Source organism: Streptomyces sp. NPDC045778, from assembly GCF_056431945.1.
In genome coordinates this window covers 57,672-114,509 of record NZ_JBWKJZ010000019.1, presented here as the reverse complement: position 1 = coordinate 114,509, position 56,838 = coordinate 57,672, and the positions used below count along the sequence as shown (strand labels likewise).

49 protein-coding genes and 1 tRNA gene (1 of these 50 cut by a window edge) are annotated in these 56,838 nt (G+C 72.8%); 33 read left to right on the top strand and 17 right to left on the bottom strand.

The genetic code is table 11. The annotated features are described in order from the left end of the window. Positions 1-203: 203 nt before the first annotated feature. The 4 genes from sepX (at position 204) to AC07GB_RS24135 (ending at position 3,569) form a co-directional block, all read left to right on the top strand. Positions 204-1,523, top strand: coding sequence for a divisome protein SepX/GlpR (gene sepX, locus AC07GB_RS24150; RefSeq protein WP_478848701.1), 1,320 nt, complete (start codon positions 204-206; stop codon positions 1,521-1,523). A gap of 115 nt (positions 1,524-1,638) precedes the next feature. Beyond that, a tRNA-Ala gene (locus AC07GB_RS24145) sits at positions 1,639-1,712 on the top strand. A gap of 155 nt (positions 1,713-1,867) precedes the next feature. Continuing rightward, entirely contained in the window at positions 1,868-2,332 is a 465-nt protein-coding gene (locus AC07GB_RS24140; RefSeq protein WP_478848699.1) for a hypothetical protein, read from the top strand. A gap of 13 nt (positions 2,333-2,345) precedes the next feature. Further along, the gene (locus AC07GB_RS24135) at positions 2,346-3,569 is read left to right on the top strand and encodes a HAMP domain-containing sensor histidine kinase (protein WP_478848697.1); all 1,224 of its coding nucleotides are present in this window, start codon (positions 2,346-2,348) and stop codon (positions 3,567-3,569) included. Between the two features lie 213 nt (positions 3,570-3,782). On the opposite strand, the gene AC07GB_RS24130 is transcribed toward AC07GB_RS24135, so the two are convergent. Then, a complete protein-coding gene (locus AC07GB_RS24130; protein ID WP_478848695.1) occupies positions 3,783-4,262 on the bottom strand; it encodes a GNAT family N-acetyltransferase in 480 nt (159 codons plus the stop codon). Positions 4,263-4,337: 75 nt separating this feature from the next. Here AC07GB_RS24130 and AC07GB_RS24125 point away from each other — a divergent pair, with 75 nt between their 5' ends. Continuing rightward, positions 4,338-5,126 (top strand): exodeoxyribonuclease III, encoded by a 789-nt coding sequence (locus AC07GB_RS24125; RefSeq protein ID WP_478848693.1) that lies wholly within the window; start codon positions 4,338-4,340, stop codon positions 5,124-5,126. A 232-nt stretch (positions 5,127-5,358) separates the two neighbouring features. After that, positions 5,359-6,315, top strand: a complete 957-nt coding sequence (locus AC07GB_RS24120) for a DUF6528 family protein (protein ID WP_478848691.1) — start codon at positions 5,359-5,361, stop codon at positions 6,313-6,315. Positions 6,316-6,357: 42 nt separating this feature from the next. Here the strand turns inward: AC07GB_RS24120 and AC07GB_RS24115 are convergent, their stop codons facing one another. Continuing rightward, a complete protein-coding gene (locus tag AC07GB_RS24115) occupies positions 6,358-6,984 on the bottom strand; it encodes a MerR family transcriptional regulator (protein WP_478848796.1) in 627 nt (208 codons plus the stop codon). Positions 6,985-7,227: 243 nt separating this feature from the next. On the opposite strand from AC07GB_RS24115, the gene AC07GB_RS24110 reads away from it, so the two are divergent. From AC07GB_RS24110 to AC07GB_RS24100, 3 genes are read left to right on the top strand one after another with little or no spacing between them, the layout of a single operon-like run. Then, a complete protein-coding gene (locus tag AC07GB_RS24110) occupies positions 7,228-8,772 on the top strand; it encodes a flavin-containing monooxygenase (RefSeq protein WP_478848689.1) in 1,545 nt (514 codons plus the stop codon). Continuing rightward, positions 8,769-9,716 (top strand): alpha/beta fold hydrolase, encoded by a 948-nt coding sequence (locus tag AC07GB_RS24105; RefSeq protein ID WP_478848687.1) that lies wholly within the window; start codon positions 8,769-8,771, stop codon positions 9,714-9,716. Before AC07GB_RS24110 ends, AC07GB_RS24105 begins: the two co-directional genes overlap by 4 nt. Next, complete coding sequence (locus AC07GB_RS24100; RefSeq protein WP_478848685.1) at positions 9,713-10,591, top strand: SDR family oxidoreductase; 879 nt, start codon at positions 9,713-9,715, stop codon at positions 10,589-10,591. The genes AC07GB_RS24105 and AC07GB_RS24100 overlap by 4 nt, the downstream gene beginning before the upstream one ends. A gap of 214 nt (positions 10,592-10,805) precedes the next feature. Here the strand turns inward: AC07GB_RS24100 and AC07GB_RS24095 are convergent, their stop codons facing one another. Together AC07GB_RS24095 and AC07GB_RS24090 are read right to left on the bottom strand one after the other, a co-directional pair. After that, entirely contained in the window at positions 10,806-10,991 is a 186-nt protein-coding gene (locus tag AC07GB_RS24095; RefSeq protein WP_478848683.1) for a hypothetical protein, read from the bottom strand. A 92-nt stretch (positions 10,992-11,083) separates the two neighbouring features. Then, positions 11,084-14,353: a S41 family peptidase gene (locus tag AC07GB_RS24090; RefSeq protein ID WP_478848681.1), complete on the bottom strand. Its 3,270-nt coding sequence runs from the start codon at positions 14,351-14,353 to the stop codon at positions 11,084-11,086. A gap of 167 nt (positions 14,354-14,520) precedes the next feature. Here AC07GB_RS24090 and AC07GB_RS24085 point away from each other — a divergent pair, with 167 nt between their 5' ends. Both AC07GB_RS24085 and AC07GB_RS24080 read left to right on the top strand, forming a co-directional pair. Continuing rightward, positions 14,521-15,117, top strand: coding sequence for a TetR/AcrR family transcriptional regulator (locus AC07GB_RS24085; RefSeq protein ID WP_478848679.1), 597 nt, complete (start codon positions 14,521-14,523; stop codon positions 15,115-15,117). A 107-nt stretch (positions 15,118-15,224) separates the two neighbouring features. Continuing rightward, positions 15,225-17,441, top strand: coding sequence for an MMPL family transporter (locus tag AC07GB_RS24080; RefSeq protein WP_478848677.1), 2,217 nt, complete (start codon positions 15,225-15,227; stop codon positions 17,439-17,441). 23 nt (positions 17,442-17,464) lie between these two features. Here the strand turns inward: AC07GB_RS24080 and AC07GB_RS24075 are convergent, their stop codons facing one another. Then, complete coding sequence (locus AC07GB_RS24075) at positions 17,465-17,833, bottom strand: SsgA family sporulation/cell division regulator (RefSeq protein WP_478848675.1); 369 nt, start codon at positions 17,831-17,833, stop codon at positions 17,465-17,467. Between the two features lie 264 nt (positions 17,834-18,097). Here AC07GB_RS24075 and AC07GB_RS24070 point away from each other — a divergent pair, with 264 nt between their 5' ends. From AC07GB_RS24070 to AC07GB_RS24055, 4 genes are read left to right on the top strand one after another with little or no spacing between them, the layout of a single operon-like run. Next, a complete protein-coding gene (locus tag AC07GB_RS24070) occupies positions 18,098-19,258 on the top strand; it encodes an energy-coupling factor ABC transporter permease (protein ID WP_478848673.1) in 1,161 nt (386 codons plus the stop codon). Position 19,259: 1 nt separating this feature from the next. After that, entirely contained in the window at positions 19,260-20,021 is a 762-nt protein-coding gene (gene cbiQ, locus AC07GB_RS24065; protein WP_478848671.1) for a cobalt ECF transporter T component CbiQ, read from the top strand. Beyond that, entirely contained in the window at positions 20,009-20,767 is a 759-nt protein-coding gene (locus AC07GB_RS24060) for an energy-coupling factor ABC transporter ATP-binding protein (protein ID WP_478848669.1), read from the top strand. Before cbiQ ends, AC07GB_RS24060 begins: the two co-directional genes overlap by 13 nt. Before the next feature lie 36 nt (positions 20,768-20,803). Then, positions 20,804-22,000, top strand: coding sequence for a serine hydrolase domain-containing protein (locus AC07GB_RS24055; protein WP_478848667.1), 1,197 nt, complete (start codon positions 20,804-20,806; stop codon positions 21,998-22,000). 225 nt (positions 22,001-22,225) lie between these two features. Here the strand turns inward: AC07GB_RS24055 and AC07GB_RS24050 are convergent, their stop codons facing one another. The 4 genes from AC07GB_RS24050 to AC07GB_RS24035 form a co-directional block, all read right to left on the bottom strand. Next, positions 22,226-23,077, bottom strand: a complete 852-nt coding sequence (locus AC07GB_RS24050; protein WP_478848665.1) for an EamA family transporter — start codon at positions 23,075-23,077, stop codon at positions 22,226-22,228. Positions 23,078-23,275: 198 nt separating this feature from the next. Further along, positions 23,276-24,997, bottom strand: a complete 1,722-nt coding sequence (locus tag AC07GB_RS24045) for a penicillin-binding transpeptidase domain-containing protein (RefSeq protein WP_478848663.1) — start codon at positions 24,995-24,997, stop codon at positions 23,276-23,278. Between the two features lie 201 nt (positions 24,998-25,198). Continuing rightward, positions 25,199-26,830: a penicillin-binding transpeptidase domain-containing protein gene (locus AC07GB_RS24040; protein WP_478848661.1), complete on the bottom strand. Its 1,632-nt coding sequence runs from the start codon at positions 26,828-26,830 to the stop codon at positions 25,199-25,201. Positions 26,831-27,025: 195 nt separating this feature from the next. After that, entirely contained in the window at positions 27,026-27,622 is a 597-nt protein-coding gene (locus AC07GB_RS24035; protein WP_478848659.1) for a hypothetical protein, read from the bottom strand. Positions 27,623-27,826: 204 nt separating this feature from the next. Between AC07GB_RS24035 and AC07GB_RS24030 the strand changes: the two genes are divergently transcribed. Continuing rightward, positions 27,827-28,600 carry a polysaccharide deacetylase family protein gene (locus tag AC07GB_RS24030; RefSeq protein ID WP_478848657.1) on the top strand — a complete coding sequence of 258 codons (774 nt, stop codon included), beginning with the start codon at positions 27,827-27,829 and terminating at the stop codon, positions 28,598-28,600. A gap of 30 nt (positions 28,601-28,630) precedes the next feature. On the opposite strand, the gene AC07GB_RS24025 is transcribed toward AC07GB_RS24030, so the two are convergent. Next, positions 28,631-30,373, bottom strand: coding sequence for a dolichyl-phosphate-mannose--protein mannosyltransferase (locus tag AC07GB_RS24025; RefSeq protein WP_478848655.1), 1,743 nt, complete (start codon positions 30,371-30,373; stop codon positions 28,631-28,633). Positions 30,374-30,534: 161 nt separating this feature from the next. On the opposite strand from AC07GB_RS24025, the gene rsmI reads away from it, so the two are divergent. From rsmI to AC07GB_RS23995, 6 genes are all read left to right on the top strand, one after another. Beyond that, the gene (gene rsmI / locus AC07GB_RS24020; RefSeq protein WP_478848794.1) at positions 30,535-31,350 is read left to right on the top strand and encodes a 16S rRNA (cytidine(1402)-2'-O)-methyltransferase; all 816 of its coding nucleotides are present in this window, start codon (positions 30,535-30,537) and stop codon (positions 31,348-31,350) included. A gap of 353 nt (positions 31,351-31,703) precedes the next feature. Next, positions 31,704-32,141, top strand: coding sequence for a hypothetical protein (locus AC07GB_RS24015; protein ID WP_478848653.1), 438 nt, complete (start codon positions 31,704-31,706; stop codon positions 32,139-32,141). A 61-nt stretch (positions 32,142-32,202) separates the two neighbouring features. Beyond that, entirely contained in the window at positions 32,203-33,072 is an 870-nt protein-coding gene (locus AC07GB_RS24010) for a TatD family hydrolase (protein ID WP_478848651.1), read from the top strand. Between the two features lie 159 nt (positions 33,073-33,231). Next, complete coding sequence (locus tag AC07GB_RS24005; RefSeq protein ID WP_478848649.1) at positions 33,232-34,722, top strand: ubiquitin-like domain-containing protein; 1,491 nt, start codon at positions 33,232-33,234, stop codon at positions 34,720-34,722. A gap of 50 nt (positions 34,723-34,772) precedes the next feature. Next, positions 34,773-35,642: a 16S rRNA (adenine(1518)-N(6)/adenine(1519)-N(6))-dimethyltransferase RsmA gene (gene rsmA / locus AC07GB_RS24000; RefSeq protein WP_478848647.1), complete on the top strand. Its 870-nt coding sequence runs from the start codon at positions 34,773-34,775 to the stop codon at positions 35,640-35,642. Beyond that, on the top strand, positions 35,639-36,526 hold the full coding sequence (locus AC07GB_RS23995; RefSeq protein WP_478848645.1) for a 4-(cytidine 5'-diphospho)-2-C-methyl-D-erythritol kinase: 888 nt from the start codon (positions 35,639-35,641) through the stop codon (positions 36,524-36,526). The genes rsmA and AC07GB_RS23995 overlap by 4 nt, the downstream gene beginning before the upstream one ends. A gap of 8 nt (positions 36,527-36,534) precedes the next feature. On the opposite strand, the gene AC07GB_RS23990 is transcribed toward AC07GB_RS23995, so the two are convergent. Beyond that, a complete protein-coding gene (locus AC07GB_RS23990) occupies positions 36,535-37,167 on the bottom strand; it encodes a Uma2 family endonuclease (protein WP_478848643.1) in 633 nt (210 codons plus the stop codon). 145 nt (positions 37,168-37,312) lie between these two features. On the opposite strand from AC07GB_RS23990, the gene AC07GB_RS23985 reads away from it, so the two are divergent. From AC07GB_RS23985 to AC07GB_RS23970, 4 genes are all read left to right on the top strand, one after another. Beyond that, a complete protein-coding gene (locus AC07GB_RS23985; RefSeq protein WP_478848641.1) occupies positions 37,313-39,118 on the top strand; it encodes an ABC-F family ATP-binding cassette domain-containing protein in 1,806 nt (601 codons plus the stop codon). Positions 39,119-39,264: 146 nt separating this feature from the next. Then, positions 39,265-41,115 (top strand): outer membrane protein assembly factor BamB family protein, encoded by a 1,851-nt coding sequence (locus AC07GB_RS23980; RefSeq protein WP_478848639.1) that lies wholly within the window; start codon positions 39,265-39,267, stop codon positions 41,113-41,115. Between the two features lie 173 nt (positions 41,116-41,288). Next, positions 41,289-43,214 (top strand): outer membrane protein assembly factor BamB family protein, encoded by a 1,926-nt coding sequence (locus AC07GB_RS23975; RefSeq protein WP_478848637.1) that lies wholly within the window; start codon positions 41,289-41,291, stop codon positions 43,212-43,214. 278 nt (positions 43,215-43,492) lie between these two features. Beyond that, positions 43,493-44,200: a helix-turn-helix transcriptional regulator gene (locus AC07GB_RS23970; protein WP_366791556.1), complete on the top strand. Its 708-nt coding sequence runs from the start codon at positions 43,493-43,495 to the stop codon at positions 44,198-44,200. 179 nt (positions 44,201-44,379) lie between these two features. On the opposite strand, the gene AC07GB_RS23965 is transcribed toward AC07GB_RS23970, so the two are convergent. Together AC07GB_RS23965 and AC07GB_RS23960 are read right to left on the bottom strand one after the other, a co-directional pair. Beyond that, positions 44,380-44,652, bottom strand: a complete 273-nt coding sequence (locus AC07GB_RS23965; RefSeq protein WP_478848635.1) for a hypothetical protein — start codon at positions 44,650-44,652, stop codon at positions 44,380-44,382. Between the two features lie 18 nt (positions 44,653-44,670). Continuing rightward, positions 44,671-46,368 (bottom strand): sodium:solute symporter family protein, encoded by a 1,698-nt coding sequence (locus AC07GB_RS23960; RefSeq protein WP_478848633.1) that lies wholly within the window; start codon positions 46,366-46,368, stop codon positions 44,671-44,673. Positions 46,369-46,584: 216 nt separating this feature from the next. Here AC07GB_RS23960 and galT point away from each other — a divergent pair, with 216 nt between their 5' ends. From galT to galK, 3 genes are read left to right on the top strand one after another with little or no spacing between them, the layout of a single operon-like run. Further along, positions 46,585-47,652, top strand: a complete 1,068-nt coding sequence (gene galT / locus AC07GB_RS23955; RefSeq protein WP_478848631.1) for a galactose-1-phosphate uridylyltransferase — start codon at positions 46,585-46,587, stop codon at positions 47,650-47,652. Beyond that, complete coding sequence (gene galE, locus AC07GB_RS23950) at positions 47,652-48,611, top strand: UDP-glucose 4-epimerase GalE (protein ID WP_478848629.1); 960 nt, start codon at positions 47,652-47,654, stop codon at positions 48,609-48,611. Before galT ends, galE begins: the two co-directional genes overlap by 1 nt. A gap of 7 nt (positions 48,612-48,618) precedes the next feature. Beyond that, the gene (gene galK, locus AC07GB_RS23945) at positions 48,619-49,764 is read left to right on the top strand and encodes a galactokinase (RefSeq protein WP_478848627.1); all 1,146 of its coding nucleotides are present in this window, start codon (positions 48,619-48,621) and stop codon (positions 49,762-49,764) included. Between the two features lie 12 nt (positions 49,765-49,776). Here the strand turns inward: galK and AC07GB_RS23940 are convergent, their stop codons facing one another. Beyond that, the gene (locus AC07GB_RS23940; RefSeq protein ID WP_478848625.1) at positions 49,777-50,232 is read right to left on the bottom strand and encodes a GNAT family N-acetyltransferase; all 456 of its coding nucleotides are present in this window, start codon (positions 50,230-50,232) and stop codon (positions 49,777-49,779) included. A 235-nt stretch (positions 50,233-50,467) separates the two neighbouring features. On the opposite strand from AC07GB_RS23940, the gene AC07GB_RS23935 reads away from it, so the two are divergent. Continuing rightward, positions 50,468-51,247, top strand: a complete 780-nt coding sequence (locus AC07GB_RS23935) for a LuxR C-terminal-related transcriptional regulator (protein ID WP_138960158.1) — start codon at positions 50,468-50,470, stop codon at positions 51,245-51,247. Here the strand turns inward: AC07GB_RS23935 and tamR are convergent. Then, positions 51,206-51,703 (bottom strand): MarR family transcriptional regulator TamR, encoded by a 498-nt coding sequence (gene tamR, locus AC07GB_RS23930; protein WP_478848623.1) that lies wholly within the window; start codon positions 51,701-51,703, stop codon positions 51,206-51,208. The two genes, AC07GB_RS23935 and tamR, sit on opposite strands and share 42 nt — an antisense overlap. Before the next feature lie 280 nt (positions 51,704-51,983). Here tamR and AC07GB_RS23925 point away from each other — a divergent pair, with 280 nt between their 5' ends. After that, positions 51,984-52,802, top strand: a complete 819-nt coding sequence (locus AC07GB_RS23925) for a trans-aconitate 2-methyltransferase (RefSeq protein WP_478848621.1) — start codon at positions 51,984-51,986, stop codon at positions 52,800-52,802. Continuing rightward, positions 52,802-53,167, top strand: coding sequence for a VOC family protein (locus AC07GB_RS23920; protein WP_478848619.1), 366 nt, complete (start codon positions 52,802-52,804; stop codon positions 53,165-53,167). Before AC07GB_RS23925 ends, AC07GB_RS23920 begins: the two co-directional genes overlap by 1 nt. Positions 53,168-53,351: 184 nt before the next feature. Here AC07GB_RS23920 and AC07GB_RS23915 read toward each other — a convergent pair whose 3' ends face one another. Both AC07GB_RS23915 and AC07GB_RS23910 read right to left on the bottom strand, forming a co-directional pair. Then, positions 53,352-54,071 carry a TetR/AcrR family transcriptional regulator gene (locus AC07GB_RS23915; RefSeq protein WP_150511544.1) on the bottom strand — a complete coding sequence of 240 codons (720 nt, stop codon included), beginning with the start codon at positions 54,069-54,071 and terminating at the stop codon, positions 53,352-53,354. After that, a complete protein-coding gene (locus tag AC07GB_RS23910) occupies positions 54,068-55,114 on the bottom strand; it encodes an acyl-CoA desaturase (RefSeq protein ID WP_478848617.1) in 1,047 nt (348 codons plus the stop codon). The genes AC07GB_RS23915 and AC07GB_RS23910 overlap by 4 nt, the downstream gene beginning before the upstream one ends. A gap of 311 nt (positions 55,115-55,425) precedes the next feature. On the opposite strand from AC07GB_RS23910, the gene ppc reads away from it, so the two are divergent. Further along, on the top strand, positions 55,426-56,838 hold the 5' portion of the coding sequence (gene ppc, locus AC07GB_RS23905; RefSeq protein ID WP_478848615.1) for a phosphoenolpyruvate carboxylase. The gene runs 1,335 nt beyond the window's last position; 1,413 of the gene's 2,748 nt are visible here — the first part of the coding sequence; its start codon is at positions 55,426-55,428; the stop codon falls past the right edge of the window.

Below are 56,838 nucleotides of genomic sequence, written 5' to 3'. Positions count from 1 at the left end.
GGCCGCCGTCCGCCGGGGATGCTGTCTCTCTCATAAATGAAATACCTGTTCGAAATTGATCGGTGAGTGACCGTTAAATTCCTTGTGGGATCAGGCTGTTGATCGCACCAGTCGCAAAAAAAGTTTGAGATATCAGCCAGATCGTGCGACACACCGGCCCAATTGGCGGATGGCCTCGACAAAACCCCTCTACCGTGTGAGGCGTGAGCAGCAGCGGCCTCTTCTACGCAGTCATCGTCGGGGCCTGGGCCGCCTACTTGGTGCCGATGTGGCTCCGTAGGCAGGACGAGCTGAATGAAGCCCGTCCGACGGAACGCTTCAGCACCGCCATCCGGCTGCTGTCCGGACGGGCGGGCATGGAGCGCCGTTACGCCAAGGACCTGCGCGCGCGCACGGCTGACTCGTCCGAGGAGGAGGAGTCGCGCGCCGACCCGGGCACGGCCACCGACTCGGTGGACGTCCGGGCCTTCGCCATGCTCCCGGACGAGGAGGTGGCGACCGAGCCCCGCGGCCGGACGACGGGCCGGCAGCGGCCCCGGCACCAGGCGGGCGTGGACACGGAGCCGCACGGCCGTGAGCCGTCCGCGCCGGAGGCGGGTGACCAGCGCGAGCGCCGGGGCCCCGGCCGCCCGGCGGACGAGCACCAGGCGCCCGACCGGCAGCCGGTCCACCGCCAGGGCGCCCGGAGCGCGGCCGCCGAGCGCCAGGCCGCCCGCGGTGCGGCCGAGGCCGCCGCGCGGGCCCGGCGCTCCAAGGTCCTCGCGCGCCGTCGCCGCACCACCGTGATGCTGTTCGTCGCCTTCACGCTCGCCGCGGTCGTCGCCGCCGTCGGCGGTGTCGCGCTGCTGTGGGTGCCCGGGGTGCCCGGGGCGCTGCTGAGCGCGTACATCGTCTATCTGCGCCGCCAGGAGCGGCGGCGCTTCACGTACACGATGGACCGGCGCAGGGCCGAGGCCGCCGCGCGGCAGCTGCGCGAGCGGCAGCCGCGCCGGCACGAGCAGAGCGCCGAGCCCGCCGCGGAGGAGCCCGCCCCGGACGCCGACCCCGGCCTGTCCGCGCTCGCCGCGGGCCGGCGCGCGCTCGTCGAGCAGACCGACCACGCCGAGTGGGTCGACCAGCAGCGCGAGCGGCGGCACGGCCCCGGCCGCGGCGACAGCTGGGACCCGGTCCCGGTCCCGCTGCCGACGTACGTGACCGCCCCGGTCGCCCCGCGCGCCACCGGCAGCGTCGACCTGGGCGCGCCGGACACCTGGAGCTCGGCCCGGTCGAGCACGGCAGAACCGGCCGCGGACGGCACGGCGGACCGCGCCGAGCACGACCGGTCCGAGCGGGAGCGAGACGGGCACGAGCACGCGGCGCGCGACGAGCGGGCCGGGGCCGCGGCGGACGACGCCCGCAGCGACGCCCGCCGCGCCGCGTCCGCCCGCCGCTCCCGCGAGCGCGGGCGCACCCCGCTGTTCGACCAGTACGACGACTCCGCCGCGGGCCCCGGCGACGGCAGGCCGCGCGCCGCGAACGAGTGACCCGCGGCACACCCCCGGGACCCCGTCGCGCCGCCGCGGGGTCCCGCTCGCTGACCAGCGGGGGAGCGGATTTCCAAGCACCCCGATGGGGGTGCTAGAGTTTCACTCGTTGCAAGGGCCTGTGGCGCAGTCCGGTAGCGCACCTCGTTCGCATCGAGGGGGCCAGGGGTTCAAATCCCCTCAGGTCCACTGCACATGAAGATCCCGCCCGATCGAAAGATCGGGCGGGATCTTTGCGTTGTGCCCCCACCGCGAGAGCCCGCGGCGCGGGCGCGTGAGCCGGGCGTCCCTCCTCCGGCTCGTCTCCGCGCGTGCCCCGATGGAGTGATCGTTACATTGAACGCATGGTGGGCAGCTTGAGGAGGCGTGCCGGTGCCGTCGGCGGGACGGCGCTGGCCGCCGTGCTCGCCGGCGGCTGCGCGGAGCACGAGGGGCTGCACGTCGAGGGGGCCGCGATCGAGCCGACGCGGATCAGCGGCCCGGTGTACGTCGCCGACGCGCTCGCGCGGCCCCTCCAGCGGCCCACGGTCTTCGGCGTCACCGAGGACGTGGCCATGTCCTCGCTGCGCTGGAAGGACTGGGGCGGGCCCACCGCACGGGCCACCGGCCGGCTCAGCGGCACTTGGTGCCTGCCGGGCTGCGCCCGGGAGCCGTACGCGGCGACGCTGACGCTCAGCGGGGTCGAACGGCAGGACTCCGTCGCCTACTACCGCCGGGCGACCGTCGAGCCCGCGAAGCCCGGGGCGCTGCCGCCCGCAGCCGTGAACGTGCAGTTCCAGGGCATCCGGCTGATGGCGCCGGACTTCTGAGGCCGGGGCGCCCATGGGACTGCGGACGAAGATCGGCCTGGCCATCGCGGGCACGGCGGCCGTGGTGTCCGTGGTGATCGGGCTGCTCGTGCACCACCGCACCGTCGAGTCGCAGTACGACAGCGCGCGCAGCCAGGCCGGGGAGCGGCTGCGGACCGCCGTGCAGGACCACGCGGCCGGGATCGACGGCGACCGCACCCTCATCGACCCGCCCGATCTGCCGAGGCCCCTCGCGCGCGCGGCGCGGGCGGGCAAGTGGGGCGTGTACCTAGACCGGAGCGGGAAGCTGCCGCAGCTGTGGGCGGCCAGCGGGTACCGCGACGAGATCGTCGCGGTGAAGCGGCCGTACCGCTGGGAGACCGATGCCGTACGCGACCTCGACCGGGTGCTGTGGGCCGCGGGCGGGGTCGGCACCGCGCTCGCCTGCGTGGCCGGGCTGCTGGTGGCGACGCGCCTCGGGCACCGGCTCACCGCGAAGGCGGACGCGGCGCAGCGGATCGCGGACGGCGATCTGACGGCACGCCTACCGCTGCACGGCAGGGACGAGATCACCCGGCTCGCCGCCGCCGTGAACACCATGGCGGACGCGCTCGCCGCGCGGCTCAAGGCCGAGCGGGAGGTCACCGCGAACATCGCCCACGAGCTGCGGACGCCCGTCGCGGGCATGGTGACGGCGGCCGGCCTGCTGCCGCCCGGGCGCCCCGCCGAGCTGGTGCGGGAGGCCGCGGGGCGGCTGCGGGAACTCGTCGACGACGTGATCGAAGTGGCGCGGCTCGACACGGCGGGCGAGGAGGTGCGTGCCGAGCGGTGCGGGCTCGGGGGCGTGGTGCGGCGGGCCGTGGGCGGGGCGGTGGGAGACGCGGAGGGGGTGTCCGTGCGGGTGGTGCGGGACGTGGAGGTGGAGACCGATCCGCGGCGGGTCGAGCGGATCGTGGCCAACTTCGTCACCAACGCGCTGCGGCACGGGCGGGTGCCGGTGGTGGTGACGGTGGAGGGGGGTGTGGTGTCCGTGCGGGACCAGGGTGACGGGTTTCCGGAGGCGCTGCTCGCCGGGGGGCCGCAGCGGTTTCGCACGGGGGCCCGGGAGGCGGGGGTCGGCCTGGGGCTCGGGCTGACGATCGCGGTGGGGCAGGCGCGGGTACTGGGCGCGGCGGTGCGCTTCGCGAACGAGGGCGGCGGCGCTGTGGCGACCCTCGACCTCACGGCCCTGGTGCTCCCCTCCGAGGGCGGCGCCTGACCCCACGGCCGCTCGGCACCTGGGGCTGTGCCCACCCGTCCCGCCCTGCGGGACGATTGCCCACAGCGGGGAGGGGGAGGGCCGTCTCGCTGCCCGCGGGGGGCGCCCCGTCAGGGGCGCGGGGAACTGTGCGAGCGGCCACGACGGGCCGGGAGACGGGTGACGGCCCGGCGTGGCACGGCGCGACCCCGGCGCGGCTCATCCAGTGAAGCGTTACCGCAAGGGCTTGGCGTAGCAGCGGCTCAAGTCGTGGAAGCGGTAGTAGCCGAACCGGTCGCAGAGGGCGTACCCGCTGGAGGTGTAGAGGGCGATGGCCTCCGGCTGCTTGGTGCCGGTTTCGAGGACCATGCGCACCCGCCCCGCCGCACGGGCGTCCTCCTCCAGGCCGGCCAGGATCCGCCGGGCGAGCCCGAGGCCCCGCGCCTCGGGGACGACGTACATGCGCTTGATCTCGGCGTCGCCGTCCGCGTACCCCTCGCCGTTCTCGTCCATCACGCGCCACCCGCCCGTCGCCACGGGCGTGTCCATGGCGTCGTACGCGATGAGGTAGAGCCCGCGCGGCGCCCGGAACATCGTCGGGTCCAGCGGCGTGACGTCGCCCTCGTCGCCGTAGCGCTCGGCGTACTCGGCCTGGACACGGTCGTTGAGCTTCACGGCGTCGGGGTGGTCGAAGGCGACCCGGCGTATGTCCATGCTGTGAATCGTATCCCTATGCGTGCGGTGTGGTGGCTGCGGTGGCAGCCTCCAGTGTGCCGGTAGGGTGCCGGGATGCTCACTGTGACCAGCGTGAATGTGAACGGGCTGCGGGCCGCCGCCAAGAAGGGGTTCGTGGAGTGGCTCGACGGCACCGGCGCCGACGTGCTGTGCCTCCAGGAGGTGCGGGCCGAGCCGCAGCAGCTGCCGGACGAGGTGCGCGCGCCCGAGGGCTGGCACGTCACGCACGCCCCGGCCGCGGCGAAGGGCCGCGCGGGCGTCTCGCTGTACACGCGGCGCGAGCCGGAGCGCGTCCAGGTGGGATTCGGGTCCGCGGAGTTCGACGCGAGCGGGCGCTACGTGGAGGCGGACCTGCCCGGCGTCACGGTCGCGAGCCTGTATCTGCCGTCCGGCGAGGTCGGCACCGAGCGGCAGGACGAGAAGATCAGGTTCATGCGGGAGTTCCTCGCGTACCTGGTGGACCTGAAGGCGCGGGCCGCTGCCGACGGCCGTGAGGTCCTGGTCTGCGGCGACTGGAACATCGCCCACCAGGAGGCCGACCTCAAGAACTGGCGGGGCAACAAGAAGAACTCCGGGTTCCTGCCGGAGGAACGGGCCTGGATGTCGGACGTGTTCGCCGAGTTCGGCGACGTCATGCGCGTGCTGCACCCGGACGTCGAGGGCCCGTACTCGTGGTGGTCGTACCGGGGCCGCGCCTTCGACAACGACACGGGGTGGCGCATCGACTACCACGTCGCGACGCCCGGCCTGGTGGACCGCGCGGTCAAGGGCTTCGTCGAGCGGGCCGCGACGCACGCCGAGCGCTGGTCGGACCACGCCCCGGTGACCGTCGTCTACGAGTAGGCCCCCCACGCGCTCGCGCCCACCGCCGGTGAAAAGTCCGGCGGAGGGCTGTCCCGCCCCCGTACGGCATGGCAGATTGCGAGCGCGTCGACTGCTGTCAGGGTGAGGGGACTTCATGGCTGCCGGTCTTTCCAGACGGGGATTCCTGATCGGGGCGGCGGGTGCCGCCGGCGCGCTGGGGACGGCGCCCTCCGCGGCAGCGTCCGCCGTGGCCGCGCCTGCCCCGGGCGGCATGCCTGCCCCGGGCGGTGTGCCCGCCCCGGGCGGTGTGCCGCCGGGCACCCCGCCCGTGCTCGTCACCGAGCAGGCGAGCAAGCGGCTGCTCGTGCTCGACCCGAGGCGGCGGGAGTGGGACCCGGCCGCCGACCCGTCCGTCGTGCGCTGGCAGTTCTCACCTCTGGGCGACCCGCGCTACGCGGACCTGCGGCCCGAGGAGAGCTGGGTCTACCCGTGCGAGGCGAAGCCGCGGCGGCTCCGGGGCCGGACCCTGGTCCTGACGACGGCGTCCTTCGGGTTCGTCGCCGCCGTGGAGTACCCGTCGGGCCGCCGCTACTGGGGGACCGCGATCGGGCCCGGCGACGACCTGTTCAACCCGCACAGCGCCGAGGTGCTGCCCGACGGCAACGTGGCGGTCGCGTGCAGCACCGGCGCGCTCGTGCGCCTGTACGCCGCCTCGTGCGGGCCTGACGCCACGCGGTACGCGGAGGCGCGCCTCAAGGGCGCGCACGGCCTGCACTGGGACCGGGCGCGGCGCGTCCTGTGGGCACTCGGCGACGACGAGCTGGTGACGTACGAGGTCGGCGGGGAGCCCGCGCGCCCGGGGCTCCGGCAGACCTCCGCCGTGCCGCTGCCGGTGGCCGTGCCGGGCAGGACGGCCGGCGGCCACGACCTGTTCCCGGTGGCGGGGCGCCCTGGACGGCTGTGGGTGACGACCAACGCGGCCGTCTTCCAGTACGAGAAGCGCACGGGAGCCTTCGTACGCGACTACGCGGGACACGAGCTGATCGACCGGGCGAAGGTGAAGGCGGTCGGCGACGACCCGCGCACCGGGCAGGTGCTCAGTACCGTGCCCGAGGGCGGCCTCGGGGAGACCTGGTGGACGACGCGGGCCACCGTGCACCGGCCGGCCGGCAGCTACCGCCTGGCCGGCGGGGGCATCTACAAGGCCCGCTGGTGGCTGCCGCGCTGACCGGGCCGTAGCGGGCGGTCCCACGGCGGCCTCCGGGCGGTCTCAGGTCCGCTTCAGGCGCCGGTCGAGGGCCAGCGACAGCTCCGCCTCCACCACGCTCTTGGCGAGCGGGCGCAGCTCCTCCGCCGTCACCTCGGGGTGCTCGGCGGCGTGCTCGACGGTGAAGGCGATGAACAACTCGGCGAGCGCGTCCGCGTGTTCACGGATGCGCTGGCCCGCCTCCATGACGGACGCCAGCGGGATGCCCTTGCGCACCAGGGCGGCCGAGGCGTCGAGCAGCCGGTGGCTGATGTGCACGATGTCGTCGCCGTCGGTGCCCAGATAGCCGAACTCCATCGCGGCGGACAGGTTCTCCGGCGTGACCTGGCCCGCGAAGCGGTCGGCCAGCTCCTCGGGGGTGAGGCGGACCGGGGTCTCCTCCGACGGGCCGTCGATGCCGAGGAGTTCGGCGACGTCGCGGCCCTTCTCGAAGGCCTCGGCCAGCTCGGCGATGCCCTGGAGGGTGTGGCCGCGCTCCAGGAGGGCGGCGATGGTGCGCAGGCGTGCCAGGTGGTGGTCGTCGTACCAGGCGATGCGGCCCTCGCGGCGCGGGGGCGGGATGAGGCCGCGCTCGCGGTAGAAGCGCACGGTGCGCACCGTGATCCCGGCTTCCCTCGCCAGCTCGTCCATGCGGTACTCGCGCACCGGCGGCGGGCCGCCGGGCGTGCCTGTCGGTCCTGCTGCCCCTGTCGTGCCGTCCGTCACCGCGTCCGCCCCATCTCCCGCCACCACCGCAGCCTATGCGCAGGCCCGGGCCGTACCCCCGGTAACTTTCCTCCGCCGACCCCTACCCATGAGTACGGAGCTGCTCTACGCTCCGATTGTGCCAGCGATTACTGGCAGAGTCGTGGGATGTCTTCGGGAGGCGGCAGCATGGCCGAACGCAAGCGGGTGCGCGACGAGGCGCACGAGCACGTCCGGGTGGCGGTGATCGGATCCGGGTTCGGCGGCCTCGGGGCCGCCGTGCGGCTGCGCCGGGAGGGCGTGACCGACTTCGTCGTCCTGGAACGGGCCGGCGCGGTCGGCGGCACCTGGCGCGACAACAGCTATCCGGGCTGCGCCTGCGACGTGCCGTCCCACCTGTACTCGTTCTCCTTCGCGCCCAACCCCGACTGGCCGCGTACGTTTTCCGGCCAGGAGCACATCAGGGACTACCTGGAACGGGTCGCCGACACCTTCCGGCTGCGGCCGCACATCCGCCTCGACACCGAGGTCCAGGGGGCGCGCTGGAACGGCGAGCGGCTGCTGTGGGAGCTTCGGACCAGCCGGGGCCGCCTCACCGCCGACGTCGTGGTGTCCGCCACCGGGCCGCTGTCCGAGCCGAAGACGCCCGGCATCCCGGGTCTCGACACCTTCCCCGGCAAGGTCTTCCACTCCGCCCGCTGGGACCACGACTACGACCTGCGCGGCAAGCGCGTCGCGGTGGTCGGCACCGGGGCCTCCGCGATCCAGATCGTGCCGGAGATCCAGCGCGACGTACGCCGTCTCACGCTCTTCCAGCGCACGCCGCCGTGGGTCATGCCGCGCGCGGACCGGGACATCACGGGGGCCGAGCGCTGGCTGCACCGGCAGCTGCCGTTCACCACGCAGCTGCGGCGCGGCCTGCTGTGGGGCATCCGCGAACTCCAGGTGCAGGCGTTCACCAAGCGGCCCGACGAGCTGGGCCTGGTCGAGAGCATCGCCAAGCGGAACATGGCACGGGCCATCAAGGACCCGGAGCTGCGCGCCAAGCTGACGCCGACGTACCGCATCGGCTGCAAGCGCATCCTGCTGTCCAACAGCTACTACCCGGCGCTCGCGCGGCCGCACGTGGACGTGGTCGCGAGCGGCCTCGCGGAGGTGCGCGGCTCCACGGTGGTGGCCGCCGACGGCTCCGAGGCCGAGGTCGACGCGATCATCTTCGGCACCGGCTTCCACGTCACGGACATGCCGATCGCCGACCGCGTGGTGGGCGACGAGGGCCGCACGCTCATGGAGACCTGGAAGGACGGCATGAAGTCCCTGCGCGGCGCGACCGCGGCGGGCTTCCCCAACTTCCTCACCGTCATCGGCCCGAACACGGGCCTCGGGAACTCCTCCATGATCCTCATGATCGAGTCCCAGCTGAACTACCTGGCCGACTACCTGCGCCAGTTGGACGTGCTCGGCGGCCGCGCCGCCCTCGCCGCCCGGCCGAGCGCCGTCAACGCCTGGAACCGCCGCGTGCAGGAGCGCATGAAGCGCACCGTGTGGAACACCGGCGGCTGCACCAGCTGGTACCTGGACACCAACGGCGTCAACACGACGGTGTGGCCCGGCACGACGACGGAGTTCCGTACGGCGACGCGCACCGTGGACCTGAACGAGTACGAGGTCCTCCGGCCCCCGGCGCCGCGCCCCGCCGCCCAGGGCGGCCACCGGGTCGAGGTCTCCGCGTGAGGGGCCGGGGGCACGTCCTGGCCGGTCCCTTCGCGCCGCCCGTCGCCGCGCGCGAGCTGACCGCCGTGTCGGCCGACGGGACCCGTCTGCACGTGGAGGCGCACGGGCCCGACGGCGCGCCCGCCGTCGTCCTCGTCCACGGCTGGACCTGCTCGACCGCGTTCTGGGCGGCACAGGTCCGCGCGCTCTCGGCCACGCGCCGCGTCATCGTGTACGACCAGCGCGGGCACGGGCGCAGCGAGGTGCCGGTGGAGGCCGCCGGATACAGCACGCGGGCGCTCGCCGACGACCTGGAGGCCGTGCTCGGCGCGACGCTCGCGCCCGGCGAGCGCGCGGTGCTCGTCGGCCACTCCATGGGCGGCATGACGCTGATGGCGGCGGGCGCGCGGCCCGGGGTGCGCGCGCACGCGGCGGCGGCCCTGCTGTGCAGCACGGGCAGCTCGCGCCTGGTCGCGGAGTCCACGGTGGTGCCGCTGCGGGCGGGCGCGGTACGGACCCTCCTCACCCGGCGGGTCCTCGCGGCGCGCGCGCCGATGGGCCCGGTCACGCCGCTCGCGCGCAGCCTGCTCAAGTACGCGACGATGGGCCCCGGTTCGGCCCCGGAGCGGGTCGAGGTGTGCGCGCGGATCGTGCACGCGTGCCCGCGCGTGCCGCGGTACCGCTGGGCGCACGTGCTCGACGGGCTGCACCTCGACGCCGGGCTCGTGGACCTGGCGGTGCCCACGGCGGTGCTCGCCGGGACCGCGGACCGGCTGACCCCCGTCGTCCACGCGCGGCGGCTCGCGGCGGCGCTGCCGCACTGCGCCGGCCTCACCGAACTGACCGGGGTCGGGCACATGACACCGGTGGAGGCACCGGAGGCGGTGACGCGGGCCGTCGCGGAACTCGTCGACACCTACGTCCACGGTACGTACGGGCAACTGAAGGAGGGCGCGGGCGCGTGAGCAAAGTCAGCCTGGAGGGACAGGTAGCGGTCGTCACCGGGGCGGCGCGGGGGGTCGGAGAACTCCTCGCCCGCAAGCTGTCGGCACGCGGCGTGCACGTCGCGCTCGTGGGCCTGGAGCCGGAGGAACTGAAGCGGGTCAGCGGGCGGCTGCACACCGAGAGCGACTTCTGGTACGCGGACGTCACCGACCACGAGGCGATGGCGCGGGTGGCGATGGAGGTCAAGGAGCGCTTCGGCAAGGCCGACATCGTGGTCGCCAACGCGGGCGTCGCCAGCGGCGGGCCCTTCATGACCTCCGACCCCGTCGCCTGGCGGCGGGTCATCGAGGTCAACCTGATCGGCAGCGCGGTGACCGCGCGGGCGTTCCTGCCGGTCCTGGCCGAGAGCCGGGGCTATCTGCTCCAGATCGCCTCGCTCGCTGCGATGACTCCCGCGCCGATGATGACCGCGTACTGCGCGTCCAAGTCCGGTGTGGAGGCGTACGCGCACGCGCTGCGGGCCGAGGTCGGCCACAAGGGCGTGAAGGTGGGGGTCGGGTATCTGTCCTGGACGGACACGGACATGGTGCGGGGGGCCGACCAGGACGACGTGATGCGGGAGTTGCGGCAGCGCCTGCCGTGGCCGTCCAACAAGACCTACCCCCTCGGGCCCGCGGTCGACCGCCTGGTGGCGGGGATCGAGCGGCGCTCCGCCCACGTCTACGGGCAATGGTGGCTGCGGGGCATGCAGGGCGCCCGCCCCTGTCTGCCCGGGATCGTCGCCGGGGTCGGCCAGCGCGAGATGCGCCGCTTCGAGCCGCGCCTGGCCCAGATGCCCACGGGCCTGATGGGCGCGGGCGGCACAGCCGACGAGGCAGCTACCCGGCCCCACTGACCGGCTGAGCGGCACCTCGGCGCTGTGCCCGCCCGTCCCGCCCAGCGGGACGATTGCCCACAGCGAGCAACAGGGCGGCCCCACCCCCCCGCCCCCACCCGGGCCGTCGGAGCTGGGGAGATTCGGGTGGGCGGGTGGGAAAGCACCCGCCGGGGCGGCAAAGGGCGGGTGGTGGAAAAGGGAACCCACTCACCCGCCCGAGCACAGCGCAGCGTTACGCGTCGTAGTCCCGGTTGAACCGCTCCTCCGCCTCGCGCTGGGCGTCGTCCAGGGACTCCTGCGACTGCTCCCGCGCCTGCGAGGACCGCTCGCCCGCCTCGTCCCGTCCGCGCTGCGCGGCCTGCTTGGCCTTGTCGGATAGCTCCTGCGCCTTGTCCTGGAACTGGTCCTTGATGCCCATGAAGGTTCACTCCCAATGTGGGTGAGGGGATCGGGCCTCGACCAGCCTGACACGAGCCGACATAGCACGCATGTCGGACAGTTACGCTCCGCTCACCCGCGCGGCGGGAGCGGGGGCCGCCGCCGGTCGGGCACGTCGTCGTACCCGGGAGGAGAGGCCGCGGGGCGCTCGGCGAGGAGGTCGAGCGCGACCCGCACCGCGTCGTCGAGCTGGGCGTGCCGCCCCTCGGCCCAGTCGAGCGGGGTACGCAGCACGGCGATGTCGGGCTCGACGCCGTGGTTCTCCACGCCCCAGCCGTACGCGTCGAACCAGCCCGCGTTCATCGGCACGGTGATCACGGTGCCGTCGCCGAGCGTGTGCCGCCCGGTCATGCCGACGACGCCGCCCCAGGTCCGCTGCCCCACCACGGGCCCGAGCCCGAGGAGTTTGAACACGGCCGTGATCATGTCGCCGTCGGATGAGGTCGCCTCGTCCGCGAGGGCCACCACCGGGCCCCGGGGCGCGCTGGACGCGTACGACACGGGCTGCGCGTTCCGCGTGAGGTCCCAGCCCAGGATCTTCCGGGTCAGCTTCTCCACGACGAGTTCGCTGATGTGCCCGCCCGCGTTGCCGCGTACGTCGACGATCAGGGCGGGCCGGGAGACCTCAAGGCGCAGGTCGCGGTTGAACTGGGCCCACCCGGAGCCGCCCATGTCGGGGATGTGCAGATAGCCGCACTTGCCGCCGCTGAGGTCCCGTACGACGCCGCGGCGCTTGGCGACCCAGTCCTGGTAGCGCAGCGGCCGCTCGTTGATCAGCGGCACGATGGCGACACGGCGGGCGCGGCCCTCGCCCTCGGCGGGCTGGAACGTCAGCTCCACCGTGGTCCCGCCCGCCGCCGCGAGCAGCGGGGCGGGACCCGTCACCGGGTCCACCGGGCGCCCGTCCACGTGCGTGAGCACGGCCCCGTCGCGGATGCCCGAACCGGCGAGCGGCGAGCGGGCCTTGGAGTCGGAGGACTCGCCGGGCAGGATGCGCTTGACCATCCAGCCGTCGTCGCGGCGTACGAGGTTGGCGCCGAGCAGGCCGATGGCGCGCTGGTAGTGGGCGGGCCCCTCGTTGCGCCGGGCGGCGGTCACGTACGCGTGGGAGGTGCCCAGCTCGCCGAGGACCTCCCGCAGCAGGTCGGCGAACTCGTCGGGGGACGCGACGCGCTCCACGAGCGGCCGGTACTGGTCGAGGACCGCGTCCCAGTCGATGCCGCACATCCCGGGGTCCCAGAAGTACGCGCGGATCAGACGGCCCGCCTCGTCGAAGGACTGGCGCCACTCGGCGGCCGGGTCGACCTCGTGCAGGATGCGCCGCAGATCGATCCAGACCGTGGTGTCGCCGTCGCCCGACTCCGTGGACGGTACGGCCCGCAGGTCGCCCTCGTCGACGACGACGAGCCTGCTGCCGTCGCCGCTGAGCGCGAACCAGTCGAGGTGCTCGACGAGTTCGGACTTCTTGGCCTTGGTGATGTTGAAGTACTCGAGGGTCGGGCGCCCCGAGGTGTCGGCCGGGTTGGCGAAGGTCTCGCCGAGGGCGCCCGAGATCGGCCACCGCAGCCACACCAGGCCGCCGCCGCTGACCGGGTAGAGGGCCGAGTACTTGGACGCGGCCACCGGGAACGGCGTCACGCGGCTCTCCAGGCCCTCCGCCTCCACGGTCACCTGCCCGTCCCGGGCGTCGGCGGTGTCGTCGGCGTCCGGGTCGAGCCCGCCCGCCGCGGGCCGCCCGTCCGGGAGCAGCGCGAAGGGGGACGGCGTGGCGGAGGACAGCGGCACGAGGTAGGGGCGGCAGCCGAGCGGGAAGGACAGGTCGCCGGTGTGCACGTCGTAGACGGGGTCGAAGCCGCGCCAGGACAGGAACGCGAGGTAGCGGCCGTCGCGGGTGAACACCGGGTTCTCGTCCTCGAAGCGGCCGTTGGTGACGTCGATGACCGTGCGCGCCCCCGGGCCCTCGATCCGGGCCAGCTTGATCTGCCGCAGGGAGCGGCCGATGCCGGGGTGGGACCAGGTGAGCCAGGCGCCGTCGGGGGAGAAGGCGAGGTCGCGCACCGGCCCGTTGAGGGACCGGATCAGCTCGGTGACCTCGCCGTTGGAGTCCTCTGTGGCGTCGACGAGGAGGAGGCGTCCGTCGTGCGAGGCGATGGCCAGGCGCTCGCCGTCGGGGTCGGAGACCAGCTCCAGGACCCGGCCCAGCTCCCCGGAGGCGAGGCGGCGCGGCTCGCGCTCGCCGCTGGCCCGGGGCAGATAGGCGATCTCGACCGCGTCCTCGCCCTCGGCGTCGGTGACGTACGCGACCTGCCCGCCGGTGCCGAGCATCTCGGGGAGCCGGACGCGCACGCCGGGGGTGTCGGCGATGGTGCGGGCGGGGCCGTCGCGGTGGGTCAGCCAGTACAGGCTGCCCCGGACCACCACCGCGCTCGCGCGGCCCGTGGTGTCCACGGACAGGGCGTCGACGTGGTGGGCGGCGGGGACCTGGTAGGTGCGCCGGCCGGCGCGCGGGCCGCCGATGGTCACCGGGACGCGGCGCGGCACCGAGTCCGCGGCCAGGTCGTCGAGGAGCCAGATCTCGCCCGCGCACTGGTAGACGACGCGGGTGCCGTCGCTGGCGGCGTGCCGGGCGTAGAAGGCGTCGTGGTCGGTGTGGCGGCGCAGGTCCTTGCCGTCGGGCAGGCACGAGTAGAGGTTGCCGACACCCTCGTGGTCGGAGAGGAACGCGATGCGCCCGGACACGAACATGGGCGCGTCCAGGTGCCCTTCGAGGTCCTTGAGGAGGTGCTCGCCGTGCAGCCACAGGCGGCCCGTGGCGCCGCCCCGGTAGCGCTTCCAGGCGGCGGGCTCGTGCGGGGGCTTGCCGGTCAGGAGCAGCGTCTTGCGCTCGCCGTCGAGGTCGTCGACCGCGAGGTCGTGGACCGGGCCCCAGGGCAGCTTCCCGCCGGGGGAGCCGTCGGTGGGCACGCTGTAGGCCCAGCAGAAGTGCGAGAAGGGCTGGCCGTGCGAGGACACGGCGAGGATCTGGCCGTCGGGCGTCCAGCCGCACACGCGCGTGTCGGGCGAGCCCCAGTACGTCAGGCGCCGCGCGGCCCCGCCGTCCACAGGGGCGAGGTGGATCTCCGGGTCGAGGCTGCGCCAGCTCGTGTACGCGATGTGGCGCCCGTCCGGGGCGAAGCGGGGGTGGCCGAGCTTGGTGCGGTCGGCCGTCAACCGCCAGGCCCGTCCCGGTGGGGCGCCCGCCGCGGCGAGCGGGGCCACCCACAGGTCGTCCTCGGCGACGAAGCAGAGCCGGTCGCCGCTCAGGTGCGGGAACCGGAGGTAGGCCTGGGTCACCCTCCCCATGCTTTTCCCTGGCCGGGGGCGCGGCAACTTTTCGGATCCGGCCGCGCAGGAGCCGCGCCGGGCGGGGGCACGTGCCCCTGTGACCCAGTACACGTACGAAACCGTTTCGTTTCGATAGCGGAGCCGCGTAGAGTACGAGAGCGATCGACGACGGAAGGGTGAGGGTCATGGCGGAAGCGGCCACGGTGACGACGCGGCGCAGCCGGATCACGCCCGAGCGCGAGGCGGAGCTGTACGAGGCCGTGCTCGCCCTGCTCCGCGAGGTGGGGTACGAGAGCCTCACCATGGACGCCGTCGCCACCCGCACCCGCTCCAGCAAGGCCACGCTCTACCGCCAGTGGGGCGGCAAGCCGGAGCTGGTGGCGCGGGCGCTGAGGCACAACAAGCCGGCGTCCCTCGTGGACATCGACACCGGCTCGCTGCGCGGCGACCTCATGCGCATGGCGACCCTCCAGGACAACTGCAAGATGGAGCAGGACCACGCCCTGATGCGCGGCCTGTTCCACGCCATCCACGGCAATCCCGAACTCCACCAGGCGCTGCGCCAGTTGCTCATCGAGCCGGAGCTGACCGGGCTCGACGCGATGCTGCGGCGCGCGGTGGAGCGCGGCGAGGTCGCCGCGGACAACCCGGCTCTGGAGTACGTCATCCACATGCTGGTCGGAGGCTTCGCCGCCCGTGAGCTGATCGAGGAGCGCACGGTCGACCAGGAGTTCCTCGTCACGTACATCGACGCCGTGATCCTCCCCGCCCTCGGCGTCTGACCCCGGCCCCCCTCGAAGAACGTTCCACCTGACGCGAGCCGCTCACGTCGTCGGGCCGATCTCCCCTGCCCTGTAGCCACCCCACGACCTGACCGGGAGTACCCCTCGTGGCCACGTTCCTGTACAAACTGGGCCGAATCGCCTTCCGGCGACGGCACTTCGTCGCCCTGATATGGGTGGCGCTGCTCACCCTCGCCGGAGTCGGCGCCGCCTCGGCGCCGACCGCCGCGTCCAGCTCCTTCTCGATCCCGGGCACGGAGGCCCAGCGGGCCTTCGACCTCCTGGAGAAGCGCGCTCCCGAGGCCAGCGCCGACGGCGCCAGTGCCCGCGTGGTCTTCAAGGCCCCGGACGGGGAGAAGGTCACCGACCCGGACAACAAGGCCGCGATCACCGAGACCGTGGCCGCGCTCAAGTCCGGCTCCGACGAAGTGGCGCGCGCCGACGACCCGTTCCGGGCCAAGGCCGTCTCCAAGGACGGCACCACGGCGTACGCCTCGGTGACGTACAAGGTCACGTCGATGGAGCTGAGCGACGACAGCCGGGACGCCCTGGAGAAGACCACCGACGCCGCCCGCACCGGCGGCATGACCGTCGAGGTCGGCGGCGACGCCCTCCAGGCAGTGCCGCACACCGGCGCCACGGAGATCATCGGCATCGCGGTCGCGGCCGTCGTGCTCGTCATCACCTTCGGCTCGCTGGTGGCGGCCGGGCTTCCGCTGCTCACCGCCCTGATCGGCGTCGGCATCGGCGTCTCCTCGATCGCCGCCCTTGCCAGCGCCCTCGACCTCGGCACGACCACGTCGACGCTCGCCATGATGATCGGCCTCGCGGTCGGCATCGACTACGCCCTGTTCATCGTCTCCCGCTACCGCGCCGAGCTGGCCGAGGGCCGCGACCGCGAGGACGCGGCGGGCCGGGCCGTCGGCACGGCCGGCTCCGCCGTGGTCTTCGCCGGTCTGACGGTGGTCATCGCGCTCGTCGGCCTCGCGGTCGTCAACATCCCGATGCTCACCAAGATGGGCGTCGCGGCGGCCGGCACGGTCGCCATCGCGGTCCTGATCGCGCTCACCCTGGTCCCGGCGCTGCTCGGGTACGCGGGCCGCAAGGTCAGGCCCGCGGGCGAGAAGGGCAAGCTGCTCGGCGCCCGCAAGAAGGGCGCGGCGCCCGCGAAGGAGAACCTCGGCACCCGCTGGGCCCGCTTCGTGGTCCGCCGTCCGCTCGCCGTCCTGCTGCTCGGCGTGCTCGGCCTCGGCGCCGCCGCCGTGCCGGTCGCGAGCCTCGAACTCGGCCTGCCCGACGACGGCGCGCAGCCCACCTCCACCACCCAGCGCAAGGCCTACGACCTCATCGCGGACGGCTTCGGACCCGGCTACAACGGCCCGCTGATGACCGTCACCGACCTCAAGGGCGTCAAGGACGCCAAGGGCGAGGCATCGGCCGTCGCCAAGAAGATCGGCGGCCTGGACGACGTGCTCACCGTGAGCCCGCCCGTGTTCAACAAGGCCGGGGACACCGCGATCATCAGCGTCGTGCCGTCCTCCAAGCCCAGCGGCGCCGACACCGAGAACCTCGTCCACGCCATCCGCGACGAGGCGAAGGACGTCAAGGCCGACAGCGGCGCCGACGTCATGGTCACCGGCTCCACCGCCATGAACATCGACGTCTCGCAGAAGCTCAACGACGCGCTGATCCCCTACCTCGCGCTCGTCGTGGGCCTGGCCTTCGTGCTTCTGATCGTCGTCTTCCGCTCGATCCTGGTCCCGCTCAAGGCGGCGCTCGGCTTCCTGCTCTCGGTGCTCGCCGCGCTCGGCGCGGTGGTCGCGGTCTTCCAGTGGGGCTGGCTCGGCTCGCTGTTCGGCGTGGAGCAGACCGGCCCGATCATGAGCATGATGCCGATCTTCATGGTGGGCGTCGTCTTCGGCCTCGCGATGGACTACGAGGTGTTCCTGGTGACCCGCATGCGTGAGGCGTACGTCCACGGCGAGAGCCCCGAGGACGCGATCGTCACCGGCTTCAAGCACGGCGCGCGGGTCGTCACGGCGGCCGCCGTCATCATGATCGCCGTCTTCGCGGGCTTCATCGGCTCCAGCGAGCAGATGGTCAAGATGATCGGCTTCGGCCTCGCGATCGCGGTCTTCTTCGACGCCTTCATCGTGCGCATGGCGATCGTCCCCGCCGTGCTCGCGCTCCTCGGCCGCAGGGCCTGGAGCCTGCCGCGCCGGCTCGACAAGGCGCTGCCGAACGTCGACGTCGAGGGCGAGGGTCTGAAGGACATGGCGCCCCCGGCCGGCGGCGACCGTGAGCGGGAGCCCGTGGGCGTGTGACGCCCGCGCCCTCCCTGGGGCGCTCAGTGACTGACCGGCGTGGCGGCCGTGTACGTACGACGCAGGAAGCGCACCAGCGCGGACGAGTCGAACTGCACGACCGCCACGCCGTCCGCCGTGTGGAACTCCACGACCGCCTGCACCCGCCCGCACGGCCAGATCCGCACGTCCCCGCCGGTCGCCGGGGCCCGCAGACCCCGCTCCAGGAGGTCGCGGTCGAGGACCCAGTCGGGTGATCCGGGGCCGTCCCCGGCCACCGAGCCGGGCAGGCCGATGCGTACCGAGCGCGGATCGGCCTCCGGGTCGTACCGCAGGGCGACGGGGACGACCACGTGGTCGTCGGGGGAGTCGGTGACGATGTGGGCCCGGGTGACTTGTTCGACCGCTGACATGGCTCTGTCCTCTCGTCGTCCCGGCCCGCACGTCTGCGGATGCCCTCTCCCCAATGTCCCATATGTACGGATATCGAGGTGTGGGGGAGGCGCTGTTCCCAGGCGCGGGTGGGGGCGCGTATTGGTGCTCGTACGCTCTTGCGACCATTTCGCAACAGCGCACATCATTGAAAGGTTCACGAGCGTCCCGCTCGGGAGCGAACCGCTCATTTCGCGTGAGTGCCTCCCCACGCTCACGACATGCACCTTTCCAGGAGCGCCCGCATGCATGTCCCCGATGGATTCATCAACGCTCCCGTATCCGCCGCCGCGGGTGTCGCCGCGGTGGGTGCCGTCGCCGTCGGCCTGCGCGGCGCACGCCGTGAACTGGACGAACGCACGGCTCCGCTCGCCGGTCTCGTCGCCGCCTTCATCTTCGCCGTGCAGATGCTGAACTTCCCCGTCGCCGCGGGCACGAGCGGCCACCTCCTGGGCGGTGCCCTCGCGGCGATACTCGTCGGCCCCTACACAGGGGTCCTGTGCGTGTCCGTGGTGCTCCTGATGCAGGGCGTCCTGTTCGCGGACGGCGGCCTGACCGCACTCGGCGTGAACATCATGGTCATGGCCGTCGTCACCACGGTCGTGGCGTACGCGGTCTTCCGGGGCCTGGCCAAGGTCCTGCCGCGCGGCCGCCGCTCGCTCACCGCCGCCGCGTTCACCGCCGCCCTGCTCTCGGTGCCCGCCGCGGCCGCCGCCTTCACCCTCCTCTACGCCGTCGGCGGAACCACCGACGTGCCCATCGGCAAGGTCGCCACCGCCATGATCGGCGTGCACGTCCTCATCGGCGTCGGCGAGGCCGCCATCACGGCGCTCACGGTCGGCGCGGTGATCGCCGTGCGGCCCGACCTCGTGCACGGCGCGCGCGGCCTGACCGCCCCGCTCAAGCTGCGCGTGGGCGGCGCACTCGTCGACGCGCCCGCCGCCCCGGCCCCCGCGCCCGCGGCGGCCCGCTCCCACCGCAAGCTGTGGGCCGCGGGCCTGCTCACCTCCCTCGTCCTCGCCGGATTCGTCTCCTTCTACGCCTCCACGAACCCGGACGGCCTGGAGAAGGTCGCCCGCGACAAGGGCATGGACCGCAAGGAGGAGGAGCACGCGGCCAAGGACTCGCCCTTCTTCGACTACAGCGTGGAGGGCATCACCGACACCCGCCTCTCCGGCGGCCTCGCGGGCGTCATCGGCGTCGGCGTGACGGTGGTCGCGGGCACCGGCGTCTTCTGGGCGGTGCGCAGGCGACAGGCGCGGGGCACCGGCCCGGCCGACACGACCGAGCCCGCCACGCCAGCCACGCCCACAGGGCCTGCCGGATCCGCCGGGCCCGCCGGACCTTCCGAGCCCGCCGGACCTTCCGCGTCCGCTGGACCTTCCGCGCCCGCCGGGAACGCCTGACGTGGGCGCGGGCCACGCCCACCGCCTGTACCGCCACGGCCACTCCCCGGTGCACGCGCTGCCGCCGCACGCCAAGCTCACCGCCGTCCTCTGCTTCGTGGTCGTGGTGGTCTCCACCCCGCGCGAGGCGGTCTGGGCCTTCGCGGCGTACGCGGCCCTGCTCGCGACGGTGGCGTACGCGGCCCGCGTACCGCCCCTGTTCCTCCTGAAGCGGCTGCTGATCGAGATCCCCTTCGTGGGCTTCGCGCTGCTGCTGCCCTTCGTCGCGCGGGGCGAGCACGTGCACGTCCTCGGCCTCTCGCTCAGCGAGAGCGGCCTGTGGGGCGCGTGGAACGTCCTCGCCAAGGGCACCCTCGGCGTCGCCGCGTCCGTGCTGCTCGCCGCCACCACCGAGCTGCGCGAACTGCTCCTCGGCCTCCAGCGCCTGCGACTCCCGCCGCTCCTCGTCCAGATCGCCTCCTTCATGATCCGCTACGGCGACGTGATCGCCGACGAGATGCGCCGCATGCGCGTCGCGCGCGAGTCCCGCGGCTTCGAGGCCAGAGGCGTCCGCCACTGGGGCGTGCTCGCCAAGTCGGCCGGCGCGCTCTTCATCCGCTCGTACGAACGCGGTGAGCGCGTGCACCTGGCCATGGTGAGCCGCGGCTACACGGGCTCCATGCCGGCCGTCGACGAGGCGACGGCGAGCCGCGCCCAGTGGTCGTACGCCCTCGCCCTGCCCGCGACCGCCCTCGTCGTCTGCCTGTTGGGATGGACTCTGTGACCGCTTCCCTGGAGGTCTCCGGCCTCGCCTACGCCTACCCCGACGGACACCAGGCCCTCTTCGGCGTGGACCTGACCCTCACGCGCGGCGAGCGCGTCGCCCTGCTCGGCCCGAACGGCGCGGGCAAGACGACGCTCGTCCTCCACCTCAACGGCATCCTCACCGCGGGCGCCGGGACCGTCACCGTGGCCGGACTCCCGGTCGGCAAGCGGCACATGGCGGAGATCCGCCGTAAGGTCGGCATCGTCTTCCAGGACCCGGACGACCAGCTCTTCATGCCCACCGTGCGCGAGGACGTCGCCTTCGGCCCCGCGGCGGCGGGCCTGCGCGGCCCCCGGCTCGAAGCACGCGTGCGCGAGGCGCTCGCCCAGGTCGGCATGGAGGGGTACGCCGACCGCCCGCCGCACCACCTTTCCTTCGGCCAGCGGCGCCGGGTGGCCGTGGCGACGGTCCTCGCCATGGAGCCGGAGATCCTGGTCCTGGACGAGCCGTCCTCGAACCTCGACCCGGCCTCGCGCCGCGAACTCGCCGACATCCTGCGCGCGTTGGACGTCACCGTCCTGATGGTCACGCACGACCTGCCGTACGCGCTCGAACTGTGCCCCAGGGCGCTGGTCCTCAGCGAGGGCGTGATCGCGGCCGACGGCGCCACGGGGGAGCTGCTCGCGGACGAGGAGCTGATGCGCAGCCACCGCCTCGAACTTCCCTTCGGCTTCGATCCGAAGACAGCGGGGGCAGCACGCTAGTGGAATCTTCGGCGGCACACGGTGGTTGGCTCAGGTATGGACGCTGAGGTAGGGGCTGCGGCAGGGGCGGGCATCGACGTGCACGGCACGGTCGCCCCCGGGTACGAACCGGTCAGGGACGCCTTCGGACGCACCTTCACCGCGCTCGGCGAGCGCGGCGCCGCGGTCGTCGTGTACCGCGACGGGCGGCGCGTGGTGAACCTGTGGGGCGGCACGCGGGACTTCGACGGCGACGGCCCCTGGGAGCCGGGCACCGCCCAGATCGTCCGCTCGGCCACCAAGGGCGTGGCCGCCGCCGCGCTGCTCCTGCTGCACCAGCGCGGCCGGCTCGACCTGGACGCGCCGGTGGGGGCGTACTGGCCGGAGTTCAAGGCGCGCGGCAAGGAGCGGGCGCTGGTCCGGCACGTGCTCGCCCACCGGGCCGGGGTCCCCGTCCTCGACCAGCCCCTGACGCCCGCCGAGGCGTACTCGCCGGACCTCGCGGCCGCGGTCGTCGCCGCGCAGGCGCCCGCGTGGGAGCCGGGCACCGACCACGGCTACCACGCGCACACCTTCGGCTGGCTCACCGGGGAGCTGGTGCGCCGCGTCACCGGCCGCGCCATCGGCGACTGGATCGCGGACGAGGTCGCACAGCCGCTCGGCCTCGACCTGTGGCTGGGGCTCCCCGACGCGCGGGCCTCCCGGGTCGGGCGGCTCGGGCGGCTCACGGCCGACACCGGGCGCGGCGGCCTGCGCGTGCGGCCGAAGCCGGAGGTCGCGGCGGCGTACGCGGACCCCGCGTCCCTGACCCGGCGCGCCTTCGCGGTCATCGACCCGCCGCCCGACGAGAACGACCCCGGCTACCGCGCGGCCTCCCTTCCCGCCTCGAACGGCATCGCCACGGCCGACGGGCTCGCCCGCTTCTACGCCGCGCTCATCGGGGACGTCGCCGGGGGCGGGCGCCTCTTCGAGCCCGGCACCCTCGCCCTCGCGCGCGGCGAGGCGTCCGCCGGGCCGGACCGGGTCCTCGTCACCGCCACCCGCTTCGGCCTCGGCTACATGCTCCACGGCCCCGCCGCCCCGCTCCTGGGCCCGGGTTCCTTCGGCCACCCCGGCCGCGGCGGCACCCTGGCCTTCGCCGACCCGGACTCGGGCCTGGCCTTCGCCTACGTCACCCACACCATGGCCAAGGGCATCACAGCGGACCCCCGCCCCCAGGCCGTGCTCCGCGCCCTGCGCACGGTGCCGGCGTAACCCGCGCGGGACGCCCCAGACCCGCCCCTTCCCGATCCGGGGGCTGCCGCCCCCGTGCCCCCGCTCTATCGGCGCTCCGCGCCTCGTCCTCAAACGCCGGACGGGCTGGATGGTGCCGCTCGCGGCAGAGTTCTCAGCCCCTCCGGCGTTTGAGGACCGGGGGCCTGGGGGCGGAGCCCCCAGGAATCGGGAAGGGGCGGGCCCGAGGAGAACCCCCGGCAGGGGTCAGCCCGCGTGCAGCATCAGCCCGATCCCCGCCACCATCACGCCTGCGGCCAGCATCCGCGGTGCCCCGAAGCGCTCCTTGAAGAACACCGCTCCGATCCCCGCCCCCACGATGATCGAGGACTCCCGGAGCGCGGAGATCGGCGCGAGGTCGGCCCGCGTCTGGGCCCACAGGACCAGCGCGTACGCACTGACGGAGAGGGCCGCGCCGAGCAGCCCGAGCAGGGCCACCGGCCGCAGCCGCCCCACGAACCCGCCGCGCCACCGCCACAGCGCGTACAGCGGCACGACCGTGCCCTGCACGAGCATCAGCCAGGCGATGTAGCCGAGGGACGAGCCGGACGCCCGTACCCCGAGCCCGTCCACGACGGTGTACGCCGCGATGGAGACGCCGGTGGCGAGCGCGGCGCCGAGCGCGGTCCAGTCGGGCCGCCGCCCCGAGCCCCGGATGCCCCACAGGGCGAGCCCGGTGAGCCCGGCCGAGCAGACGGCGACCCCGGCGGCCTGCCACCCGCCGGGCACCTCGCCCGCGAACACCGCCGCGAGCACGGTCACCACCAGCGGCGCGGTGCCGCGCGCGATGGGGTAGGCCTGCCCGAAGTCCCCGAGCCGGTAGGACCACATGAGCAGCGCGTAGTAGGCGACGTGCAGGACGGCGGAGAGCAGCAGGCAGGGCCAGGCCCCCGCGTGGGGCACGGCGACGAAGGGGGTGAGCAGCAGGCCGATGAGGGCGCCGCCGCCGGATATCAGCGTGAAGCCGACGAGCTTGTCGGTGATGTGGTGCGCGAGCGCGTTCCAGGCGGCGTGCGTGACGGCGGCGAGCAGCACGGCCGCGGCGACCAGCGGGGTCACCGGGCGGTTCCGGCCGCCCGGGCCCGGTCGGGGAACCGCGGTGCCCGGGCGGAGCGGGGGCGCGCGGGTGAACCGCCGGTGTCGTACGCGTCGCTGGCAGAAGTACTCATGCGGCGCACGCTAGCGGTGCGTGTACGTGCCACGCGACCAGGTGTCCGCGGAGCGGACGGGCCGCCCCGCAGAGCCGCGGGACGAGCCCTAGCGCCCGGCCAGCAGCAGCGCCCGCACCACGGGCCCCGCCGTGTCGCCGCCGTGCCCGCCGGCCTGCACCACGGCCGCCGCGGCCAGGTCCCCGCGGTAGGCGGTGAACCAGCCGTTGGGCTTCTTCTGGCCGTCGACCTCCGCGGAGCCGGTCTTCGCGCCGGAGTCGGCGCCGAGGCCCGACATCGGCTTGACGGCGGTGCCCGCGACGGCCGTGTGGTGCATGAGTTCACGCAGGGCGGACGCGGTCGCCGGGGACATCTTCCGCGCGGCCGTCGCGAGCTTCCGCTTGTCCAGGGCGGGGGAGACCAGGTACGGCTGCCGGAACGTGCCGGCCTTGACCGTCGCCGCCACCGACGCCATGTTCAGCGGGTTCATCCGCACTCCGCCCTGGCCGATGAGCGACGCCCCCATCTGCGCGTCCGACTGCACCGGCACCGCGCCGTCGAACGAGGACACGCCGATCGACCAGTTGTCGTTGCCGAGCCCGAAGACGTCGCGGGCCTGCTTCGTCAGGTCGTCGTCGGAGAGCTTCTTCGCCTGGCTGATGAAGGCCGTGTTGCAGGACCGCGCGAAGCTCGCCCGGAACGTGCCGTTCTTGATCTGGAACTTGTCGTCGTTCTGGAACTTCCAGCCGCCGTACGTCTCGTACTTGGGGCACGGGTGCTTCTTGTCGACGCCCGCGAGCTTCTTCTCCAGGAGCATCGAGGCCGAGACGACCTTCATCGTGGAACCGGGCGCGAGCGAGCCCTGGAAGGCCGTGTTGAAGCCGCCGGGGCTTGAGTTGGCGACGGCCAGGATCTCGCCGGTGCTCGGCTTGACCGCCACGACGGACGCCCGCTTCCGCTTGGCCGTCTCCCGCTCGGCCCTCGCCTGCACGGCGGGGCTGATCGTGGTCTTCAGCGTGCCAGGGGTGCCCGGCGCGAGCGTCAGGAGCGTCTTGTCGGGGCTCACCTTCGCGTCGTCGCTCTTGGTCTTCGTACGCGCCGCGTCCCGCGCGTCCTTGCGGACGATCCGCAGCTCGATGCCGCCGGTGCCGCCCGCCTTCTTGCCGTACTTGTCCCGCAGGCCGTCGAGGACCGTACCGAGCGAGGGGTACTTGGCGGCGGTCAGCGCGCCGCCCTCGCGGTCGAGGGCCTTGATCGGCGGCGTGCCCGCCTCGCCGGTGACCAGGCGGTCGCCGGGCTTCAGCTCCGGGTGGACGACGGACGGGCGCCAGTCGACGAGCGTCCTGCCGTCGGACGCCCGGCGCACGACCCGCAGCGCGGAGTCGTACGCGTAGGGCTTGCGGACCGTGTCACGGGGCTTCCGGTTTCCCTCGTACGAGACCGTCGCCGCGGCCTTGAAGGGCACCTTCGCGCTCCTGCGGCTCTCCGGCCTGCCGGGCGTGAGCCGCACCTTCGTCATACGGGCGTCCTCGCGGTACGACCGCAGGGCCGCCCGTGCCGCCTCGCGGTCGTCGGTCAGGGCGGCCGCGCGGTCCACGTCGCCCGCGGCCCAGGCCGCGAGGAAGTCCCGCGCGGTGGTGCGCACTTCCGCGGCCGTCGGCGGGCCCGACGCCACGCGCTTGCCGTCCGCGCCGCCGGAGCCGTCCGTCTCCGGCTCGCCCGCCAGGGCGTACGCGGCGAAGCCCACGCCGCACACGACGGCGACCACTGCCCCGCCGAGCACGCCCGGACGCACCTTCTTGCCCTCGGCGACACGTCTTCTCTTGCCCACGAACCAGCCCTCCGCGATTCCCCGTCGGCCCCCGCCGCACCTCTGCTCAACTCACCGAGGGCCCAACCTAGCGGGCGCCCGTCCGGGCTTGGTGCGCAGTGTCGTGGGATCGGGCTGTGCGTTGATGGGCTCTGCGGGACGTCCGTGGCTGGGCGCGCAGTTCCCCGCGCCCCCCTTGGGGCGCGCCCCCCGGGGTCACGTTCAGTGGGTCGCTCGCAGGATCGCCGCTACGATCGGGCCCGCCGTGTCGCCGCCGTGTCCGCCCTCCTGGGCCATCGCGGCCGCGGCCACGTCCCCGCGGTAGCCCGCGAACCAGCTGTTGGGCTTCTCCTGCCCGTCGACCTCCGCCGAGCCGGTCTTCGCGCCGACGTCGGGGCCGAGGCCCGCCATGGCCCGGGCGCCCGTGCCGGACAGCGCGGTGCGCCGCATCATCTGGCGCAGCTGGGCGGCCGTGGTCCCGGACAGGCCGCGCGCGGTGGCCAGTTCGCCGTCGATGAGGGACTTCGGTACGAGCACGGGCTGGCGGAAGGCGCCCGTCATCGCCGTGGCGGTCACCGACGCCAGGTTCAGCGGGTTGAGCTGCACCTCGCCCTGGCCGATGGCGTTCGCCGCCCGGTCGGGCCCGGTGGAGGCGGGCACGGAGCCGTCCTTGGAGGGGATGCCGGTGCGCCAGTCGTCGCGCCCCAGGCCGAAGTTGTCCCGCGCCTCCTCGCTGAGCGAGGCGTCGGTGAGCGGCTTCTCGTCGACGAGCTTCACGAACGCGGTGTTGCAGGAGCGCGCGAAGCTGTCCGCGAGCGTGGCCCGGCCGTTCGGCGCGAGCCCGGTGAGGTTCTTGAAGGTCTGGCTCTGCCAGGTCGCCGTGGCCGGGCACGGGGCCGGGCCGCTCGCCTTGGTGACGCCCTTGTCGATGAGCATCGCCGCCGTCACGATCTTCATGGTCGAGCCGGGCGCCAGCTCGCCCTGGAAGGCGGCGTTGAAGTCGTCCTTACGGTGGTTGGCGACCGCGAGCACCTCGCCGGTGCTCGGCTTGAGCGCGACCACCGACGACTCGGGGTACTTGGCGACCGCGTCCTCCGCGGCCCGCTGCGCGGCGGCGCTCAGCGTCGTGCGCAGCGTGCCGGGTCTGCCCTTGGCGAGCGTGAGCAGCGTGGTCGTACCGGCGTCCTCCGATGCCCGCTTCACATACAGCTCGACCCCCGCCCGGCCGCCCGCCTTCTCGCCGTACGCCGTCCGCAGCTGCGCGATCACCGGCGCGAGCGAGGGGTACGCGGCGGCCGTCAGGACCTTGCCCTCGCGGTCCACGGCCCTGATGGGCGGCGCCGCGGCCTCGCCCGTCTCCAGGCTCTCGCCCGCGCGCAGCCGCGGATGCATGACGGACGCCTGCCAGTCGACGAGGGGCCGCCCGGTCGTCCGGCCGCGTACGACGTCGAACGAGGACGTGTACGCCAGGTGCTTGGACGCGCCCTTGTACGAGACCGTCGCGCGGACCGAGAACGGCACATGCGTGCCCTTGATCGGGCCCGGGGTCAGCCGCACCCGGCGGATGTGCGCGTCCTCGCGGTAGCCGGTCAGGGCGGGCGCGGCGGCCTCCGCGTTGTCCGTGTACACCGCTGCCGTGTCCGCGTCGCCCTTCGCCCAGGCCGCGAGGAACTTCTTCGCGGTGTCGCGGACCTCGTCCGCGCCGGGCGGGCCCTTCTTCGCCGCCGCCGTGTCCGAGGCCGAACCGCCCTCGTCGTTCAGCACGTTCACCACGTTGTACGTGCCGTATCCGGCACCCCCCACCATGACGGCGAAGACCCCGCCCACGATGACGGTCTTTACCCCTTTGCGCATGAAGCGCTCCCTCCCCAGGAATGCCCTCACTTTAGGAGCAGAGGGGCCGCCCCACCCCGGCTTTCACCGGGGGAGGCGCGCCACCCGCGGAGGTTCGGCCACATTCTCGATCGCTATGGGCCAAAAAGAATCGCCTGACGGACACGGATCGGCCAGAAGTGGATTCCCCTGCCGTCGGCGGGCCGTGACTCCCCCTCATGGGCTCCCCACGGGCCCACGGCTCCCCGCCCCGCCCGGATCCGCGAGCCGGCTCCGCACCGCCGTGGTGAACTCCGCCCTCGCCCGCGCGAGGCCCTCCCAGCCGGAGTCGATCCGGCTCGCCTGCTCGCGCATGGCCTCCGCGTCGCCGGACTCGAACGCTTGCAGCCAGCGTGCGAACAGGCCGTGCTGGGCGTGTGCCGTGTTCGCGATCCTGTTGCCGGCGGCGACGATGTCGTCCGGCCCCCACAGCTCCAAGTGCCCCGACACGATCAGGAGTTCGCGCGTGGCCGTGAACAGCTCGTCCATCTCGTCGCCCGGCAGCACGCGCGAGGCCCGGACATGGGAGCCACAGGCGCTCGCCACCTGCACGTACCGGCCGAACGCGTCGAAGATGTCCGTACACGCCTGGCGGCGCTGGTCCCTGACCCACTGCTGGTGGTCGGCCGAGGACTGGGCCTGGACCTGTGTCCGCGCCGCCTCGATGGTCTTCTGCGCGCCGATCCGCGCCCCGTAGGCCGTGGCGAGTCCCCCTACCCCAGCTCCGATGAGCCCCGCTATGCCCGCGGCCAGTCCGGCGATGCCCTGATCCATCGCAGCATTCTCCCCGCTGGGGCGGGGGCGCCTGACGCCCCCTCGGACGGGTTCCGGGCGCCGACCGGGGGGAGTTGTCCGCGAACTCTCGCGGAATTGTCCGTGATCGGTAACAGAGGGATCCTCCGGCCGCCGTCCCTCATCTTGCCGGGCGGTCGCGAGGTGACCGGGGATCAGGCGTGGAACTGTGCGAGAGGGGCGGACATGGCACGGCACAGCGGTGGGCGGGGCTGGTACGGCAAGGTGGTCGGGGCGGCGCTCGGGGTGGTGCTGCTCGCCACCGGTGCCTCGGTGTGGACCGCGCAGGCCGGTGACGCGGAGGACTCCGCACCGAAGGCGACCGCCCCCGCCGCGCCGGGCGGCGCCGCCAAGCCCGTGTCGGAGACCATCGCGCACGCCTCGGAGCAGGGCAAGCGCGCCGTCAACATCACCATCGACGACGGCCCCGACCCCAAGTGGACCCCCCAGATGCTCGACCTGCTGCGGCAGCACGGGGCCAAGGCCACCTTCTGCATGGTGGGCACGCAGGCGCAGGCCCACCCGGACCTGGTGAAGAAGGTCGTCGCGGCCGGGCACCGGCTGTGCGACCACTCGGTGTCGCACAACACCGCGATGGACAAGGACTCCCAGGCCTACCAGTCGCAGCAGATACTCGACGCCGAACGCATGATCACCAAGGCGTCCGGGGGAGTGCGGCCCCAGTACTACCGGGCCCCCGGCGGCGCCTTCACGCCCTACAGCCGCAAGCTCGCCGCCTCCCGCGGCATGCGCCCGCTCGGCTGGAACGTGGACACCAAGGACTTCCAGCACCCGGGCGCCGACGCCATCGTCGCCACCGTCCAGCGGGAGCTGTCCAACGGCCCCACCCTCCTCTTCCACGACGCGGGCGGCGACCGCGCCGAGACCGTCGAGGCCCTGCGCCGGCTCCTCCCCTGGCTCAAGGGGCAGGGCTACACCTTCGGCTTCCCGGTGCGCTGACCCCCGCCCTCGCCCGGCCTCCCCGCCCCGCTAGACCCAGGTGTCCAGCCACATCCGCGACCGCCACGACTCGATCGGGATGGCCTGGCCCGTGTAGATCGGCCAGAAGTAGATGAAGTTCCAGAAGATCAGCAGGACCAGGACGCCCGCGCCCGCCGCGCCCGCCACCCGGCGCCGCTCGCTGGAGCCCGGCGGCCCGATCAGCGCGCCGATGAGCATCGCCACGGCCAGGCACAGGAACGGCACGAAGACCACGGCGTAGAAGTAGAAGATGGTCCGCTCCTGGTACATGAACCACGGCAGATAGCCCGCCGCGATCCCGCACACGATCGCGCCCGCGCGCCAGTCCCTGCGGAAGAACCACCGCCACAGCACGTAGAGCAGCGCGGCCCCCGCAGCCCACCACAGCAGCGGGGTGCCGAGCGCGAGGACCTCGCGCGCGCACTTCTCCTTGGTGTCGGCCGGGCAGCCGTCCTTGCCGGGCAGCGGCGACTCGTAGAAGTACGAGACGGGACGGCCGTCGACGATCCAGCTCCACGGATTCGACTGGTAGGTGTGCGGCGAGGACAGGCCGACGTGGAAGTCGTACACCTTGTTCTCGTAGTGCCACAGGCTGCGCAGCCAGTCGGGGAGCCAGGTGAAGCTGCCGCCCTTGCCGGCCGTCGCCGCCCAGTCGCGGTAGTAGCCGCCGGTGCCGTCGCTCGGCGAGAGGATCCAGCCGAGCCAGGAGAGCAGATACGTGCCGACGGCCACCGGCACCGTCGCGGCGAACGCGGGCAGCACGTCCAGCCTGAGCACCGCCGCGTACGGCCGCCGCGCCCCGGCCACCCGGCGCGCGCCCACGTCCCACGCCACCGTCATCAGGCAGAAGAACACCATGACGTACAGGCCGTTCCACTTGGTCGCGAAGGCGAGGCCGAGGCAGAGCCCCGCCGCCCAGCGCCACGGCCGCCACCCCAGGCGCACGGTCTCGGCGACGCGCCGGTCCGGGCGGACCACGCCGCTCGCGTCCACCGGCAGCGCCGCCGCGAGCCGGGCGCGTGCCTTGTCCCGGTCCACCAGGAAGCAGCCGAACGCGGCGAGCACGAAGAACATGAGGACCTGGTCGAGCAGCGCGGTCCTGCTCATCACGAAGTGCAGCCCGTCCACGGTCAGCAGCGCGCCCGCCACACAGCCGAGGAACGTGGACCGGAACAGGCGCCGCCCGATCCGGCACAGCATCAGGACCGAAAGGGTGCCGAGCACCGCCGTCATGAACCGCCAGCCGAACGGGTCGAAGCCGAACAGCCATTCGCCGACGGCGATCACGTACTTGCCGACGGGTGGGTGCACCACGTACGCGGCGTCCGTGGGCAGCGCGATGGAGTCGCCCTGCTGGATGACCGTGTCGTTGATCTTGTCGGGCCAGCTCAGCTCGTAGCCGCGGTGGAGCAGCGCCCAGGCGTCCTTGGCGTAGTACGTCTCGTCGAATATCACCGCCTTCGGGCTGCCCAGGTTCCAGAACCGCAGCAGGCCCGCCACGAGCGCCACCAGGACAGGGCCGCCCCAGCCGGACCAGCGCGTCACCCGCCGCGCGGCCAGCGGCGGCACCCCGAGCGCCGCCCAGATCCGCGAGCCGGGCTCGGCGTAGGGCGGGACGAGCCGCGCCCGCACATCGCCTCCGGCCCGCGCCGCGTAGCCGAAGCGGCGCAGTCTGCGGTGCCAGGGCGACGGCTGCTGTTCCTCGGCTTGCTGGCCCTCACGGGTGTCCGGGGACGACGCGGTACTGGTCACCGCGCCATCGTAGGGAACCAGACTGTGACAGTCCCGCGCCCTGCCCCTGCGAGGATGGAACCGTGACAGGAAGCGCAGACTCAAGCCCCGACGGCACGGCAGGACCCACGCCCGGCGGCTCCCCCGACGGCACCGGCACGCTCGTCCTCGCGGGCACGCCCATCGGCGACACCGCGGACGCCCCGCCCCGGCTCGCGGCCGAACTGGAGCGCGCCGACGTCGTGGCCGCCGAGGACACCCGCAGGCTCAAGCGGCTCACGCAGGCGCTCGGCGTGAGTGTGGGCGGCCGCGTGGTGTCGTACTTCGAGGGCAACGAATCGGCGCGCACGCCCGAGCTGGCCGACGCGCTCGACGGCGGCGCGCGGGTGCTGCTCGTCACCGATGCGGGCATGCCCTCGGTCTCCGACCCCGGCTACCGCCTGGTCGCGGCCGCCGTCGAGCGCGGCATCCGGGTCACCGCGGTGCCGGGGCCCTCCGCGGTCCTGACCGCGCTCGCGCTCTCCGGCCTGCCCGTGGACCGGTTCTGCTTCGAGGGCTTCTTGCCCCGCAAGGCGGGCGAGCGCCTCGCCCGGCTCCGCGAGTCCGCCGCCGAGCGGCGCACCCTCGTGTACTTCGAGGCCCCGCACCGCCTGGCCGACGCGCTCGCCGCGATGGCCGAGGCCTTCGGACCGGAGCGCAGGGCCGCCGTGTGCCGCGAGCTGACCAAGACGTACGAGGAGGTCCGCCGGGGCCCCCTCGACGAGCTGGCCGCGTGGGCGGCCGAGGGGGTGCGCGGCGAGATCACCGTCGTGGTGTCCGGCGCCCCCGAGCGCACCGACGAGCTGGACGACGACGAGCTGGTGCGCAGGGTCAGGGCGCGTGAGGAGGCGGGGGAGCGGCGCAAGGAGGCGATCGCCGCCGTGGCCACCGACGCCGGGCTGCCGAAGCGGCGCGTTTTCGACGCCGTGGTCGCGGCGAAGCACGCGCCTGGGGCGTGACGCGGGACGGGTGCGACAGCGTGTGCGCAGGGGCGTGAGTTACCGGCGCACACGCGTGCTGCCTGCGCTTTCTCCGCCTTCGCCGACCGTGCGTGGCTCGGGGGTTTTATTCCTCCGAGCGGCCCATCGCCTGGCAAAGGACTATCGTGAAAGGCAAAAGCGCGGGCCGCGCGTCAGGCCGAATTCCTATGGGAATGCCAAATCGGGCCCAACAGTGCACAGGTCTGATGCACTCGCTGCGGGAAAGGCGTCCACTGGTTGTCAGGGACGCACCCGTCCCTCGCCGCCAGGCCCGGGTCCGGGCAGGACGCTCCGGGCCGGTGGCGCTTGTCCAGCGGACAAGAGGAGCTCGCATGAGTGAGATCGCAGACACCGGTCACCGCACGGCTGTCGACGTCGTCCATGAGTCCTACGCGTTCGCCTGCATGCGCTGCGGGCACGGCTGGGAACAGTCGTACGAGATAGAGCACCACGTGGACGCCAGGGGGCAGGAGTTCGTGACGTACCTGGCGGGCGGGCACCGCGTGCCGTCCCCGCTCACCCGGCCCACCTGCCTGAACTGCGGGGGCCACGTCGTCCGGATCATGCGCGCGGGCCAGGTGTCGACCGTGCGGTCCGCCCTCGACTCCCTGCACCGGCAGCCCCACACCGAGCATCCGCCGTCGGCCACGAAGGTCCCGGCGAGCGACGACTCCGCAGGCCCCGCCGACTCCGCCGCCGGCCCGGCCAAGCACCACTGGCACCTCGCGGACCTGCTGCACCCCTTCCAGAACCACCGCAAGGAGGGCTGAGCCCCGCTTCGGCGAGGGGCGGGGCGAGGGGCCCGGCGGCCGGGCTCCGTAGGATCGAGGCATGCCCGCCGACACCACCCCGCCCCCAGCCCCCGCCCCGCTCCGCGTCCCGGTCGCCGACTCCCACACCCACCTCGACATGCAGTCCGGCACCGTCGACGACGCGCTCGCCAAGGCCGCGTCGGTGGGCGTCACCACGGTCGTCCAGGTCGGCTGCGACGTGGCCGGGTCGCGCTGGGCCGCCGAGACCGCCGCCGCGCACACCGCCGTCCACGCGGCGGTGGCCCTTCATCCGAACGAGGCGCCGCGCATCGTGCACGGGGATCCCGACGGATGGTCGCGGCAGGGGGCCCGCGCCGCCGGGGGAGAGGCCGCGCTCGACGAGGCACTCGCCGAGATCGACCGGCTCGCCGCGCTGCCGCACGTCAAGGGCGTCGGCGAGACCGGCCTCGACTACTTCCGCACAGGACCCGAGGGCATGGCCGCGCAGGAACGGTCCTTCCGTGCCCACGTCGAGATCGCCAAGCGGCACGGCAAGGCCCTGGTCATCCACGACCGCGAGGCCCACGACGACGTGCTGCGCGTCCTCAAGGAGGAGGGCGCCCCCGAGCGCACCGTCTTCCACTGCTACTCCGGCGACGCCGCGATGGCCGAGGTCTGCGCGGAGCACGGCTACTTCATGTCCTTCGCGGGCAACGTCACCTTCAAGAACGCCGGGCACCTGCGCGCCGCGCTCGCCGTGGCCCCGCCGGAGCTTGTCCTGGTCGAGACCGACGCCCCGTTCCTGACCCCGGCGCCCTACCGCGGACGGCCCAACGCCCCGTATCTCATTCCGGTCACGCTGCGCGCCATGGCCGAGGTGAAGGGCGTCGACGAGGACACCATGGCCGCGGCCGTCTCGGCGAACACGGCCCGCGCCTTTGGTTACTGATCGATAACGACCGAAGCGTTCCAGGGCCTGACAGCCTGGGGCAGTACCGCGACACAGAGTAGCCACCCTGCTTTGGAGAGTGACGGCTGCTCCGCTAGGTTCTGCAAGCCGATCTGCACATGGCTTGTCAGTGGTCCACATGTCAGCTGGAGCGTCGTCGTGAGCAAACCGCAGTACGAGACGTACGGGCAGGCGCCGTTCACGCCCTATGAGCCGTACGGGGGCGCCGGGGCCGCCGTGGGGCACGGGGGATACGAGGGATACGAGGGGTACGAGGGGTACGAGGAGTACGGGGACACCTACCGGCCGGCGTACGAGATGACGCCGGAGGCCGGGGAGTACGGCGGCTACGCCGAGGCCGTCCACGACGCGGGGTACCCGCACGACACGGCGTACCCCGAGGCCGCTCCGGCCCCGGACGACGCCGAAGACCCCGACGCCGAGGCCCCCGACGCCGAGACCGGCCCCGGGCCCCTGCTGCCCCGGCAGGCCGACGGGCCCCGGGCCGGGGGACGGGCCCGGGCGCGGCGCGCCGCGCGGCGCAAGCGGGGCGGCGAGCGGCCCGACGGGCTGCGCCGGCTCGTGCCGCAGGCCCTCGTCGTCGCCTTCCTCGCGGGCGGCACCTCCGCCTTCGTCGCCAACGACAAGGCCGTCCAGCTCAGCGTCGACGGCAAGTCCCGCACGCTGCACACCTTCGCCGACGACGTCGGCGAACTCCTCGCCGACGAGGGTGTGGACGTCGGCGCCCACGACATCGTGGCGCCCACCGCAGGCACCGTGCTCGCCAGCGGCGACGAGATCGCCGTCCGCTACGGCCGCCCGGTGCGGCTCACCCTCGACGGCAAGAGCCGCCAGGTGTGGACCACCGCCCGCACCGTCGACGACGCCCTGCGCCAGCTCGGCGTGCGCGCCGAGGGCGCCTACCTGTCGGCGTCGCGCAGCAAGCGCATCGCCCGCGAGGGCCTCGACCTCGACGTGCGCACCGAGCGCACCGTGACCGTCATGGCCGACGGACGGGCCCGCACCCTCCGGACGAACGCGGCGACCGTCCGCGAGGCCGTGGAGGAGTCCGGCGTCACCCTGCGCGGCTCCGACACGACGTCCGCGCCGCCCGACAGCTTCCCGCGCGACGGGCAGACCATCACCGTCATGCGGATCTCCGGCCGCAAGGAGGTGCGCGAGGAGGTCATCCCGTACGAGGTCCGCAAGACCCAGGACGCCTCGCTGCTTCGCGGCACGGAGGTCGTGGTGCAGGCCGGGCACGAAGGCGCCCGGCGGGTCACGTACGCGCTGCGCACCGTCAACGGCGTGAAGCAGAAGCCGCGCCGCATCAAGAGCGAGGTGGTGCGCGAGCCGCAGACGCGGATCGTGAAGGTCGGCACGAAGGCCCCGCCCACGACCGCCGTGCCCGGCGCCGACGGGCTCGACTGGGGGGCGCTCGCGGCCTGCGAGTCCGGAGGGCGCGCGAGCGCGGTGGACCCCTCCGGCACCTACGGCGGGCTCTACCAGTTCGACACGCGCACCTGGCAGGGCCTCGGCGGCTCAGGCCGCCCCCAGGACGCGCCCGCCGCCGAACAGACCCTCCGCGCGAAGAAGCTCTACGTCCAGCGCGGCGCGAGCCCGTGGCCCCACTGCGGCAAACGCCTCTGACGGCCGGGCGGCCGGATGGGCCGGGGGCGGGGCGCGGATACCCTGGGGCGGTGAGTAGCACCGAGCACGACGCCCTCCTGGGGCCCGCCGACATCCGCGACCTTGCCGCGACCCTCGGCGTCCGGCCGACCAAGCAGCGCGGCCAGAACTTCGTCATCGACGCGAACACCGTCCGCCGCATCGTCCGCACCGCGGAGGTCCGCCCCGACGACGTCGTGGTCGAGGTGGGCCCGGGGCTCGGCTCGCTGACCCTCGCGCTCCTGGAGAGCGCCGCGCACGTCACCGCCGTGGAGATCGACGACGTACTCGCCGGGGCCCTCCCGGCGACGATCGCGGCCCGGCTCCCGGCGAAGGCGGACGCCTTCGCGCTCGTGCACAGCGACGCCATGCTGGTGCGCGAGCTGCCGGGCCCCGCCCCGACGGCCCTGGTCGCGAACCTCCCGTACAACGTCGCCGTGCCGGTGCTGCTGCACATGCTCGACACCTTCCCCACCCTGGAGCGCACGCTCGTGATGGTGCAGGCCGAGGTCGCCGACCGCCTCGCCGCCGCCCCGGGCTCGAAGGTGTACGGCGTCCCGTCCGTGAAGGCCAACTGGTACGCGGACGTCAAGCGCGCCGGCTCCATCGGCCGCAACGTCTTCTGGCCCGCGCCCAACGTCGACTCCGGCCTGGTGTCCCTGGTGCGGCGCGCCGAGCCGGTGAAGACCACGGCCTCGAAGCAGGAGGTGTTCGCCGTCGTGGACGCCGCCTTCGCCCAGCGCCGCAAGACCCTGCGCGCCGCCCTCGCCGGCTGGGCGGGCTCCGCGGCCGCCGCCGAGGCCGCCCTGGTCGCCGCGGGCGTGTCCCCGCAGGCGCGCGGCGAGTCCCTGACCGTCGAGGAGTTCGCGGCCATCGCCGAGCACAAGGGGGCCACGGCGTGAGCGTCACCGTCCGCGTGCCCGCGAAGGTCAACGTGCAGCTCGCCGTGGGCCCCGCACGGCCCGACGGCTTCCACGACCTCGCCAACGTATTCCTCGCCGTCGGCCTGTACGACGAGGTGACGGCGGCACCCGCCGACGAGCTGCGCGTCACCTGCTCGGGCCCGGACGCCGCCCAGGTGCCCCTGGACCGCACCAACCTCGCGGCCCGCGCGGCCCTCGCCCTCGCCGAGCGCCACGGCCGCCCCGCCGACGTGCACCTGCACATCGCCAAGGACATCCCCGTCGCGGGCGGCATGGCGGGCGGCAGCGCGGACGCCGCGGGCGCCCTGCTGGCCTGCGACGCGCTGTGGGGGACCGGGGCGTCCCGGCAGGAGCTGCTCGACATCTGCGCGGAACTCGGCAGCGACGTGCCGTTCAGCCTGGTCGGCGGGGCGGCCCTTGGCACGGGCAGGGGCGAGAGGCTCCAGGACCTTGAGGTGGGCGGCGCCTTCCACTGGGTCTTCGCCGTCGCCGACGGCGGCCTCTCGACGCCCGCCGTGTACCGCGAGTTCGACCGCCTGACCCCGCACGCGCCCGCCCCGGAGGCCTCGGCGGCCCTGCTCGACGCCCTGCGCGCGGGCGACGCCGTGGCCCTGGCAGGCACCGTCTCCAACGACCTCCAGGCCGCCGCGCTCTCCCTCTTCCCCGCGCTCACCGAGACCCTGAAGGCGGGCACGGAGGCGGGCGCGCTCGCGGGCATCGTCTCCGGCTCGGGGCCGACCACCGCCTTCCTGGCCAAGGACGCGACCACCGCCCAGCAGATCGCCACGGCCCTGCGCGCGTCGGGCACGTGCCGGACGGCGCGGGTGGCGGTCGCGCCCGCCCCGGGGGCGACGGTTGTCTGAGCGGCGCTTTACCGCTTGTGGAGGGCGGTCAGGTCAATGTCGATGTCGTAGGGTGCGCGAACTTTGAGTCGGTCACGGTGGGTGCCGCTCGAGGTGTACTCACGGGTGACCGGGTCGAGTTCGTAGACGCGGACGATCGGGTGGTCGTCCTTGCCCTCCATCTCAACGAGCCAGAAGTGCTTGATCCCGGCCGCCGCGTACTTACGGGGTTTGGTGTTGCGGTCCCGGGCCTCGGACTCCGGCGAGACGACTTCGACGGCGAGGAGGACGTCGGCGACGTCGAACGAGGTCTGCCGCAGGCTCTCGAAGGCTTCCTCGCGGACGACGAGGACGTCCGGTTCGGGACCGTTCCTACGATCGATGACGACGGTCATCTCGTTGAAGACCTTGAACGCTGGCGGCGCGCTGTCGAGCAGTCCGTTCGTCAGCAGGCGAATCATCAGGTTGTGGAACGCGCGCTGCGGAGTCACGAAGACCAGGCTCCCGTCGATCATCTCGGTGTGCGGCGGGAGGTCGGGCAAGGTGTGCAGGTCGTCCACTGTCCAGCCGTCCACCGGAGGTCTCGGCCACTGCGGCGTCGGCTCGGGCACGGGGTCGGCGGCCTTGTCAATCGGCTCGGCGGTCATGGTGGTTCCTCCCATGCGCGGGATTCTTCGGCCTGCCCCTCCACGGTAGCGACCGCTTCCGGATCACGTCATCACATCGAGTGACTGTTCGACCGCGTGCCGTCGACGCCGGTCCACGCCCTACTCTTGAAGGCTGATCCACCCCCTCGTCAGGAGTGAAATGGCCGTCAATCTGGTCAATGTCGAAAACGTCAGCAAGGTGTACGGCACCCGCGCGCTGCTCGACGGCGTCTCGCTCGGCGTATCGGAGGGCGACCGGATCGGAGTCGTCGGGCGCAACGGAGACGGGAAGACGACCCTCATCCGGATGCTCGCCAAGCTGGAGGAGGCCGACACCGGCCGCGTCACGCACAGCGGCGGCCTGCGCCTGGGCGTGCTGACCCAGCACGACTCGCTCGACCCCGAGGCGACCGTCCGGCACGAGGTCATCGGCGACCTCGCCGACCACGAGTGGGCCGGGAACGCCAAGATCCGGGACGTCCTCACGGGCCTCTTCGGCGGCCTCGACCTGCCGGGCTTCCCCCAGGGCCTCGACACGGTCATCGGCCCGCTGTCCGGCGGCGAGCGCCGCCGCATCGCGCTCGCCCAGCTGCTCATCGCCGAGCAGGACCTGATCGTGCTCGACGAGCCCACCAACCACCTCGACGTGGAGGGCATCGCCTGGCTCGCCCAGCACCTGCGCGAGCGCCGCTCCGCGCTCGTGTGCGTGACCCACGACCGCTGGTTCCTCGACCAGGTGTGCACCCGCATGTGGGACGTCCAGAAGGGCACGGTCTACGAGTACGAGGGCGGGTACTCCGACTACGTCTTCGCGCGCGCCGAGCGCGAGCGCATCGCCGCCACCGAGGAGACCAAGCGGCAGAACCTGGTCCGCAAGGAGCTGGCGTGGCTGCGCCGCGGCGCCCCGGCCCGCACCTCCAAGCCGCGCTTCCGCGTCGAGGCGGCCAACGAGCTGATCAAGGACGTGCCGGCACCGCGCGACACCAGCGAGCTGATGAAGTTCGCCACCACCCGGCTCGGCAAGACCGTCTTCGACCTGGAGGACGTGTCCGTCCAGGCCGGCCCCAAGCTGCTCCTGAAGCACCTGACGTGGCAGCTCGGCCCGGGCGACCGCATCGGCCTGGTGGGCGTGAACGGCGCGGGCAAGACCTCGCTCCTGCGGGCCATGGCGGACGCCGCCCGCTCCCAGGGCGAGACGCAGCCCGTCGCCGGGCGGATCGCCGTCGGCAAGACCGTGAAGCTCGCCTACCTCTCCCAGGAGGTCGCCGAGCTGGACCCGGCCACGCGCGTCCTGGAGGCCGTGCAGCAGGTGCGCGAGCGCGTCGACCTCGGCAAGGGCCGGGAGATGACCGCGGGCCAGCTGTGCGAGACCTTCGGCTTCGGCAAGGAGAAGCAGTGGACGCCGGTCGGCGACCTCTCGGGCGGTGAGCGGCGCAGGCTCCAGCTCCTGCGCCTCCTGATGGACGAGCCGAACGTGCTCTTCCTGGACGAGCCCACCAACGACCTCGACATCGAGACCCTCACGCAGCTGGAGGACGTGCTCGACGGCTGGCCCGGCTCGATGATCGTGATCTCGCACGACCGGTTCTTCGTCGAGCGCACCACGGACCGGGTGCACGCGCTGATGGGCGACGCCACGATGCGGATGCTGCCGCGCGGCATCGACGAGTACCTGGAGCGCAGGCAGCGGATGACCGAGGCCGCGGCCCCCGCGCCCGCCGCGCGCCCCGAGCCGGAGACCCCCGCGGTCTCGGCCGCCGACGCCCGCGCCGCGAAGAAGGAACTCCAGAAGATCGAGCGGCAGCTGGACAAGATCTCGGCCAAGGAGAGCAAGCTCCACACGCAGATCGCCGATAACGCCACAGACTTCGAGAAGGTGGCCAAACTGGACGCGGAACTGCGTGAACTCGGTTCCGAGCGTGAAGAGTTGGAAATGCGCTGGCTGGAGCTGGCGGAGAACGCGTGAGCATCGCATAACGGAGGCATCACGGGCCGGTCCGCCCTTGGGTACAGGGTCAGGACCGGTCCCGGCCATGGCTTGATTGGAGTGATAGAAAGGTCGGCCTGAGCACCACTTGGCGTGCCGAAAAATCAGTGAAGGGGGAAGCGCTGATGACTCAGCCGCCCAACCAGCCGCCCCATGGCGGCTTCGGAGCCGCCCAGGATCCACAGGACCCGCGGCAGCCCGGTCCGCCGCAGCCGCCGACGCCTCCCGCGGGTCCGCCGCAGTCGCCTCCCCCGGCCCCGCAGCCCGGCTACGGCTACCCGCAGCAGCCGCCCGCACAGGCCGGCGCGTACGGCTATCCGCAGCAGCAGGGCCCGTACGGCCAGCCGCAGCAGCCCGGTCCGTACGGTCAGCCGCAGCAGCCCGGTCCGTACGGCCAGCCGCAGCAGCCCGGTCCGTACGGTCAGCCCCCGCAGCCCGGCCCTTATGGCCAGCCCCCGCAGCCCGCGGGCTACGGCTTCCCGCAGCAGCAGTACCCCGCAGGCCCCGGCGGCCCGGTCACCCCGCCGCCCGGCGGTGGCGGCGGTAAGGGCCCCTTCAAGGGCAAGACCGCGGTGATCATCGGGGCCGCCGTGGCCACCCTGCTCGTGGCGGGCGGCGCGGTCTACGCGCTCACCAGCGGCGGCGATGACGACAAGAAGAAGTCCGAGTCGAAGAAGAAGGGCCCCAAGCCCACCGCCTCCGCCCCGGTCAACCCGGGCGACGGCAGCGGCGACGGCCACGAAGGCAAGGAGGACCTCAACGAGGGCCGCCAGGCCGGTGAGTCGAAGGTCCTCTGGTACAAGGAGGCCCCCAAGGCCCCCGGCAAGGGCGCCGACGCCCCCGGCATGTGGGTCGAGGACGGCGTCGCGGTCAAGGCCGTCTACAAGGAAGTCCTGGGCTACGACGTCGAGTCGGGCGCGCCGAAGTGGCCCGCCATCGAGCTGCCCCAGGAGATCTGCGCGGCCTCCAAGCAGGTCAGCGAGGACGGCAAGGTCGTCGTCGCGTACAAGGGCGGCACGAAGAGCGACGCCAAGTGCGACCAGCTCCAGGTCATCGACCTGGAGACGGGTAAGAAGGGCTGGAAGAAGCAGATCAAGGAGGAAGGTCTCTTCGACTCCACGCTCAGCATCGAGCTGACCATCACCGGCGACACCCTGATGGTCGGCCGCTCGCAGTCCGGCACCGCGTACAGCATGAGCAGCGGCGACGAGCTGTTCGTCTCGCGCAAGAAGGACGAGGGCACCTGTTTCCCGAACGGCTTCACGGGCGGTGACCGGCTGCTGCGGGCGCTGTCCTGCGGCGCCAGCACGCCCACCGAGCACCACGAGATCCAGGAGCTGGACCCGAAGACAGGGAAGGCCAAGTGGACGAAGAAGTTCCCCAAGGGCTGGCGCCTGAACAAGGTCTACTCCACCACCCCGGCCGTCCTCTACCTCACCAACGAGGACAAGAAGCAGTGGAACATCACCACGCTCAAGCCGGGTAGTTCCGCGACCCGCTCCGAGGTCCGCGTCAACGAGGACTTCGCGCCCGAGTGCGGCTGGGGCGGCGTCATGGTGAGCGACCTCCAGGGCTGCGCGGGCGCCGTCGCGGACGACACGTACCTGTACCTGCCGACCAAGAAGACCACCGGCGCCAACGAGATCGTCGCGATCGGCCTGAACACCGGCAAGGCGAACTGGCGCGTCAAGTCGCCGTCGGACACCTCGATGATGCCGATGAAGATGCAGGACGGCCGGCTCGTCGCGTACGTCAAGCCGTCGTACACCAGCGGCGGCCAGGTCGTCTCCATCGCGCCGAGCGGCTCGCACACGCCGAAGACGCTGCTCAAGAACCCCGAGGGGACGTCGAAGATCGAGAACGGCTTCTTCTCGAAGGCGATCGACTACGTGGACGGGCGCTTCTACCTCTCCACCACGCGCCTCTCCGGCTCCGCGCAGGGCCGCGAGAAGCTGATGCTGGCCTACGGCAAGTGACCCTCCGCACCGCCTAAGCGCTTCGCTGGAATTGCTGCGATGGGCCGTCGATCGCCTGCGGAACCGTCGTGGCTGGTCGCGCAGTTCCCCGCGCCCCTTCGGGGCGCTGCCGAACCGCACCACACTTCCACTAGACCGCTTAGTTCCCCTTCCGTCCCCCAAGGAAAGACGTCATGACTCAGCCGCCTCAGCCCCCCAACGAGCCCCCGCAGGGCGGGTTCGGCGCCCCGCAGGAACCGCCGTCCGGCGGCTTCGGCAAGGCCCCGGAGCCGGGCTACGGCTACCCGCAGGCCCCGGGCACACCGCCCCCGCCCCCGCAGGGCCAGCCGGGCCAGGGCCCGTACGGCTACCCGCAGGCGCCCCAGGCCCCGCAGCCGCCCCAGACGCCACCGCCCGCCGCCCCGCCGCAGGCCCCGGCCGCCCCGCCCGCCTACGGCCAGCCCGCGCCCCCGGCGTACGGCCAGCCCGCCGCACCGGCCTACGGCCAGCCCGCGGCCCCCGCCTACGGCCAGCAGCCCGGCTACGGCTACCCGGGCCAGCCCGGTGCCCCCGGCCAGCCGCAGTACGGCTACCCGCAGCCGCCCACCGTGTCGATGCAGCCGCAGCCCGCGGGCCCCGGCGGCCCGGGCGGTTCCGGCGGCAAGAAGAAGCAGATGACGATCATCGTCGCGGCGGTCGCCGCGATCGCGCTGATCGTCGGCGCCGGCGTGATCTACGCGTCGCAGAAGGATGGCGACGACAAGACCGCCAGCGCCAAGAAGGACGACAAGGACGGCAAGGACGGCAAGGGCGGCGAGAAGGACCTGCCCTCCGGCGGCCCTGCCAAGGAGAAGGCCCCGGCGGACACCAGCGCCAAGGTGGCCTTCCAGGTCCCCGCCCCGGCCGTGCCCAAGGACGACGTGTGGAACGTCGAGGGCTCCTGGCTGACCGACGACGCCGTCGTCAAGTCCGGCTACCAGGGCAAGGACAAGGACCACGCCCTGATCGCGTACGACCCCTCATCCGGCAAGGAGAAGTGGTCGATCCCGCTCACCGGCGAGACCTGCGCGGTCTCCAAGGAGATCACCAAGGACGGCATCACCGCCGTCGTCGCCAAGGACGCCAAGGCCACCAAGGCGAACAAGTACCCGGACTGCAGCCAGGTCTCCGCGATCAACCTGAAGACCGGCAAGAAGCTGTGGACGAAGGACGTCACCAACAGCGGCATGAAGGTGGAGTTCGAGGAGATCACCCTCTCCGGCTCCACCATCGCCGCGGGCTCCGGCACCGGCGGCACCGGCGCCGCCTGGGACCTCTCCGGCAAGCTCCTGTGGAAGCCGCAGATCGGCGACAAGTGCAAGGACGTCGGCTACGCGGGCGGCGACCAGCTCGTCGCGGTCCGCAAGTGCGGTGACTACGACGACCCCAAGCTGAAGATCCAGCTCCTCGACCCCAAGACGGGCGACGACAAGTGGAGCTACCCGCTCGCCCCCGGCATCGACAACGCCAAGATCATCTCGACGAACCCGGTCGTCTTCGGCCAGGACACCGACAAGATCACGGCGAGCGGTGCCACGGACGTCTTCTCGCTGGGTGCCAACGGCAAGCTGCGCGCCCGCATCAAGTTGCAGGACGGCAAGTACTCCCACGACTGCGACGTCAACAAGGTCTACAGCTGCAAGGCGATCGCCGTCGGCAACGACAAGCTGTACGTCCCCACGCGCCAGCACGACGCGGGCGGCTCGGGCTACGGCTTCACCAACGAGATCATCGGCTTCTCGCTGGCCACGGGCAAGACCACCGGTGACCGCGCGGACGCGGGCAAGGACGGCGAGATGTTCCCGCTGCGCATGGACGGCGGCAACGTCCTCGCGTACAAGGGCGGCGGCTACAACAAGGGCGCCCAGGTCGTCTCGCTCGACGGCAAGTCGATGAAGGAGACCACGCTCCTGGAGACGCCCGCGACCGAATCGGTCAGCAGCGCCATCAGCGGCATGGTGCCCAAGTCCAACGAGGTCCTGTACGGCAACGGCCACCTGTTCATGGGCAAGGAGCTGATCAGCAAGCCGTACTCCAAGGACGACAAGGAGTACATCGCGCTGGCCTTCACCACGGGATGACCGGTCCGTGACCGGTCGCGCACCGGTCACGCACCGCCACCGACGGCCCCGGACCGCACGGTCCGGGGCCGTTCCCGTCCCGGGGGCCGTTCACTCTCCGTACTCCCGTACTGCCGCTACCCCAAAGGCAGTGATTTCGGCATCCAGGGCTGCATCTGGACGGTAGGGGCAGCGCAACGTCGAACAAGCGTGTAGCTTCCGGGGGATGGAGGGCCGGGGCCCCGGGTCCGTGGGGGGACCAGTGGGGGAATCCGTGGGGGACATTGGGGGGTAGCTCGATGGGTGTGCGGCTCATGGTGGTCGACGACCACCGACTGCTCGCCGAGGCGCTCGCCTCGGCGCTCAAGCTGCGCGGGCACCGGGTGCTGGCCGCGGCCGCGCCCGCCGCGGGCGCGGCCGAGCTGGTCATCAGCAGGGCTCCCGAGGTGTGCCTGCTCGGCACGGCGACACCCGCGGAGCCGGGCATGTTCGACCCCGTGGTCAAGATCAAGCGGGAGCGTCCGCAGGTCGCCGTGGTGGTGCTCGGGCCCGTCCCGTCGCCGCGCGGCATCGCGGCGGCGTTCGCCTCCGGCGCGTCCGGGTACGTCCGGCACGACGAGCGCATCGAAGGAGTCGAGCGCGCCATCATGAAGGCGCGCGCCGGTGAGGCCGCCGTCGCGCCCCAATTGCTCCAAGGCGCCTTCAGCGAGCTGCTCAACCCCGCCGCGCAGCCAGACGACGAGGGACAGCGGCTCCTCCAGATGCTCACACCGCGTGAGGTCGAGGTGCTCGTACGGGTCGCGGACGGTGAGGACACGCGGCTCATCGCGGCGGGCATGGGCATCGCGCCCAGCACGGCGCGGACGCATGTGCAGCGCGTGCTGATGAAACTGGGCGTCGGCTCCCGCCTGGAGGCGGCGGCCCTCGCCGCCCGCACGGGCCTCCTGGACCGCGCGGAGCGCCCCGCCCCGGGCGGCCGCGTGAACAACTCGGGCTCGCCCCAGTAGCCCCCGCGGCCCTCCGTGGCCCGGCCCTAATCGGCCTCCGGCCTCGTCCTCGAACGCCGGACGGGCTGGATATCTCCGGTGCGGGCCGGCAGACGAGGCGCGGAGCGCCGAAAAGGCGGGGGCACGGGGGCGGCGGCCCTCGGTTCGGGAAGGGGTGGGTCCGGGGCGCACCGCGAGGGTCAGTCCCGCGGAGGCGGCGGGGGTGTCGGGCGCAGCCACAGCCAGGTGAGGAAGAAGAGGCCGAGGGCGAGCATGCCAAGGCCGGTCCAGAGGTTGATGTTGATGCCCTCGGCCTTGTCGAGGTCGGCGTCGGACGCCGTGATCCCCGCGACCGTCACGATCACGCCGTAGACGACGAACAGGCCCCCGATGATCCGCCGGATGTCGAAGAGGCGCGCGGCCGTCGCGGACTTCCGCTCCAGGTCGGAGACTTCCTTGTGCAGGTCGGACATGATGGCTCGGACCTCCGGTCAGAACGAGTAGGGGACGTAGCAGGCCGCGGCGAGCACCACCGCGCCCCACCCGAGCAGCGCGGGCCTGCGGTACCAGACGGAGTCGCCCGGCTCGGCCCCGTCGTCCTCCGGGCCCGGCGCCGACTTGGACACGGTGCCGTACACGAGCCCCGCAAGCTCGGCCTCGGGCTTGGGCGCGGTGAAGAGCGTGACCACCACCATCACCACCGCGCCGGCGACGAAGCCGACGATCGCGGAGACGAAGTTGGCGCCCTGGTCGGTGGGGATGTCGACGACGCCCTGCTTGTAGATCCAGAAGTAGTTGAGCATCGCGGCGGTGGTGCCCGCGACGAGGCCCCACACCCCGGATTTCATGGAGGCCCGCTTCCAGAACATGCCGATGACGAAGACGACGAACATCGGGACGTTGAAGAAGGAGAAGAGGGTCTGGAGGTAGCCCATGATGTTGGAGAAGGACGAGGCGATGAAGGCCGTGCCGATCGAGGCGAGCACGCCGATCGCGGTGATGAGCCGCCCGAACCCGAGGTAGTAGCCGTCCTCGCGCCCCTTGATCACGTACCGCGCCCAGATGTCGTACGTGAACACGGTGTTGAAGGACGACACATTGGCCGCCATGCCCGCCATGAAGGCGGCGAGCAGCCCGGTGACCGCGATGCCGAGCACGCCGTTGGGCAGCAGTTCCTGCATGAGGTAGGGGATCGCGTCGTTGTAGGTGAGGTCGGAGCCGGCCGTGCCGATCTTCGGGACGAGCACCGCGGCGATGAGGCCCGGCAGCATCACCAGGAACACGATGAATATCTTCGGGAACGCGGCGATCAGCGGGGTGCGCCGGGCCGCGGAGAGGTTCTTCGCGGACAGGGCCCGCTGCACCTCGGCGAAGTTCGTCGTCCAGTAGCCGAAGGAGAGCACGAAGCCGAGGCCCAGGATGATCGTGAGCCAGTTGGCGCCGAGCGGGTTGGGGTCGCCGATGCCGGTGCCGCCCCAGGCGGTGAGGAAGGTGTCGCCGTGGCTCTTCTCCAGGTTGCCGCTCAGGCCGTCCCAGCCGCCGACCTTCTTCATGCCGATGACGCAGATCGGGATGAGCGCGGCGAGGATGACGAAGAACTGGAGGACCTCGTTGTAGATCGCCGAGGACAGGCCGCCGATGGTGATGTACGCGAGCACGAAGACCCCGGCGACCACGATCGCCACCCACTGCGGCCAGCCGAGCAGCGCCTCCACGACGATCGAGAGGGCGTAGAGGTTCACGCCCGCGATGAGGATCGCGGCGAAGGCGAAGAGCGCCGAGCTGAGCAGATGGGCGGATTTGTCGAAGCGCTGGAGGAGGAACTCGGGGACCGAGCGGACCTTCGAGCGGTAGTAGAAGGGCATCATCACCAGGCCCAGGAAGACCATGGCGGGGATGGCGCCGATCCAGTACCAGTGCACGACGGCGACGCCGTACTGCGCGCCGGTCGCCGCCATGCCGAGGATCTCGGTGGCGCCGAGGTTGGCGGCGACGAAGGCGAGGCCGGTCACCCAGGCGGGCAGCGAGCGGCCGGAGAGGAAGAAGTCGAGGCTGGTCCGCACGGAGCGCCGGGCGGCGAAGCCGATGCCCAGGACGACCACGAAGTACAGGGCGAGGATCGTGTAGTCGAGGCCGTTGGTGGGCAGCCGGAGCCCCTCGGCCAGCATCTGGGTGGAAGGTGCCTGCATGGGAGCACTCACTTCGTCGCGCGAATGATCTGAGCGGAACCTACGCCTCGCCCTTCGAGAAGTGAACACTTCTGTTGATGTTCTTTGTTTGATTGTGATCGAGCTGAGGGCGGGCTCGACCCGAGGTGACGCAGGGCCGCCCCGCATTGACGCCACTGTTGGCTTGTGGTTTGTTATGTTGGGTTCTGTTGGCGGGCCGGATGAGGAGCCCCACACGTGAAGAAGACCTCGACGCGTCTCGCTGACGGTCGTGAACTCATCTACTACGACGTCCGTGACGACACCGTCCGCGACGCCCCCGACCGGCGCCCCCTCGACGCCGTCGCCACCACGTCCGAGATCCGCCGGGACCCCCTCCTCGGCGACAGCGTCGCGATCGCCTCCCACCGCCAGGGCCGCACCTACCACCCTCCGGCCGACCAGTGCCCCCTGTGCCCCTCCACGGCCGGGCGGCCCACGGAGATCCCCGAGTCCACGTACGACGTCGTGGTCTTCGAGAACCGCTTCCCGTCCCTCGCGGGTGACGCGGGCCGCTGCGAGGTCGTCTGTTTCACCTCCGACCACACCGTGTCCTTCGCGGACCTCACCGAGGAGCAGGCCCGGCTCGTCCTCGACGCCTGGACCGACCGCACCGCCGAGCTGTCCCACCTGCCTGCCGTCCAGCAGGTGTTCTGCTTCGAGAACCGGGGCGCGGAGATCGGCGTGACCCTCGGCCACCCGCACGGCCAGATCTACGCCTACCCCTTCGTGACCCCCCGCACGGACCTGATGCTCCGCTCCCTGGCCGCGCACAAGAAGGCGACCGGGGGCCGCAGCCTCTTCGACGACGTCCTCGCCGAGGAGCGCGCGGGCGACCGCGTCGTCCTGGACGCCGCGCACTGGGTGGCCTTCGTGCCCTACGCCGCGCACTGGCCCTACGAGGTGCACCTCTACCCCAAGCGCCGCGTCCCCGACCTGCTCGGCCTCGACGAGGCGGCGCGCGCGGAGTTCCCCGGCGTCTATCTGGAGCTGCTCAAGCGCTTCGACCGGATCTTCGCCGCGGACGGGACGGACGGGTCCGCGACTCCCTACATCGCGGCCTGGCACCAGGCGCCCTTCGCGGCCCTCGACGCGTACGAAGCCGTCAACCGCGACGACTTCGCGCTCCACCTCGAGCTTTTCACCATTCGCCGCACTTCGGGCAAGCTGAAGTTCCTCGCGGGTTCCGAATCCGGCATGAGTGTGTTCATCAACGACGTGCCGCCGGAGGCCGCGGCCGAGCGACTGCGAGAGGTAGCGAGTTGATGAGTGCGAAGTACCTGGTCACGGGCGGCGCGGGCTATGTCGGCAGCGTCGTGGCACAGCACCTGGTCGAGGCCGGACACGAGGTCACGGTCCTCGACAACCTCTCGACGGGCTTCCGCGAGGGGGTCCCCGCAGGCGCCACGTTCATCGAGGGTGACATCCGCGATGCCGCCAAGTGGCTGGATTCCTCGTACGCGGGCGTCCTGCACTTCGCCGCCTCCTCCCAGGTCGGCGAGTCCGTCGCCAAGCCCGAGAAGTACTGGGACAACAACGTGGGCGGCACCATGGCCCTGCTCGCCGCCATGCGCGACGCGGGCGTGCGCACCCTCGTCTTCTCCTCCACCGCCGCGACGTACGGCGAACCGGTCAGCACCCCCATCAAGGAGACCGACCCGACCGCGCCGACCTCCCCCTACGGCGCCTCCAAGCTCGCCGTCGACCACATGATCACCGGCGAGGCGAAGGCCCACGGCCTGGGCGCGGTCTCCCTGCGTTACTTCAATGTGGCAGGCGCGTACGGGGAGTTCGGCGAGCGCCACGACCCCGAGTCCCACCTCATCCCGCTCGTCCTCCAGGTCGCCCAGGGCCGGCGCGAGGCGATCTCCGTCTTCGGTGACGACTACGCGACGCCCGACGGCACCTGCGTCCGCGACTACATCCACGTCGCCGACCTCGCCGACGCCCATCTGCGCGCCCTCGACGCCGCGACCCCCGGCGAGCACCTCATCTGCAACCTCGGCAACGGCAGCGGCTTCTCCGTGCGCGAGGTCATCGAAACCGTCCGCCAGGTCACCGGGCACCCGATCCCGGAGGTCGTCGCCGCGCGCCGGGGCGGCGACCCCGCCGTCCTGGTCGCCTCCGCCGCCACCGCCCACGAGCGCCTCGGCTGGCGGCCCGCCCGCGCCGACCTCGCGGGCATCGTCGCCGACGCCTGGGCCTTCGCCCAGCGAAAGGGGTAAGGGGCCCATGTCCGTCGCCGAGGAGTTCACCGGCCTATACGGATACGAGCCCGCCGGGGTGTGGGCGGCACCGGGCCGCGTCAACCTCATCGGCGAGTACACGGACTTCAACGAGGGCTTTGTGATGCCGCTCGCCCTGCCCCACACGGCGGTGGCCGCGGTCGCCCGCCGCGACGACGGGATCCTGCGGCTGCACTCCGCCGACGTCGAGGGCCCCGTCGTCGAACTCGCCGTGGCGGGCCTCGAGCCGCTCTCCGACAGCGGCGGCTGGGCCGCCTACCCGGCCGGCGTCGTCTGGGCGCTGCGCGCGGCCGGGCACCCGGTCGGCGGCCTGGACCTCCACCTGGCCTCCACGGTGCCGACCGGCGCGGGCCTGTCCTCCTCGGCGGCCCTTGAGGTGGTCACCGCGCTCGCCCTGAACGACCTCTACGAACTCGGCCTGCACCGGCGGGAGTTGGCGCTCACCGCCCAGCGCGCCGAGAACGCGTTCGTGGGCGTGCCCTGCGGTGTCATGGACCAGATGGCCTCCGCCGTCTGCGAGCCCGGCCACGTCCTGCGCCTCGACTGCCGCGACCTGTCCGTGCGCCAGGTCCCCTTCGACCTCGCCGCGCACGGCCTCGGGCTGCTCGTCGTCGACACCCGCGTGAAGCACGCACTGGGCGACGGGGCGTACGCGGAGCGGCGCGCGGGCTGCGAGGCAGGCGCGCGCGCCCTCGGCGTCTCCCACCTCCGGGACATCCCTTACGCCGAACTCCCCGCCGCCCTCGCCCGTTTGAGCGAGGACCGCGTGCGCCGCTACGTCCGCCACGTCGTCTCCGACGACCACCGGGTCGAGCGCGTCGGGGCGCTCCTCGACGCCGGTGACGTGCGCGGCATCGGCCCCCTCCTCACCGAAGGGCATGCCTCCCTCCGCGACGACCTGCGCATCTCCTGCCCCGAACTCGACCTCGCCGTCGAGACGGCGTGCGCGGCGGGGGCGCTCGGCGCGCGCATGACCGGGGGCGGCTTCGGAGGCTCCGCGGTGGTCCTCGCGGAGGCGGCGGACACACAGGCCCTCACGAAGGCCCTCCACGCCGCCTTCGCCCGGGCGGGCTTCCCCGAGCCCCGCGTCTTCGCGGCGGAGCCTTCCCCCGGGGCGCGCCGGGTGGCCTAGCCCCCGCGAGGGCTAGCCCAAGTGCTTCGTCAGGGTGTACTCCGTGGCGCCCTCCGGGTAGTCGGGGATGGCGCATACGACTTCGTACCCCTGCTTCTCGTAGAACGCGGGGGCCTGGAAGTCCCAGGTCTCCAGGCGGGAGTTGCGGCAGCCACGCTCCGCCAGGGCCATCGACTCCGCCCGGGCGAGCAGCCGCGCGCCGAGGCCCGAGCCCCGCGCGCCCGGCGCGACCCACAGCAGGCCGACGTGCAGCCACCCCGCCCACGTATGCCCGGACAGGCCCCCGACCAGCGCTTCGCCGTCCCCCAACGCCCAGACCCCGAGCGGCACTTCCCGCTCGGCGGGGGTCCCCCGCATCGCCCGCAACACGGGTGAGGCGTCCGTATTGGCCGCCCGCAGCCGCGCTCGAAGCAGACGAAGCCGTTCTTTGTCGACTCCTGTCTCAATACGAAACATACGGCTCACCATAAACGCGCCGGGCAATCAGTTCTGCAAATCCACTTCCGCTCCGGGCCCCCGTCCGTACTCTGAAGGACAGCGCCGGTGGGGGCCGGCGCCGTTCAGGGGGCGAGACAGTCGGGTACGACGCCCGGCCTGGGGGTGGCGGTCACAGCACGGCGGCGGCCGTGCTGCTGTGGCGCTCCCTCGTGCCGGGCGCCGTATCCGCACTTGGTCCACCGTCCTCCAGCCTGTGGGGGTTTCCGTGGTTCGAATCCGAGTCCTGGTCGTCGACGACCATCGCATCTTCGCCGAGTCGCTCGCGGCCGCGCTCGCCGCCGAGCCCGACGTGGACGTGTCCGCCGCGGGCAGCGGCCCGGCGGCGCTGCGCTGCCTCGACCGCGCGGCCGCCGAAGGCCGCAGATACGACGTGCTGCTCGTCGACGCCGACCTCGGCGGCACCGCGCCCGTGCTGCACAGCGCCGCCCGCCCGGCGGTGCCCGTGCACGACGGCCAGGCGGACGGGCTCGTGGACGGCATCTCCCTGGTCACGGGCGTGCGTTCGGCGCAGCCCGCCGTGCGGACCGTCGTCCTCGCGGAGAAGGACGACCCGCGCCGCGCCGCGCTCGCGCTCCAGGCCGGGGCCTCGGGCTGGGTGGCGAAGGACTGCTCCCTCTCCCGCCTGCTCACCGTCATCCGCGGTGTCCTGCGGGACGAGACGCATCTGCCGCCCGCCCTGCTCACCGGCGTCCTGCGCGAACTGACCGCGGCCCGCAAGCACCGCACCGAGAGCGAGCGCCTTGTGGAGTCCCTGACGCCGCGCGAGCGCGAAGTGCTGCGCTGCATGGTCGCGGGCCTCGGCCGCAAGGCCGTCGCGGAACGCCTCTTCCTGTCCCCGCACACCGTCCGCACCCATATGCAGAACGTGCTGGGCAAGCTCGGCGTGCACTCCACGCTCGCCGCCGTCGCCCTCGCCCGCAGGGCCGGGGTCGGGCCGGTCGACCTAGCCGGGGATGTTGTCGAACGGGGCGGTCAACTGGCGTAGCAGCGCGGCCAGTTCGCCGCGCTGGGCGCGCGACAGCTCGCCCAGGATCGCCCGCTCCTGCTCAAGGAGACCCGCGAGGGCCTGGTCGGCGCGGTCACGGCCCTCGTCGGTGAGCCGCACCAGCACACCGCGGCGGTCGCTCGGGTCGGGCAGGCGCTCGACGAGACCCTTCTTGGCGAGCCGGTCGATGCGGTTCGTCATCGTGCCCGACGTCACCAGGGTCTGCGTGAGGAGCTGGCCCGGAGACAGCTGATAGGGGGCGCCCGCGCGCCTGAGCGACGTCAGTACGTCGAACTCCCACGGCTCCAGCTCGTGCTCGGAGAACGCCAGCCGACGTGCCCGGTCGAGATGGCGCGCCAGCCTGCTCACGCGGCTCAGCACCTCGAGCGGTTCCACGTCGAGGTCAGGGCGCTCCCGACGCCATGCAGCGACCAGCCGGTCGACCTCGTCCTCCATGACGATCAGTGTAGGGGGTCTGTCGACATGAAGTCTCTTGACGTCAAGATAGTCGTAGGTGAGGATGACGGCGACCGATCGGCACGCCCTGTCCGTACGGGGTGGTCGTACGGCGTGACTCCGCACGCCCCCGGTGCCGCGCACCGCGCTCCCGGGCCGCGCTGACGACCGCCGGCGCGCCGCCGCCCGCACGGCCCCGCCCGTCCGCACGCGCACCTGTACGCGTGCACGCACGCGCGTACGTACGCCTGCACGCTCGTGCGCCGCAGAGGAGCCCCTCATGCCGTCTCCCACCTGGGATCCGAACCAGTACCTGCGCCACGCGGGCCACCGCAACCGCGCCCTGACCGACCTGCTCGCCCACGTGAGCGCCCCCGCCGGGCGCCCCCTGCGCATCGCCGACCTCGGCTGCGGGCCCGGCAACTCCACCGCGCTCATCGCCGAGCGCTGGCCCGACGCGCACGTCACCGGCTACGACAACTCGCCCGAGATGCTCTCGCGCGCCGCGGCCCTCGCGGGCGCCACGCCGGGCGGGGGCCGCGTGGACTTCGCGTCCGCCGACCTCACGGGGTGGGTGCCGGTGGAGGAGTACGACCTGATCCTGTCCAACGCCACCTTCCAGTGGGTGCCCGGGCACGCCGGGTCCTTCGCCGCCTGGATCGCCGCCCTCGCGCCCGGCGGCACCTTCGCCTTCCAGGTCCCGGCCAACTTCGACGCGCCCAGCCACGCGCTGATGCGGGACCTGGCGGCGGCGCCGCGCTGGCGCGAGCGGCTCGCGGGGTGCCTGCGGCACGCGGACGCGGTCCTCGGCCCCGCCGCGTATCTGGCCCTCCTCACCGGGCTCGGCTGCGCCGCCGACGTCTGGGAGACCACCTACCTCCAGGTCCTGCCGGGTGAGGACGCGGTACTCGACTGGGTCAAGGGCACCGGGCTGCGCCCCGTCCTCACGGCCCTCGCCGACGACCCCCCGGCGGCGGAGGACTTCCTGGCCGAGTACGGGGCCCTGCTGCGCGAGGCCTATCCGCGGCGGGAGCACGGCACGGTCTTTCCCTTCCGCCGCGTCTTCGTGGTGGCCCGCGTGGCAGAGGGGGCGGCCTGATGCTCACCGCCCTGGACCACGTGCAGCTCGCCGCGCCGCCCGGCAGCGAGCCCGCCCTCCGCGCCTTCTACGCGGGCGTCCTCGGGATGACGGAGGTGCCCAAGCCACCCGCGCTCGCCGCGCGGGGCGGCTGCTGGTTCCGGGCGGGAGCCGTCCAGCTCCACCTCGGGGTGGAGGACGGCTTCCGGCCCGCGAAGAAGGCGCATCCCGGGCTGCGGGTCAGCGGGATCGAGGCCTGTGCCGCGCGGCTCGCGGCCCACGGCGTCGAGGTCACCTGGGACGACGGGCTGCCCGGGCACCGCCGCTTCTACGCCCACGACCCGGTCGGCAACCGCCTGGAATTCCTGCAGCCGACCTCCGCCTAGGCCTGCGCCCGGGCCCGGCCTCCGGGGCCCGCGCCCCTGTGTACCGGCTGCCCGGCACCTGCGCGCTGTGCCCACCCGTCCCGCCCTGCGGGACGCCTGCCCACAGCGGGGCGGGGCCCGGGCGGCGCCGGGGCGGGAGGGGGAACCCCCGCCGCGGTAGCGGTGGGGGGCCTGCGTGCCGCCGTCAGGCCTTGCGGTGGCCTATGAGGCGCGGCTTCGGCTCGAGCCCGTCGAGCCCGTGCCAGGCCAGGTTGACCAGGTGCGCGGCCACCTCCGCCTTCTTGGGCTTGCGTACGTCCAGCCACCACTGGCCGGTGAGGGCCACGCTGCCGACCAGGGCCTGCGCGTACAGCGGAGCCAGCTTCGGGTCGAAGCCGCGGGTCTTGAACTCCTGGCCCAGGATGTCCTCGACCTGCGTCGCGATGTCGGAGATCAGCGAGGCGAAGGAGCCCGTGGACTGGGGGATGGGGGAGTCGCGGACCAGGATGCGGAAGCCGTCGGTGTACTCCTCGATGTAGTCGAGGAGGGCGAAGGCCGCCTGCTCGCACAGCTCCCGCGGGTGCCCGGCGGTCAGGGACCCCGTCACCATGCCCAGGAGCTGCCGCATCTCACGGTCCACGACCACCGCGTAAAGGCCCTCCTTGCCGCCGAAGTGCTCGTACACCACCGGCTTGGAGACCCCGGCCTTCGCCGCGATCTCCTCCACGGAGGTGCCTTCGAAGCCCTTGGCGGCAAACAGGGTGCGGCCGATGTCCAGCAGCTGTTCGCGGCGCTCGGCGCCGGTCATACGGGTCCGGCGGGTACGCCGGGGCTTGTCGTTGTTCGAATTCGACGGGCTCTTCGGGGCCCGCGAGGAGCCCTTCGTGCCCGGAGTGCTGGAGTCGGTGGCCACAGGTTCCATCATGCCGCGTCAGCGGCCTGACGGTTGCCAGGGGCATCGACCGCGTCGGCCGGCTTGCGGCGCGCGTCGATCCGGGACCGCGACGGCCAGCGCACGTCGTACGCCCAGCCGAACTGTTCGAACCAGCGGATCAGACGCGCCGAGGAGTCGATCTGCCCCCGCATCACACCGTGCCGCGCGGACGTCGGGTCGGCGTGGTGGAGGTTGTGCCAGGACTCACCGCAGGACAGCACGGCGAGCCACCACACGTTCCCGGAGCGGTCACGGGACTTGAAGGGGCGCCTGCCCACCGCGTGGCAGATGGAATTGATGGACCACGTGACGTGGTGGAGCAGCGCCACACGGACGAGTGAGCCCCAGAAGAACGCCGTGAAAGCGCCCCACCACGACATCGTCACCAGCCCGCCGACCAGCGGCGGGAACAGCAGCGACACGAGCGTCCACAGAACGAACTGGCGCGAGACGGCACGGATCGCCGGATCCTTGATCAGGTCCGGCGCGTACTTCTCCTGCGACGTCTGCTCCTCGTCGAACATCCAGCCCACGTGCGCCCACCACAGGCCCTTCATCAGGGCCGGCACGCTCTCGCCGTACCGCCACGGGGAGTGCGGGTCACCCTCCGCGTCGGAGAACTTGTGGTGCTTGCGGTGATCGGCGACCCAGCGCACCAGCGGCCCCTCGACCGCGAGCGACCCCATCACCGCGAGGGCGATCCGCAGCGGACGCTTGGCCTTGAACGAGCCGTGCGTGAAGTACCGGTGGTAACCGATGGTGATGCCGTGGCAACCCAGGAAGTACATGAAGACGAGCAGGCCCAGATCGAGCCAGCTCACCCCCCAGCCCCAGGCCAGCGGCACCGCCGCGACCAGGGCCACGAAGGGCACGGCGATGAACAGGAGCAGCGTGATCTGTTCCAGCGAACCCTTCCGCTCACCGCCCAGCGTCGCGGACGGGCTCGACGGACTCACGGACGGGCTCGCGGACGGAAGCGGGGCGCCGCTCGGCGCCCCCTCTGATTCTTCGATGACGTCGGGGCTTGTGGTCATAGGGCGTTCCCCTGGGGGGTCGAGGGTGGGGGCACAGGCCATGTGCCATGAGAGCGAGTGCCCGCGCGGCGGCCGGCGTATGCCGCGCCTACGGGACCGTAACCTACGGGCACGTAAGTATCGCAGCGAGCGGCGCCGCGGCAAGAGGCCGCGAGACACCCGGATCGCATCGACACCTATCCTTGGATCGGTCGGACAGCGCGGTCCGCTCTGATATCTCCCCCGGTTCACCCACCGGGACCCCTCCCAGACGTGCCCACCGTCTCCCAGCGCCCCGCGAGGGCCGGGATTCACCGCAAGGAGCCGCACCTGTGAGCAGTGCCGACGACCAGACCGCCCCGCAGGCCGCCACGACGGCCACCAGCGAGCTGCGCGCCGACATCCGCCGCCTCGGCGACCTCCTCGGCGAGACCCTCGTCCGCCAGGAAGGCCCCGAGCTGCTCGACCTCGTCGAGAAGGTCCGCCGCCTGACCCGCGAGGACGGCGAGGCCGCCGCCAAGCTCCTCGGCGGCACCGAGCTGGAGACCGCCGCCAAGCTGGTCCGGGCCTTCTCCACCTACTTCCACCTCGCCAACGTCACCGAGCAGGTGCACCGCGGCCGCGAGCTGCGCGCCCGCCGCGCCGCCGAGGGCGGCCTCCTGGCCCGCACCGCGGACCGCCTCAAGGACGCCGACCCCGAGCACCTGCGCCAGAGCGTCGAGCACCTCAACGTGCGGCCGGTCTTCACCGCCCACCCCACCGAGGCCGCCCGCCGCTCCGTCCTCAACAAGCTGCGCCGCGTCGCCGAACTCCTGGAGACCCCGGTCATCCCCTCCGACCGGCGCCGCCACGACATCCGCCTCGCCGAGAACATCGACCTCGTCTGGCAGACCGACGAACTGCGCGTCGTCCGCCCCGAGCCCACCGACGAGGCCCGCAACGCCATCTACTACCTCGACGAACTGCACGCCGGAGCCGTCGGCGACGTCCTGGAGGACCTCACCGCCGAACTGGAGCGCGTCGGCGTCCAACTGCCCGAAGGCACCCGGCCGCTCACCTTCGGCACCTGGATCGGCGGCGACCGCGACGGCAACCCGAACGTGACCCCCGACGTCACCTGGGACGTCCTGATCCTCCAGCACGAGCACGGCATCAACGACGCCCTCGACACCGTCGACGAACTGCGCAGCTTCCTGTCGAACTCCATCCGCTACACCGGCGCCACCGAGGAACTCCTCGCCTCCCTCCAGGCCGACCTGGAACGCCTTCCCGAGATCAGCCCCCGCTACAAGCGCCTCAACGCCGAGGAGCCCTACCGCCTCAAGGCCACCTGCGTCCGGCAGAAGCTGGAGAACACCAAGCAGCGCCTGGCCAACGGCACCACGCACGAACCCGGCCGCGACTACCTGGGCACCACCGAGCTGCTCCACGACCTCACGCTCATCCAGACGTCGCTGCGCGCCCACAAGGGCGCCCTGTTCGCCGACGGCCGCATGAACCGCACCATCCGCACCCTCGCCGCCTTCGGCCTCCAGCTCGCCACCATGGACGTACGCGAGCACGCCGACGCCCACCACCACGCCCTCGGCCAGCTCTTCGACCGGCTCGGCGAGGAATCCTGGCGCTACGCGGACATGCCGCGCGAGTACCGCCAGAAGCTGCTCGCGAAGGAACTGCGGTCGAGGCGTCCGCTCGCGCCGAGCCCGGCCCCCCTCGACGCCGCGGGACACAAGACCCTCGGCGTC

Coding starts and splice junctions, on each gene's coding strand:
- AC07GB_RS24135 (WP_478848697.1), top strand. CDS start 2,346: ATGGGACTGCGGACGAAGATCGGCCTGGCCATCGCGGGCACGGCGGCC.
- AC07GB_RS23985 (WP_478848641.1), top strand. CDS start 37,313: ATGGCCGTCAATCTGGTCAATGTCGAAAACGTCAGCAAGGTGTACGGC.
- AC07GB_RS23960 (WP_478848633.1), bottom strand. CDS start 46,368: ATGCAGGCACCTTCCACCCAGATGCTGGCCGAGGGGCTCCGGCTGCCC.
- AC07GB_RS23910 (WP_478848617.1), bottom strand. CDS start 55,114: ATGACCACAAGCCCCGACGTCATCGAAGAATCAGAGGGGGCGCCGAGC.
- AC07GB_RS24070 (WP_478848673.1), top strand. CDS start 18,098: ATGCATGTCCCCGATGGATTCATCAACGCTCCCGTATCCGCCGCCGCG.
- AC07GB_RS23970 (WP_366791556.1), top strand. CDS start 43,493: ATGGGTGTGCGGCTCATGGTGGTCGACGACCACCGACTGCTCGCCGAG.
- AC07GB_RS24035 (WP_478848659.1), bottom strand. CDS start 27,622: ATGGATCAGGGCATCGCCGGACTGGCCGCGGGCATAGCGGGGCTCATC.
- AC07GB_RS24125 (WP_478848693.1), top strand. CDS start 4,338: ATGCTCACTGTGACCAGCGTGAATGTGAACGGGCTGCGGGCCGCCGCC.
- AC07GB_RS24085 (WP_478848679.1), top strand. CDS start 14,521: ATGGCGGAAGCGGCCACGGTGACGACGCGGCGCAGCCGGATCACGCCC.
- AC07GB_RS24115 (WP_478848796.1), bottom strand. CDS start 6,984: ATGGACGAGCTGGCGAGGGAAGCCGGGATCACGGTGCGCACCGTGCGC.
- AC07GB_RS24090 (WP_478848681.1), bottom strand. CDS start 14,353: ATGGGGAGGGTGACCCAGGCCTACCTCCGGTTCCCGCACCTGAGCGGC.
- AC07GB_RS24030 (WP_478848657.1), top strand. CDS start 27,827: ATGGCACGGCACAGCGGTGGGCGGGGCTGGTACGGCAAGGTGGTCGGG.
- AC07GB_RS24140 (WP_478848699.1), top strand. CDS start 1,868: ATGGTGGGCAGCTTGAGGAGGCGTGCCGGTGCCGTCGGCGGGACGGCG.
- galE (WP_478848629.1), top strand. CDS start 47,652: ATGAGTGCGAAGTACCTGGTCACGGGCGGCGCGGGCTATGTCGGCAGC.
- AC07GB_RS23920 (WP_478848619.1), top strand. CDS start 52,802: ATGCTCACCGCCCTGGACCACGTGCAGCTCGCCGCGCCGCCCGGCAGC.
- galK (WP_478848627.1), top strand. CDS start 48,619: ATGTCCGTCGCCGAGGAGTTCACCGGCCTATACGGATACGAGCCCGCC.
- AC07GB_RS24130 (WP_478848695.1), bottom strand. CDS start 4,262: ATGGACATACGCCGGGTCGCCTTCGACCACCCCGACGCCGTGAAGCTC.
- AC07GB_RS23980 (WP_478848639.1), top strand. CDS start 39,265: ATGACTCAGCCGCCCAACCAGCCGCCCCATGGCGGCTTCGGAGCCGCC.
- tamR (WP_478848623.1), bottom strand. CDS start 51,703: ATGGAGGACGAGGTCGACCGGCTGGTCGCTGCATGGCGTCGGGAGCGC.
- AC07GB_RS23990 (WP_478848643.1), bottom strand. CDS start 37,167: ATGGGAGGAACCACCATGACCGCCGAGCCGATTGACAAGGCCGCCGAC.
- AC07GB_RS24120 (WP_478848691.1), top strand. CDS start 5,359: ATGCCTGCCCCGGGCGGTGTGCCCGCCCCGGGCGGTGTGCCGCCGGGC.
- AC07GB_RS24060 (WP_478848669.1), top strand. CDS start 20,009: ATGGACTCTGTGACCGCTTCCCTGGAGGTCTCCGGCCTCGCCTACGCC.
- AC07GB_RS24010 (WP_478848651.1), top strand. CDS start 32,203: ATGCCCGCCGACACCACCCCGCCCCCAGCCCCCGCCCCGCTCCGCGTC.
- AC07GB_RS23965 (WP_478848635.1), bottom strand. CDS start 44,652: ATGTCCGACCTGCACAAGGAAGTCTCCGACCTGGAGCGGAAGTCCGCG.
- AC07GB_RS24015 (WP_478848653.1), top strand. CDS start 31,704: ATGAGTGAGATCGCAGACACCGGTCACCGCACGGCTGTCGACGTCGTC.
- AC07GB_RS23915 (WP_150511544.1), bottom strand. CDS start 54,071: ATGATGGAACCTGTGGCCACCGACTCCAGCACTCCGGGCACGAAGGGC.
- AC07GB_RS24055 (WP_478848667.1), top strand. CDS start 20,804: ATGGACGCTGAGGTAGGGGCTGCGGCAGGGGCGGGCATCGACGTGCAC.
- AC07GB_RS23925 (WP_478848621.1), top strand. CDS start 51,984: ATGCCGTCTCCCACCTGGGATCCGAACCAGTACCTGCGCCACGCGGGC.
- AC07GB_RS23975 (WP_478848637.1), top strand. CDS start 41,289: ATGACTCAGCCGCCTCAGCCCCCCAACGAGCCCCCGCAGGGCGGGTTC.
- AC07GB_RS24040 (WP_478848661.1), bottom strand. CDS start 26,830: ATGCGCAAAGGGGTAAAGACCGTCATCGTGGGCGGGGTCTTCGCCGTC.
- AC07GB_RS24095 (WP_478848683.1), bottom strand. CDS start 10,991: ATGGGCATCAAGGACCAGTTCCAGGACAAGGCGCAGGAGCTATCCGAC.
- AC07GB_RS24075 (WP_478848675.1), bottom strand. CDS start 17,833: ATGTCAGCGGTCGAACAAGTCACCCGGGCCCACATCGTCACCGACTCC.
- AC07GB_RS23940 (WP_478848625.1), bottom strand. CDS start 50,232: ATGGTGAGCCGTATGTTTCGTATTGAGACAGGAGTCGACAAAGAACGG.
- AC07GB_RS24110 (WP_478848689.1), top strand. CDS start 7,228: ATGGCCGAACGCAAGCGGGTGCGCGACGAGGCGCACGAGCACGTCCGG.